Source organism: Breznakibacter xylanolyticus (assembly GCF_003254275.1).
Classification (GTDB): domain Bacteria; phylum Bacteroidota; class Bacteroidia; order Bacteroidales; family Marinilabiliaceae; genus Breznakibacter; species Breznakibacter xylanolyticus.
In genome coordinates this window covers 1-57,671 of sequence record NZ_QKZK01000018.1, presented here as the reverse complement: position 1 = coordinate 57,671, position 57,671 = coordinate 1, and the positions used below count along the sequence as shown (strand labels likewise).

Here is a 57,671-nt window from a genome sequence, read left to right as displayed (position 1 = left end):
AAGGAGAAGAAGGCGATGTTTTTATTGGTTGATCATCTCATTCGACAATATTGTGGTACAGAAACTTTTCTTGATTTCGAAGGCTCCGTTATTCCCGGTGTTGCCCGGTTTTTTTGGGGATTTGGAGCACGTGAGGAAGTTTATTATTCCGTTTTTCGTGGCAATGTATTTTCGTTTCAGGGGTTGTTGTTAAGCATTTATCGATCATGTACCAGGTTAAAAAAGTTTCTATCGCCCAACTGAAAGACCCTCTGGTAGTTAGGTGGTTGTATAGTCTTTCCGTATGGCCTGTCTCTCCGGCAAGGTTAGCGTCGTACCTTACGAATCCAAATGCCGATCCTGGTGATGATGTGATTTATGTTGTGACACAAATGGATGAATGTGTGGCTTTTAGAACCATCATGCCAGACTTGATTCGAGGGCGGAATGGCCAAATAAAAGTTGCCTGGCTGAGCGGAACATGGGTGAAGCCTTCTTGTAGGGGAAAAAAACTGTCGTTGTTAACCCTTCACGAAGTGATGAAAGACTGGGGTGGTCGGTTGATGTTTACCAACTATTCACCCGTTTCGGAAAATGTGAATTTGCAGTCGCATGAATTTGACTTGTTTTTAAGACGGGAAGGCATGCGGTTTTATTTGCGGTCACCATTGTCCGTAAAGTTTCAATGTTCCTTTTATGGTAGTAAGTTTCTTTTAAAGTTTGCGGATTCGCTGGTGAACATGTTATTTTCGATTCACAGAACCCTAAAGTCTCGTTGTAACGTGAATCATAATGAAATGATCTCTCCGATGGATATGGGTGATTTTGTTGATGCAGCGAGTACGCAGTTTTCGCATGCGATCTCTAAAAGAGAAAGTCCTCATTTCAGTTGGATTCTTCAGCATCCGTGGATTGGGGAAGGCAAGCCCGAATTGCGTTATCCGTTTACATGGCTCAATATGGGAAATTGCGTGTTGATGCGATCAGTTGTGAACTCCAGTGGGATTATCATTGCCTTTGCGCTCGTGAATGTGAAACAAATGATGGCAACAATTCCCTATTTTTGGTGCAGTATCGATGAAGCCGGTCATCAGCTAACCCAAGGGCTGGTTGATGAGTTAACCAATAGAGAAGTGCTGTGGCTGACCATTTTTGATCCTTCTGTGACGCGATTTTTCATCAAGCATCGGTTGTTGAAAAAATCGGTAAAGCAAAATTATTATATATCTCATCTTATGAAAGGATTAATGCATGATCCACATTGGTATCATCCGGTAGATGGCGACGGGGATGTGGTTTTTGTGTGACTTTAAATGTTATAGGCCTTTCTCCATTGTGATAAGTAAAAATATCTCAATATTCTGCTCATTTTCGAGGATGAAGGATTGTGTCCGAACAGCGTGATGTCTTGTTTTAGTTGTTTCACGTTTACAAATTCCTCAATATTATCTGTTATGAGTTCTGGTAAAAGAGGTGTCAATGTTTTAATCCATTCTTGCTCTGGTGTTTCAAATCCAATCTTATCTCGACGGTTAAATATTGGGGTTGGAATAGTCGTGTTAAATGCGTCTCTGAGAACTTTTTTGCGTATCCCTGATTTAATTTTATATTCAGCAGGAATGCTTTGAGCTAAATGAATTAGATCCGGATCGTCTGCAAATGGTGTTCGTGACTCAATCGAAAAGCGCATCGACATACGGTCTTCGAGACGAAGCATTGCCTGTAATTTCTCTCCATGTGTATATGCCTTTAGAAACTGATTTAAGTCACTGCCATATGGGAATGATGTTTTTTTGTACAGCGTAATTGAGCTGTTTTTAAAGTCATTCTGGATATATCTGTTTTCCCAGACCGTTATCTCGCTAAGCTGTTGAATTATTTTTGCCGGCAAATGGCGAGCTGCATATTTTAAGTTTTGTCTTATCCATTCTTTTGTGCTAGATGCAGGGTTGGATGCGTGATTTATTTCGTTGAAAAGGGTTGATATTTTATAAGTCTTTAGCAATTGGTTCCAATAAACCCAGTTGCAAACTTCATAACCGGCAAAGAGTTCATCGGCACCTTGTCCGTCAAGCAATACTTTAACCCGATTCTCATTAGCGAGTTTCATCACTCTATATTGTGAATAAGTGCTCGTTGATAGCATTGGAGAATCTGCATAATACAGCATGTCATAGATGTCACAGACCAGATCATTGCCTGTTGGTTGCGTATAATACGGCACGAGGTTTGAATCTTTAACAACCTCCTTAATCCATTTGTGTTCGTCGATTTTACTGCCGGGATAAATCGCGCTGAATACCTTTAACGGGGTCTGTGTCGGTGACTGGTTGAGGATGCTTTCTGCAAGTTTAACGATGATGGTACTATCAATCCCACCACTTAAACAGGAGCCCACTTCCACATCAGCAACCATGCGCAGACTTACTGTTTTTTTTATTTGCTCATAAACTAACCTTACGGCTTCGTCATAGGATTTGATTCCAATTTTTTTTCTTTTTTCATTTTGATAATAATCCATTATTGTTAATTGATGAGACGGCAGGTTAAATATAAATGAAGATCCTGCAGGTAACTCTTCGATGCCTTCAAAAAATGACCCGCACTGGCTATGGCTTAAGACCAAATAGTTAAAGGTGGTTTGTTTGTTTATTTTTGTTTTAACCATTCTACATCCATGTAGCGCCTTTTGTTCAGAAGCAAAAGCGAATGTGTTTCCATTTCTATAGTAATAAAGTGGTTTTACACCAAGGCGGTCTCGTGAGCCGAACCAGATCTGTTGCGCTGGATCATAAATCACAAACGACCACATGCCGTTAAATTTATGAACACATTGTGTTCCCCATTCAAGGTATGCATTAAGGATCACTTCAGTATCGGAGGATGATCGGAATTGATACCCGAGTTTGGTTAATTCGTTACGTAATACAATGTGGTTATATATTTCCCCGTTAAAGACGATGCTTGTTTGGTTATGATGCAATGTCATGGGTTGATGACCAGCCTCAGATATATCCAAAACAGCTAATCTACGGTGAGCGAATGCCCAGGCGGCATTTTTGCCGTAATCATTAACCGATTGCAGAGAGTAGGATGTACGTACATTTGCAGGTGTATCCAATCCGCCCAGAGCCATAATTTCCATCCCATTGCTGATAAGATAGCCTTCATCATCAGGTCCTCTATGGCGCAGTGAGGTATTCATTTTTACGATCTCCTCTACAAGGTGATTATAACTGCCGTTGTTCAGTATTCCACATATTCCACACATTGGGTTTCTTTTCGTTAATCATTACAATTATAAAACGCATTTATCTATGTAATCGTCTAATTTGAAAAAATGATTCTTGGTTAAAATGTGTGTTTTATAAAATTATCAGGCTAATTTAGCTGTTGAATGATGAGTTTGTCTTTTTTTGATGCGACTTGCCCATGAAAGTGAAAACGGTGTGTATGCTGTCTTGTCTTCATTCGCTGTATGATGACAGGATTTATTGGAAAGAGAGCGTTTCGTTGCAAAAATACGGATATAAGGTTGTACATGTGGGAGTGTCAGATCAGGAAATGGATTTAATTACCCCCGAAGGGATTCGTGTTATTGGAATACCTCGTCGGAAACCATCGCGATTCCGGTTGTGGAGAATTTTAAACGAGCAGATATTTAGTACAAAAAAGTCTATTTTAAATAAATTGTTGGCTGTTGCCAGCAGTTTACAATCAGATGTGTATCATTTTCACGATCTTCAAATCATTCGAATTGTCCCTCAATTAAAAAAACTACCACATTCCCCTTACATCATTTATGATGTTCATGAGCCTTATCCGTTTCTTATTGCATCACAAAAAGGGAACCTTTTACAGCGATGTTGCAATTATTTGTACAGCATTTTCATTGATTATTATGAGCAACATCAATCTCAATTTTGTAATGCCATTATTGCGACAGAGCCGATTGTCGCAAATAGGTTTTCCCGAGTTATAAGACCAGCATTGGTGCATATCGTGTTTAATTATTCTGATTTATCTCGCTGTGATGTATCACAAAAATGTTACGATTTTATTTACTGTGGAGGAATTACCATAAACCGAGGAATCTTTGACATGATAGAAGCAATACATGCACTCCATTTATCCGGAGTTCATGCAACACTTCTAATTTTGGGAAAATTTCATGAGTCCGATACCCAATGTATCGTTTTGAAGCGCATATCAGATTTATCTTTAAATCAATTTGTTACCTACATTCCTGCTGTTGACTATCAACAGGTGCCCCAATATTATGCTCAAGCCAGGTTTGGGTTGTGTTTGTTTCGTAGGACAAAGGAGAACGAAACCATTATGCCCATTAAGATTTTTGAGTATATAAAAATGGGCTTACCTGTAATCGGAAGTCATTTTGGACATATTGCCAAAATAACGACAGCACATCAAACCGGATTGTTGGTTGATCCATCCGATGCAGTCGGGGTAGCACAGCAAATGAAACGGCTGTTAAATGATGTTGATATGCAGGATCAATTTTTTAGGAATTGCAGTATCGCTTCAGAAAAATTGAATTGGCTGCAAAGTGAAATGACGCTACTTGATATTTATTCACGTTTAGCGTGATTATTGCCGAACAGTTCACTTTTATAACGCATCGCAAATACTATGTAGATGAACGTGAAGATTACAGCTTCAACAGCTGAGTATGCAATGCTGCTTTGTGGATTGTACCATGAGCCAACAGTATAGTGGATAATGATCTGGGTGATTAGTACTGCAAAAAGTATCCTGTATTTACTGTAGATATGACTAAATACATTGAATTGATTAATGTGAAATAATAAAAAGAGAAGCAGGTACGATAATAAAGTGGCATACGCTGCGGCTTTGTACCCCCACAATTTAACCCATAGTACCGTTAGTATAATATTGAAAACAATAGCTACTACATAAAGTAGGATCACTTTGATGTTTTGATTGTTAAATTTGTATTTGTTTTCATGAAAGGTCACCATCCCAAAAATAAATGAACTCCAACTGATGACCGGAATTACATCCCATGCATTTCGAAATTCCTCTCCTAGCATTATTTGTGCCAATGGTTTGGCGTATATGGTAATGTATACAGAAATTGGCAGCAACAGGGTCGTGAACACGAAATAATTGTGTTGAAAATACTTATTTATCTTTTTTTTATGGTTGGTTAAAATATCTACCATTTGGGGATTTATGCTATTGAAAAATACTCCTGTTAATGCTCCCATCCCCATAATCCCTATACTATATGCTTGATTATATAAGCCTACATCCCCTAACCCATAATAATAATTAATAATGTAACGATCACTTTGGGCTAAGATGAGCATCCCAACATTGGTGATGATAGTGACAGGAATAAATCCCATCATGTTTTTTAGATCAGCCACTCTGATTTGTGTGATACTCACTCGATAATTTCTGATAAAAGGAATAAACAATATGAATGCCAGAGGAATGTCAATCAGTATTAGAGAAACGATTAAGGATTCAATTCGCATCGAGAGTCCGAATACTAGACCAAACAATAGACCAAATGATAAAATATTTCGGGTCAGTGTGATGATGCTGAAATAGATGGAGCGGTTTTCAATTCTGTCTATGACCAAAATGAAGGTAATGATGTAGTTTAAGGCATTTTGAACCAAAAAGAGCATAATTAACCCTTTGAGTTCCGGATTATCAGTCATTCTTATCCATATTAGACATCCTCCAATATATATTGATAAGTTGATCAGGTAGACCGCAATGACAGATGAGAAAAAGTTATTGAGTTCCTTTTGTGATTTATAGTGATGATAATAACGCCATAGGAGGTTTGAGAGCCATGAAAATAAAAACAACGAAAAAAGGGTCATCGATGTCAGTACAATGGTGTAACTACCATACTCCAAGGGTGTGAAAATGCGAGTAAATATAGATGTCTTCAGTAATCCAATTAATAGCGGGATAAACGAACTTAGGGCATACCAGAATAGAGATGAACCTAGTTGAGAAGGATTGTCATTTTTTGCCAGCATCACCAGTATTTATATGATCAATTTTTAAAGTATCAATTTTTTTTTCTATTCGCAAAAGGGTAAGTATGGTCGATAATCCATAGTTAAAAAAATGTTCACTCCTTGTTTTTCTCTTTATCGATTTTTGAATTGCTTTGGTTGATAGTATTGCTGAATTACCAGCTAAAATTTTTTGTATTCTCTTCAGGCATGCTGCTTGGTCTTTACGGAAAAAAGCAAATGCAGGGAACGGGAACGAATAATCAATTGTGAACCACATTTTTTTCTTAATTCTAGTAAATATTTTTTTATTTCGATATAGGAAGAAGATTTGATTGCTCTTCCGCTTGGGATATCCCCTTTTTTCAACAGGAATTTGTTTCATCCATTCTTCCGTGCCAATGAAAATCTTTTCGTAAGCTGTGTTGATATAAGCATTTTGATTCATTAGTATTTCGGGAGGAAGGGTGAGCATAAAATCAATAAATTCATAATCATAAAAGGGGAGGAGTACACATGTTTGTTCATTTTGCAATTCAAATGGAGATAGTAAAAATTTGGGAGGTTTGTTTTTTATAATCCAGTTGAAATATGCAGATATTGTATCTTTACATTTTAAGGTATCGCTCTGAAATATTTGATTAAATATTTTCTCCTCGGCTTCTTGTATTGTTATTCCGTTTTTCAGAACATTATCTGTGCAAGCTTGTCCGCTACTTTGAAGAATGTATCTAACTAATTCTTCTTTAGTGTTAATTTTTAATAACCTTAAGTTAATAAAATTTCCAAAAATGAATCCATCAGAGCCGGTGATTAAATAGTCTGATTCTGCATATTTATCCGTCTGTCGGTTGACACCATATGCTTGTGAGTAATAATTAGTATACCCAATTCGATTGGTCAGCTCATCGATTACTTCTAAAGAAAAATAATCGTAGAATTCATCGCCATATAATACTTGGTGATGTTTAATTTTCAGATGATCTGTGATTGTTCTGGCAATCTTATGATCATCAGCTTTAGGATGTCCATATGTATAAGCAATGATAGATGCTGGCGATACTTGGTTTTGAACTAGTAATGACAGAAGAACTCTGGAGTCTAGTCCACCAGTTAGATTTATCCCTATTTTTTTAGGTGGCTTAAATAAACTTGTTTGGTATCGTTGAATTATCTTATTGAGGAGATATTTAATTCTGTCAGACGCCTCATGAATGTTGATTTCAGAAGGTTGGTAATCAGTATTCCAGTATGTATCGCAATGCATCTGACAACCAGTACTGGGATCCAGTTGAATGTGAGCGATTGTTGAAGGCTGTATGAAGAAAATATTTTTAATAATTGATCGATCCTCCAAGACATAGGTAAACTTAAGGAGTTCCAGAATTGATTGTTCATCTAAGTTGATTATTTGAAGTCTTTTGCAAACTTCCCAGTAGTTATCGCTTAGAATGAGTTCATTTTTACAATAATAATAGTAGATGGGTCTAAAGCCAAAGCGGTCGTTGAGAATCTTGATATTTTTTTTGTCATTTGATAAAAAAATAGCTGAATAGATGCCATTGAATTGATTATAGTTGCAGTTAGGCTCACTCAGTGCGTATTGATGCAAAATCTCAACAGCATCTATGCCGGAATAGATCTTTTCTTGGTATGTGAAGTATCCCTTGAACCAAATTTGGCCATCAGATGTTTTGTAGGTAAACGAATCTGGTGTAAATATATACTCGGTAGGCTTCCAGTGAAAAATCATTTTTTTCTTATATTTTTGTAAATATAGTATGAGTCCTGTAATTACATTCAACGATCGTTTGTTGGATTGAATTTAAAATTCATCAAGACCTTCTCTATGTTAATCCCAATGACATTTCGTCGTATCATTCCGCTTTCTGTTAAAACAGCTCTTAAGAGAATTTATTATTTTGGGAATTCATGTATTTGTAATGTGTGTCATTCTCGATTGCGTTATTTTAGACCTGCCGGTTTGGCTCATGAGGTTATTGATGAGTTAATGATTATCGGCGGAGGTCTCTATGAGCATGATATCTGTCCGGTTTGTTTGTCCAGTTATCGCCAGCGTTCCCTCATGCTTTATTTGCAAAAAAATAAACTAATTCGAAATTATGCTTCTGTTTTACATATTGCACCAGAGGTTGGTTTATATCGCGCACTGAAAAAAAATATATCAGGGCAATATGTTTGCGGAGATTTTGATCCGCAATTGTATGCTGAAATTGATTCAATGGTCAAAATTGATGTCACAAAAATTGCTTTTCCAGATAATTATTTTGAATTTATTCTTTGTAACCATGTTCTAGAGCATATTCCCGCTGATTTGACGGCCATGAAAGATATTTATCGTGTATTGGCCATTGGTGGGACTGCTATTCTTCAGGTCCCGATTTCATTACTTTTGTCTGAAACTCGAGAAGGAAATGGTTTTGAAAATGAAGAGCAACGAATTTCTCTTTTTGGTCAAAAAGATCATGTGCGTGTTTATGCTATGGATTATGTGAATAGATTAAAGTCGGTAGGATTTTTAGTTTCAATGGTTCCTGTGAATTCGTTGATTGATAGTGGTAATGATGGAAAAATGCATCTTGATGAACGTGAAATATTGTTTGTGTGTTCAAAAAACCAATAATTAATCTACACTATGCAAACCCACCTCCTCTCCACCCAGCCATCCCTTCTTTCGCGCTTTATTGCCGAGTTGCGCGACAAAGATGTACAAACTGATCCCATGCGTTTTCGCCGGAACCTGCAGCGCATTGGGGAGATTTTTGCTTACGAAATTAGTAAAACCATGACGTCGGCTGTTATTGAAGTGCCCACACCATTGGGGGTTGCCACAGAGCGGGTACCCGACGAAGAGGTGGTGGTGGCTTCGGTGCTGCGTGCCGGTTTGCCTCTACACGACGGGGTGTTGAGCTTTTTCGACCGGGCGTCTAATGCCTTTGTGTCGGCGTATCGAAAGTACACGCTTACCGATGAGTTCAACATCCATATCGAGTACATTGCCTCGCCAAACCTTGATGGTAAGACTCTGATACTGTGCGACCCGATGTTGGCCACCGGGAGCTCCATTGAGTTGGTATACAATGCCCTTTTGACCAAGGGACACCCTGCGCATGTGCACATTGTGTCGGTGGTGGCCAGCCAGGCCGGTGTTGATTACGTGCAACAAATGCTGAGCGATGCGCCCGTGACGTTGTGGTTGGGGGTGGTTGATGAGGAGTTGAACGCCAAGGCGTACATCGTTCCGGGTTTGGGTGATGCAGGGGATTTGGCTTATGGCAAAAAGGTTGATTAATTAACAAGGGCTGTGTTTGACAGCCCTTGTTGTGTATACTTAGTTGAGTTTTTTCTCAGGTTCAAACAGTCGAATGCCACTTTCGTCGTGGCAGCGTTCGAGCAGTTCCTTCATCGACAGGCCAAATTCGGGGTGTATCATATTTTTCCATTCATCGCACAAGGGGGTCAGCACAAATTTGCGGAAACGGATGTGAGGATGAGGCACCATTAACCGTTCGGAGTGGATGGTTTCCTGATTGAAAAACAAGATGTCGATATCAATGGGGCGACCTTCGTAAAGCCATTCGCTTTTTTTCACGGTTCTGCCCAGTTCTTTCTCGATGGCCTGGGTGATATCGAGCAGTTCTTCCGGTTCCAGTGATGTTTCAATTTCAACCACCTGATTTAAAAACCAACGGTTATCGGTATGTCCCCAAGGCTCTGTTTCGTATACTTTTGATTTTTTGCCAATGAATACGCCTTTTTCGGTCAGTTTGTTTAAGGTGTATTCAAAATGACCCAACACATCGCCGCGGTTGCCCCCCAGCTGAATAATCACTTTGTTCATGATATCTATTTCTTCCCGGTAAGATGATTGTTTTTTCATAACCGTGTTAATGTTCAGGTTTTCAGCCGTAAAATTACTATTTTATATAGTTGTCTTTATTTCTTTGGTCAAAAAAAACAGCCCTTTCATCTATTTTTATGCCTTTGGGGGGGGCAAATACCGGGGAGATTCCAAATCATCATCTTTTTTCATCAAGCCCTCATGTCGATTTCCTATATTTGCCATGATGCGAAGGGATGTAGACTGTTTATAGTTGATGTCAGTTTTTATTGAGGCGTCTTTTCGGATGATTCTTTAAGGTTTCAGGTCATCGGGTTTTATATCATGCGTTGATTCTTAATGTTTTAACTACCCTGTATATGGTAAAGTTTTTTAAATACTTATTGGCGACCTTCTTAGGTGGTCTGGTTGCCGGAGTGGTTCTTTTTTTCATCTTTCTTGGTATCATTGCTGCTTTTGCGGCCATGGGGAGCAAGCAACAAACCGTTGATACAAATTCCATTTTAGTGCTCGAGCTGAATGGACCAATTGTGGAGCGAGCCATCGATAACCCATTGCAGTCAATCATGAATGGGATGTCTAATATGCCCCAGCCACAAGGCTTAAATCAGATTCTCGAGAGCATTGATAAAGCTGCACGCGATCCTCGCATCTTGGGCATTTTGTTGCAATCGGGCATGACTGAAGCAGGGTACGCTACCCTTGACGAGATTCGCGATGCCCTGATGCGTTTTAAAGAGAGTGGCAAATTTGTCTACAGTTTTGCCCCCGTGTACACGCAAAAGGCTTATTATCTGGCTTCAGTGGCCGATAAGGTTTATTTGACGCCCGGTGGGATGATTGAGTTCAAGGGCATTCATTCGCAACGTCTCTTTTTTAAAGGCACACTCGAGAAGTTGGGTGTTGAAATGCAAGTTTTTCGTGTGGGTAAATACAAATCGGCTGTTGAGCCCTTTACCGAGGAGAAGATGAGCGAAGCCTCGCGTGAGCAGACCATGGCTTATACCAATTCAGTGTGGCAACATGTGTTGTCCGGTATTTCGATTAGCCGGAAGGTCGATGCCAGTGAGTTAAACCGTTTTGCCAGCCAAATGCCCATGTTTGCTGACCCGCAGCTGTTTGTCGACATGAAACTGATTGATGGACTTAAGTATAAAGATGAACTAATTGATGAACTGAAATCAATGACGGGAACTGCACCGTCTGACGATATTCCCGCGATTGCCGGCATTGATTATGCCCGTGTGTATGTCGAGAAGGCGCAGCGCGGTTTTGCTCGTGATAAGATCGCCGTGGTTTATGCCGAAGGTGAAATTGACGGTTCCGATAGTGAAGGCATTCAGTCGGAGGAACTTTCCAAAGCCATTCGTCAGGCTCGACGTGACAGTGCGGTGAAGGCCATCGTGTTGCGCATCAACTCGCCGGGTGGCTCGGCTTTGGGCTCTGAGATCATTTGGCGCGAGGTGGCGTTGGCGCGTGAAACTAAACCAGTGGTTGTGTCGATGGGCGACCTGGCTGCCTCGGGGGGGTATTACATCGCATGCGCTGCCGATACCATTGTGGCGCGTCCCGCCACCCTGACCGGCTCCATCGGCATTTTTGGGCTCATTCCTAACACGGGAGGGTTGATGAATAAAATTGGGTTGACCTTTGATGGTGTCAAGACCAATGAATTTGCCGACATGCCGGCCATTAATCGCCCTTTTACCCCTCAGGAAAGAGTTCTTTTGCAGGCTTATGTCGAGCGGGGTTATGATCTTTTTATCAATCGTTGTGCCCAGGGGCGCCATGTGAGCAAAAGCGCCATCGACGCCATTGGTCAGGGGCGTGTATGGACCGGGGAGATGGCCAAATCCATCGACCTTGTGGATGTCAATGGCGGTATTGCTGATGCCATTGAAATTGCTCGCAGTATGGCCAATCTCGACAAGTTTCGTATTGAAGAATTGCCCGAGTTGGAAGATCCCATTCAGATGATTCTCAAAAGTTTTGGCGGTGAAGCTCGCTCATCCATCGAACAGTGGTTTTTGGGCGAAGATGCCAAATACATTCGTCACATTCGTGCCATGAAAGATGCTTACCCAGTGCAAGCGCGCATGCCTTTTGATATTTATATGAATTGATGGGAAAATCAAAAGTCTCATATTATCAGGAAGTATCCCGGCTGTTGCACCTTGTGCGTTGGCTTTTATTCCCTATTTCGTTGATTTACGGAATTGTGGTTCGGTTGCGCAACCTTTTTTTCGATTGGGGATGGATTTCGTCCCGCTCGTTTGATGTGCCGGTGATTTCGTTAGGGAACATCACCGTGGGTGGAACCGGCAAAACGCCACATGCCGAATATTTGGTGCGTTTGTTGCAACCCTGGTATCGTCTCACCCTTATCAGTCGTGGATATCGACGTAAAACTAAGGGAGTGGTGATGGCGACCCAACAATCGACTGCCCATGATATTGGCGACGAACCCAAACAGATGCTCCATAAGTTTCCCGGTTTGGGGGTGGTGGTGGCCGAGAAGCGTGTGGCTGGCATTGAATGGGCCTTGCAACAAATTCCTTCGCCTCAGGTTATTGTGATGGACGATGCGTATCAGCATCGACATGTGAAACCCGGATTTTCGGTGGTTCTCATGGATATTTCCCGTCCGTTGTGGCACGATGCCGTTCTGCCTGCGGGTGATTTGCGTGAGCCGATGTCGGGGCTCAAGCGTGCCAATATCATTATTGTCACCAAATGTTTGCCCAATTTATCAATGGATAGGGCGCAATCTATTGTGAAGCGATTAAAGCCGGCTGAACATCAAAAGGTTTTCTTTTCGGCATTTCAATATGGAAATCCTTATGCCTTGTTTCCAGGTGCGGTGCCTTTTGGCGGAGGTGCAAGTGTGCTTGTGTTAACAGGCATTGCCCGTCCCATGCCGTTGTATCAGCATTTGAATCAATTAGGCTATCGGGTAATTCCGTGTTCGTTTGGTGATCATCACGATTTCTCACATCGTGATTTAGCCTCTGTTGAATCACGTTTCCTTCAATTACCCGACGGAGAGCGCGCCATTGTGACCACCGAAAAGGATGCGATAAGGCTGAAAGAGATTACCGAATTGTCGCCATTATTGCATCGTTCTTTATGGGTCATTCCCATTGAGCCGTATATTCTTTTTGGGGAGCAAGAAATGTTTAACTCACAAATTTTGGAGTATGTTAGAAAAAATCAAAGCCACGTGTGAATACCTTCAGTCGCAAACCACCTTGCGCCCGCGTGTGGGCATCATCCTGGGAACCGGGCTGGGTGGTTTGGTGAATGAAATTGAGATTGTGAAGACAATTCCTTACGGTGAAATTCCCCATTTCCCGCTTTCAACGGTAGAGGGGCACCATGGACAACTCATTTTTGGAACCATCAATGGCGTGGAGGTGTTGGCCATGCAGGGGCGTTTCCATTATTACGAGGGGTACACCATGGAGCAGGTCACCTTTCCCGTGCGGGTGATGAAGTTTTTTGGCATCGACACCTTGTTTGTTTCTAATGCCAGTGGCGGGTTGAACCCCGAATACGTGGTGGGTGACATCATGATCATTGACGACCACATCAATATGTTTGGCACGAATCCGTTGATAGGTAAAAACCACTCGGATCTTGGTCCCCGATTCCCCGATATGAGTGAGCCATACTGTAAGGCTCTTATTGCAAGGGCTCATGACATTGCCCGGAAGCACGGCATTGGTGTGAAGCAGGGTGTGTATGTGGGTACGGCAGGCCCCACGTTCGAAACGCCGGCTGAGTATAAATTCTTCCGAATCATTGGCGGTGATGCCGTGGGCATGTCCACCGTGCCCGAAGTGATTGTGGCGCGTCATATGAGCATGACCGTTTTTGGCATTTCCATCATCACCGACTCAGGGGTGCCGGGGCAAATTGTTGAGATATCTCATGAGGAGGTGCAAAAGGTGGCTGCTGCCGCCGAACCCAAGATGACGATGATTATTAAGGAGTTGATTGGTGGGTGATGGATGATATAATCTTTTGTAGATAGTTGAAAGTTTTATTTTTGAGTCCACGTTGAAAAGTCCTTTATCCACGAATTACACTAATCTTAAATCAATGTCGTTTTGTAAAGCCCCAACGTTTCTGCTTATCGCCCTTTCAGGGCTTAACTAAAACGACATTGAATCTTAAATTGTTGATAGAATAGTGAATTGGTGTAAGATGTTTGTTTTGAGAGAAAAACGCTTTTCGGAGTCGATTCAAGAGGTTTCATTCGTCAAATGGAATTCCCAAGATTGCATCCACGAAATTTTCGAATCTTGTGTCTTGATACTCATATCTTAATGCTTTATTCATGAACATCGAAGAAGCCCGTCAATACTGCATCGCCCGCAAAGGCGTGACCGAATCTTTTCCTTTTGACGACACCGCATTGGTGTTTAAGGTACAGGGCAAGATGTTTGCTCTGCTCAGTCTCGAGGGTGATGCCGACATTAACCTCAAGTGCGACCCCGAGCGTGCCATTGATTTGCGTGAACATTATACCGATATTGTGCCCGGTTATCACATGAACAAAACCCATTGGAATACGCTGCATCTGAATGGCAATCTGGATGATGGCTTGGTGCGTGAATTGATTGATCATTCTTATGATCTGGTGGTGGCTTCGCTCACACGTAAACTGCGGGCTGAATTGGAAATGATGCCATGATAACCTATGTTGTATCCTCTCAGCTCATAGGTTGGCCGACGTTTGAAAAATATCAATAGAAATGATATTTCAAGAGGGTAGTTGCAAAGAAACAAGAAAGCGACTTGTAAGCAATCCACGAACGTGATTACGTTATCATTGAATAAAGATTGATAAAGTGAATATTGATAAAAGGTATCATTCTGAATATGTTGAGTGGCTTACGGGACTAAAGAACCGAATTAAGAGTACTCAAATAAAAGCCGCTTTATCGGCAAATAAGGAAATTATTGAGCTTTATTGGGAAATTGGCCGAGAGCTATTCGAGAAACAAGACAATCAAGGTTGGGGGAATTCAGTGGTTGATAATCTTGAAAAAGACTTAGTATCTGAATTTCCTGATATGAAAGGTTTCTCTCGCAGAAATCTATTTTATATGAAGGGCTTTTATACTTTTTATAAATCAGATTTTGAAAAAGTGCAACAGCTTGTTGCACAAATACCATGGGGGCATAACATCCTAATAGTTAGCAGGTCTAACTCAATGAATGAAGCTCTTTTCTATTTGGCTAAAACAATTGAAAACAACTGGTCAAGAAGTGTTTTGGATATGCAGATCAGGACGGATTTGTATTCAAGACAAGGAAAAGCAATTACAAACTTTAAAAATACGTTGCCTTTACCTGGTTCTGATTTAGCAACCCAGACTTTGAAAGACCCCTATTTATTTGACTTTCTCACCTTAAAGCAAAATGCTGACGAAAAAAGTATAGAAGACCAGTTAACGAAACATATCACACAATTTTTGCTTGAATTAGGAACCGGTTTTGCATTTATTGGGAGGCAATATAAAATTGAAGTTGGAGATAAGGATTTCTTCATTGATCTATTGTTTTATCACACAAAATTAAGATGTTATGTTGTTGTGGAATTAAAAGCGAAGCGTTTTAAACCTGAATATACTGGTAAGTTAAGTTTCTATCTTTCAGCTATCGATGATAAATTAAAAACGGAATCCGACAACCCGACAATAGGGATCATTTTGTGTCAAGAGAAAAACAAGATTGAAGCAGAATATGCACTTCGAGGTATTTCACAGCCAATAGGAGTTGCAGAATACCAATTGAGCCGTGCTATTCCCGAAAACATAAAAAGTGATTTGCCAACGATTGAGGATATAGAAAAAGAGCTGTCTACAACTTTGAATGGCAATGAACGAGGGTGAGGCTCATTCTGCGGGAGCTAAAGGTTGCTTCGCACTAAATTCACCACTAATTCTACTCACACTGATATGTTAAAACGACTGATAAAATATTTTCTACAGGGGCTTTTGTACATTACCCCGATGGCTGTCACCCTTTATGTGATTTATTTCCTCTTTTCGTGGATTGACGGCCTGCTGCGCGACCTGTCGATATTTGAAGAAGGTGCTTTCTCTGAGTATAGTTTCCCCGGCATTGGCATTGTCATCATTCTGGCCGGGGTGACATTGATTGGTTTTCTGGGACACCGCATCTTTACAGCGCCCTTAGTCAGTGCCATCGAGGGTTTGCTGGAGCGAACCCCGCTCATCAAGCAGGTTTACGGTTCGGTAAAGGATTTGATGTCGGCCTTTGTGGGTAAGGATCGCAAGTTTGACCATCCGGTGCTGGTAAAACTCGATGAGAGTCGCACGGTGGAGCGACTTGGCTTTGTGACTGCCATGGATTTAAGTTCGTTGGGGGTGTATGACAAGATTGCCGTTTACCTGCCCAGTTCCTATGGCATGTTGGGTGAGCTGGTGATTGTCCCGGCCATCAACGTCACCCGCCTGGAGGCAAATAGTGCCGAGGTGATGAAGTTCATCGTATCGGGTGGGATTATTAAGGTGGGGGAAGAAAAAAAATGAGGCTTCACCCGTACACTCCGTTGAGGGGGAATGAAATGTAACAGCGATTGAGTGTCTTTGTCAGTTATTTCGATTTGACCCTCATGTCATTGATTTCGCTTATCGGGCGGACGAAGGCATCGTTAAATTGGCCTTTCGATTGAATCAGTTTTCTTTGATGCAGGGCATCGATTTTATGAGTGAAGATGCCAAACGTGTAGCGGTTAAAGCCGTCGGTGCAGCTGTGCTCGGTGATTTGTTGCTTGTCAAGACCGTCAAAAATCGAGTAGTCCTGTAGTGGTTGTTTGCGCAAGGCCAATAGCTGTATGGTGTACCCATGAGCATCGGCTGTCGAAACAGGCATTGGTTTTTGGGGTTGAATGATGGGGCGGCTCTCGGTGATTTCGACTTTTTTTGTGGATGTCGTGGTGGATGTCGTGACTGAGGGCGTCAGAACCGACTCTTTATCAGTTGCTTTTTCCTGTGAGGGTGTTAATTGCCCTTGAGCAGTGAGCAAGGGGGGCTCCATGGGCACATCTTTGACCATCGACAAGGTTTGCTGCCCGGGTTTGTAGGCCATGGTTTCGGGAATACTAATTTCGCCCACCACCTCTTCTTCAATGCGTTGGCGCACTTCCTTAATTTGGTAACGATAGCCTGTTTCGAGAAACAGCGTGTATTCACCCGTCACCGGGTCGGGGCGATAATCGCCCACCAGCTTCATGTCGTCGGTACGGGTCACCAGCAGACGCACCACGCGCGTGGTTTCACCCTGGTTCACTTTGCCTTCAATGACCGATAATTTTCCGGCAAAGTCCTCCTCAAACTCAATGAGGTAAATGTCGAGGCCCCCTCGGTTGTCGGAGAATTTCTTGGTGGCATAGTAAGCTTTTTTGCGGTCGATGGTGGGGACAAAAAAGAGGTCGTCACCCGGGGTGTTAATGGGGAAGCCCATGTTGACGGGTGTGTTCCAGGTGCTGTCGGGGTTCATTTGGCTGTAAAAGATGTCGTATTGCCCCATGCTGTTGTGTCCTTCGGAGGCAAAATAAAGGGTTTTGCCATCGAGGTAAATCATGGGTGTCTCCTCGTTGTAGGGCGTATTGACCACCGGTCCCAGGTTGCGCGGGTTGCCCCAGTTGCCGTTGATGTCTTTTTTGGCGTAGTAAATATCCAAGCCTCCATGTCCCCCTTCAATATCGCTGGTGAAGAATAGCGTGCTTCCGTCGGCCGAGAGCGAGCAATGTGTCTCGTTTTCATAACTATTGATGTTGTAGGCCAGTCGTTTGGGTGTGGCCCACTGACCATTGATCAGACTGCTCACGTACAGGTTTTTACCGTCGGGGTCGTTGCGAAACAAAAAGAGGTTTTTGCCATCGGGCGATAGCGACACGGCCGATTCGTGCTCGTTTTTTTTAAAGAAGGTTTGTAACGTTTTGGCATTTTGCCACGAAGTGTCTTTGGCTGAGGTCAGCCATATTTTTTCGGGATATTGTTCGTCAAATTGCAATGATCGCCCATCGCCCGGCCGTCGTGAAGTGAAAAGGATGGCGTCGCCCTTGAGGGTCATCAGCGGGGAGTGGTCGTCGTAAGGCGAATTGACGGCATCGCCCAGGTTGGTGATTTTAAAGTTGATGGGGTTGGCAATGAGCATGCGGGCATTTTCGCATGTCTGCATCTCGCGGTTAATTTCGTTGAGTAGCTCCGACGCTTCGGGGGTGAGGCGAAGAAGCATTTTGCGGTATATCTCCAGAGCTCGTTCGGGTTTGAGCATCCATTGGAACGATTTGGCCAGCGACAACTGCAGGTTGATGCCTGTTTCGTCCATTAATTCATCATCGTTGAGCAGATCCATGCCCTTTTTCAGGAAAAACACGGCTGAGTCGGGTCGTGAGTACATATTATAATAACCCAAGCCAACGGCCAGATAGACGTCGGGGTTTTTGGGCTGACGCTTCAGAAGTTGTTTACCCTGTTCTACGGCTTTGCGAAACTGCAAGTCGGATATCAGCTGGTTGACCTGTGCCAGTTGTTTGGTGACTTCTTTGGGTTCCTGCTGCGCAGTGGCGTAATGGCAGAGCAATAACAAGAATAAGGCGAGGCCGACTCCTAATCTTGGAGTGATGGATTTTATGTCAATAAAATTGGGCATAAAAGGGGTTGAGTACATGAAGATATTAGCGGTTACAAAAATATGATTTCGTCGGGAGTTTATCTTATGGATAACTTATTGGGATGATGATAATTTACAAATAATGTTTGTTGATGTCAATGGGCAGTAGGTCATTCGTTTAAATGGAGTAAGAGTAAACGCAAAGTTTTTAATGAAAACACAGAGGCACGAAGGCACAGAGATTTTTTATTAAAATGATGTGTTTAATATAGTTGGCAATCTGGGTTTAAATAAGTAAGCAGATAACTCAAAAGAGTTATATCGCAGGCCATTTATTGAAAACTTTGAATGTCTGAGTGGTTGCCGTGCGATGCATCATTTTTTCTATTGCAGATAAAAGCGTAATTTCGGCGGTTCAAAACGAATTAAAAGAAATGGATTCAACACGTCAAAAAAAGATATCGCGATTGTTGCAAAAGGAACTCAGCGAAATATTTCAGCGCGAAGTGCGCGAAGTAGTCATGGGCACCATGGTAACGGTGACCAATGTGCGCATCTCGCCCGACATGGGGCAGGCCAAAGTATATTTGAGCATCTTTCCTGTGGAGCCTAAAGCCGAAGTGTTTCAGTCGGTGAAGGAGCATCAGGTGAAGATTCGTCATTTGCTGGCACAACGCGTGGGTAAGCAGTTGCGCGTCATTCCCGAGTTGGCTTTCTATTTAGATGATTCGCTCGATTATTTGGAGAACATCGATCGTTTGCTCAAACAATAACCCATCCACCCATAGCATCCTCACGTCATGCAGTACGATCCCATCAAGCGTCCCCTTGGAAAAGTTTTTAACTCGACCCCCTGGTTGCGGGTCTTTTTTTATTGGTTGCTCGATTTGTTATTGCTGCGGTCGTGGCACATCCGTCGCGAAATGCGCCGCGAGTTAAAGAACCGCAACGGTTTATCGGTGCTCGATGCCGGTTCGGGATTCGGGCAGTACGACTGGTTTATGTCGTCGTTCAACAAAACCTGGCGCATCAAAGGGGTGGATGTGAAGGATGAACAGATTGCCGATTGCAACACCTTTTTTGCACGCATGAAACGTGGCGACCGTGTGCGCTTTGAGAAGGCCGACCTGACACGTTTTGATGAGCCGGCGTCTTACGATGTGGTGCTCTCGGTGGACGTGATGGAACACATCGAAGAAGATGAACAGGTGTTTCGCAACTTTTATGCTGCCATGAGACCCGGCGGTTTGCTCATGATTTCGACCCCGTCGGATCAGGGGGGGTCAGATGCCCACGATCACGACCACGAGAGTGATGGCATTCACGGATTTATCGACGAGCATGTGCGCGACGGCTACAACATCACCGACATAGAGGAAAAGCTGACCCGTGCCGGATTCACCAACATACAGGCGCGTTATACCTACGGCACCCCCGGCAAGCTGTCGTGGAAACTCTCGATGAAATATCCCATCCTGATGGTGAATTTCAGCAAGCTGCTTTTTGTGGTGCTCCCTTTTTATTTTTTGGTGGTGTATCCCATTTGTTTTGTGCTCAACATGTTTGACGTGCGCATGACGCATGCCACCGGCACCGGTTTGTTGGTGAAGGCACGCCGTTAAAGTATCGGTCATTGTCATTTAAATATCAGTTCGCATCGTGGCATTTCTCTAAATTTGCCTGAATGCAAACTGATATTTTTTTATGAGATACTTGTCCATCCTGTTGCTGTTGGTTTTGGCCACACCCCTGTTGGCCAACCAAAAGCCCAAACCGGTGTTCGCCGGGGGGCATCCCTATGTTCAGTATGTGGGTCGTGTTGACCTCACGCCCGGTCAGGCTCCCCGCTTTTGGATGCCGGGGGTCTATGCACAATTTGATTTTGAGGGATCGTATTGCAGCGTCGTCATCAACGATGAACAGCTGTATGGCGAGAAGTACAACTATGTGACGCTGGTGCTCGACAATCAGGCGCCCCGTCGCGTGCGTTTGACCGAAAAACGCAACCTGATTTCGCTGGGCGATAAGCTTGGCAAGGGGCGTCATCGGGTGGTGGTGTGCAAAAGCACCGAGAGCAACACGGGGTACATCGAGCTGGAGATGATTCATTGCAAAAATCTGTTGCCGCCATCGGTGCTTCCGGAACGAAAAATCGAGTTCATAGGCAACTCCATCACCTGCGGCACCGGCAGCGACACCTCCGGGGTGGCATGCGGCACGGGGCAGTGGCACGATCAGCACAATGCCTACCTGGCCTATGGGCCGGTCACTGCCCGGGCGCTCAATGCACAGTGGATGCTCTCGTCGTACTCGGGCATTGGGCTGGTGCGCAGTTGTTGCGACATGAAGGCGACCATGCCCGACGTGTATCACAAAATGAACATGGCTGGCAACGACACTGCCGCCTGGGATTTTGCCCGCTACACGCCCCACGTGGTGACCATTGCCCTGGGGCAGAACGACGGTGTGCAGGATTCGACCCTTTTTTGTTCGGCTTATGTCAATTTCATCGGCACCGTTCGCCGCCATTACCCACAGGCCACCATCGTGTGTCTTACCAGTCCCATGGGCGATGCATATTTAACGGCAGCCCTCAAAAAGTACCTTACGGCGGTGGTCGATGAGGTGAAGCGACGGGGCGATGCCAACGTGCATACGTTCTTTTTTTCGCGTGCCTACACCGGCGGTTGCGACATGCATCCCACCATTGAGGAACATCAGCGCATCGCCGGGGAGTTGACGACCTTCATCCGGAAGGTGAAGGGGTGGTAGGTTTTTTAGTTTAGTGGCAATGTGTCCTTCGCTTGATGAGGATATTTGTAAAAAAGGGTGACAAGTTTTTTAACTTTATCACCCTTTCTTTTTTTGTCGAATCCTTTAATCCTTTGAACTATGGCATTACGATATGCGCTGGTGCGCAACGCCATGAAACCGGGTAAAGAAGAGTACCTGGCTCGACCGGTGAACAATCCCATTGCCCACTCCGACGACATTATTGACCTGATGGTGAACCGGGGTTCTACGGTCACGCGGGCCGAAGCGTTGTCGGTGATCGAAGAATACCACCGTGCCATTACCGAACTGCTATCGCAGGGGCATAGCATCCGAACCGAATTGTTTGGCATTGACTGTGCGGTGAGGGGCACTTTTGATGCGCACGATGCTCTGTTTACCAAACGCCTCCATCGGGTACGTCCGGTGTTGCGTGCCGGCAAACGTTTGGTGACTGCTCTTGAAGGCATCCCCACCGTGAGGGTAGAGAAAGCGTCGGTGCGTCCGCTGGCGAAGATGCTTTACGATTACACGAGCGGGCTTACTGATGGCACCCTCTCACGGGGAGGATTGGTTTCCATCAGGGGACGACACTTAAAAATCTCGACTCAGGTGGCGGGAGCCGGTCTCTTTTTTAAGATGCGCAACGGCGACCGGTTGCAGCTCCCGGCCTTTGTGAAAAATACCCCGACGGAATGGATGTTTTTGGTGCCTAAGGAATGGCCGGCCTGGGCGTGTGAGATTGAGGTGTGCACGGTGTTGAAAAAGTGTCGACAGCTGTCGTCTACTCAGTTGCTGTTGTCCGTTTCATTGGTATGAAGAATGCCCGGGGAGCATCTTCCCCTTAATCGGAGGAGCATGCGCCCCCCGTTCAGTGGAGCATGCGCCCCTTTGTGCGGGGAACACCCTCCCCTCGCATAGGGGAGCACGCTCCCCTTGTATCGCTCAGTAGGGTGTGTGATTGCTTCTCATGGCTATCCTTGGTGATGCGTCACCTTCAGATGTTTGGGTTTGCACAGGCGGCTTTCCTTTTTGGCCGTGGCACCGCAGCGGGCGCATTGATATTTGTGTTCGGGTTTGGGCGCTTTGGGGGTTTCCCCTTTGCCCAGGCATTTTTTGTCGCTCATGATCGAGGGTTGTATTTATCTGTTTAACCATCGAAATGGGGAAAAAGTTCATGGCTGTGCTTTGCGGGAGGGTATAAACGCAGAGGCTCAGAGGCGCTGAGTTTTTTAAGGTTGTGATGAACCGCAAAGGGCGCAAAGATAAGAACGCAAAGGGCGCAATGTTTCTTCTTCGCGATCTTGGCGACACCTTAGCGTCTTGGCGGTAAAGAATTCTAAAACCCATATCCACTCCGCGCTTCTGCCTCAGCGTTAAATATTCCCTCCGCGTTACCTTTACCTCCGAAGCCCAAAAGAGTGTATCTTTAAGCCCGTCATCTAAAAAATAATCATCAACCATCACCATGAGCCGATCTCTGCCCGTCCGCATAGCCCTGCGTTACCTCTTTGCCCGCAAGTCGCAAAACATCATCAGCATCATTTCCCTCATCACGGTGGTGGGGGTGATGACCGGCACCATCGGGCTGCTGGGGGTTTTGTCGGTGTTCAACGGGCTGCATCAGCTCATCGGTTCCCTGTTTGGCGCCTTCGACCCCGACTTGCGCATCGACCCGCGCCAGGGCAAAGTGTTTCACCTCGACAGCATCCCCTACCAACAACTGGTCACCACGCCGGGTGTTGAGGCCGTGTCGCAGGTACTTATCGATCAGGCGTTGTTTAAGTCGGGCAAGCGGCAGGTGCCCGGCATGCTCATGGGGGTGGACGATCAGTTTAACCGGGTGACCACCATCGACAGCATCATGTATGAAGGGACGTTCCGCCTCGAGAATGCCCACACCGAGTTGGGCATCCCGGGTTACCTGCTGGCCGAGCAACTGTCGGTGAGCACCAATTTTGTGTCGCCCGTGAGCATCTACATGCCGCGACGCAACGCGCAAATCAACATGATGAACCCCGAAAGTGGCTTCAAGACGGGCTACGTGATGGCGGGTGGCGTGTTTGCCGTCAAGCAGGTCGATTACGACTCGCAGTACCTGCTCTCGAGCATCCGTCAGGCACGATGGCTGCTCGATTATGATTCGCTCACCGTGTCGTCGCTCTTTGTGAGGGTGACCCCGGGGCACGATGTTGAGGGCGTGCAACGTGAATTACAGCAGGTGGCAGGCGTCGGGCTCACGGTCAAGACCAAGGAGGAGCAGCACGAAGCGTTTTTCAAAATGATGAAAATTGAGAAACTCATGGCTTATCTCATCCTGTCGTTCATCATGGTCATCGCTGCATTTAATGTCATCGGCTCCCTGTCGATGCTCATTTACGAAAAAAAGGAGAGCATCTTCACCCTGCGCAGCATGGGCGCCAGCCTGGGGCTGGTGACGCGGGTGTTTCTGCTCGAGGGGTGGTTCATTTCCCTGTCGGGGGCTGTGGCCGGACTGGCATTGGGCAGTGCCCTTATTGCGGTGCAGCAGCACTTTGGCATCATCAAGTTTCAAGGCGATAGCTTTGTGACCGATGCCTACCCGGTGGTACTCAAGCTGCGCGATGTGGGGCTGGTGTTTGCCACCGTTTCCACCATCGGCCTGCTGGCCGCATGGTATCCCGTGACGGTGATTGTGAAAAAGTATTATTCGGCATCGAAGGAAGAATAAGGGGTTGGGGTGGCAATGTGTGTGGTTGCACCCAGTATCACTCCCACTCCATGTTGATGATGATTTACCGACAGAAAACCACCATTAGCTATGGCGCACTGTTGTCTAATTTGGTAACTTTGAAATAAAATGCGACCGTAAAAATCATCGATTCCATCAAGATTGATTTATACTCCCGAGAGCATCCGCCACCTCATTTTCATGCCGTTTATGCAGGTTTTGAGGCATTAATCACCATTCAGGATCTCGAAGTTTATCTCGGTCACCTCCCTAAATCTCAATTAAAAAAGGTGATGGATTGGGCAGGGGCAAATCAGACATTACTTTTAGAGAACTTTAAACGCTTAAATCCACGGTTATGAGAAAAAATGTGAAGCTGCCAAGGATTTTAAAAATTGAACAGATGGAGGGTCTCCGGGTTTACGTCATGTTCAATAACGGTGAAACTCGTTTGTTGGATTTTAATCAGATATTGACCCGATGGGGTGTTGATGTCAATGATATTGAATATCAGCTTTTCGATGTATCCGTATTTCAGCAAGTGACGCTCCGTAACCAAACCCTGTCATGGCCAAATCTTTCGACCCGGTTGCTCGATGAATCCGGGGATGAGGTGGATACCCCGTATGAAATCGGGCCGGATGTTTTATATCATCTCAGCGAACCATCCGATTTGGTTGTTGATACATTCGGCGACATGGTACGTCGGGCAAGAATTAAAGCCGGGATGACACAAGATGAGCTGGCTCAAAAGGCCGGAACCTCTCGGTTTTACATTTCACGATTCGAGAACAATAAGTCTGATATCGAATTGTCAACGTTGAGGCGTATTGTGGAATCAGGTCTGGGTAAGAAACTGCAGTTGCAGATCACGTAACATCGTCACTCCCCGTCGAAGGAGGAGTGAAGCCCGGCAAACTCGTGTTTCACCTGATCGAGAATGGTGAGCAGGTCGGGCAGGCTTTCGGTTTGCAGCAGCTTGATTTTGTAGGGACGAAAGTTGGGCAATCCCTTGAAGGTGACGGCCAGGTGACGGCGCATGTGCAGGATGCCGCGCCGTTCGTCGAGCCAGTCCACCGAGTCGCACAACTGCTGTTTCACCATGGCCACCTGTTCTTCGATGGTGGGTGGCGGCAACAGCTCGCCCGTTTGCAGGTAGTGCTTAATTTCCCTGAAAATCCAGGGTCGCCCGATAGAGGGACGGCCAATCATGAGGGCATCGACACCGTAACGCTCCAGGTTCTCCTTGGCGCGCTGGGGCGAAAACACGTCGCCGTTGCCAATGATGGGGATGGTCATGCGGGGATTGTTGCGCACCTCACCAATGAGGGTCCAGTCGGCCTCGCCGGTGTACATCTGGGCACGGGTGCGACCGTGGATGGTAAGGGCGGCAATGCCGGTGTCCTGAAGGCGTTCGGCCACCTCTACGATTTGTTTCGACGACTCGTCCCATCCCAGCCTTGTTTTGGCCGTCACGGGAATGTCCACTGCCTTGACAATGGCCTCGGTCATCTTAATCATTTTGGGGATGTCGCGCAGCATGCCGGCGCCGGCGCCACGGTGGGCAATTTTCTTCACCGGGCAGCCGTAATTGATGTCAATGAGTTCGGGGTTGGCTTCGCGGGCAATTTTGGCCGCCTCCACCATGGGTTCAATCTCGTGACCGTATATCTGGATGCCCACGGGACGCTCGGCTGCGTCGATGGTCATCTTGCGCAACGTTTTGTCGATGTTGCGCACCAGGGCATCGGCTGCCACAAACTCAGTGTACATGAGGTCGGCACCGTATTTCTTGCAATGACGACGAAACGACAGGTCGGTGACGTCTTCCATGGGAGCCAGCAGCAGGGGGTGCCGGCCAAGGTCTAATGTTCCTATTTTCACGGGATGGGATTTTTTGTTGTCCGTTGGCTAAAGTCAACGGTTATTGATGCTTACCAACAGCTCTGCGCCTCTGCATCTCAGCGTTTAAAAAAAGCAATTACGCATTGAACCTCCGGTCGGCCACAATCATCAGTGCTTCGTCGCGAATCACCATGGGCGGGTTAATTTGGCGCAGTTGCAGGCTTTTGAGCCAGTTGGCCACTTCGCGCTCCATGAGGGTGTAGAGCACCTCGCGAAATTCCTCGACTTCAGCCTCGTTGTATTGTTCGGGTTTATAGCCTCTGAAACGATCCAGCTCCTCGTCGTTATAATACTCGATGCTGTCCGATGAGCTCAGCAGGGAGTCGCTTTCGCATACCTCGTGAGCGCCGCAACAGTCGGCCGGGCGGTTGTCGTTTTCAGCAGCGGCGATTATGGGTTCTGTCGCTTCGGTTCCTTGAGGTGTTAGCTTCTTTTTTCCTGCGGCAAGGCCTTGCAGTTTGGTGACCACAAAGGCTATCGCCAGGGCGGCCACAATCAATCCAATGACAATCACAATAATCATGGCGCAAAATTAATAAGAAAAGCGGGTTGCCATCATGATGCCGAAGGTTAAAAAAGATTGCATTCTCTCATCGTGGGCATCTTATCCTTAACTTTCGTGCTTCAAATAACTCACCATTTTGTTTGTTGATATGAGATGACGGAGGTCGATCATATAAAGGAGATCAATTTTTTAGATTTGTTTTCTGAGTCTCTACAGTCTCATCTGTCTGTCTAAAATCTAACGATCTTCTTCTCTTCCCCCGATTCATACCCATTCAATGGCATTGAATTAACACCTGTTTTATGTTTTCCTTATTACAACGACTGAAAGCACGTTTTCCCGGCCCCGGTGGCATACGAGAGATGATGCACCTGGCATTGCCCATGATTGCGGCCACGGCCAGCGATGGCATCATGATATTTACCGACCGCTTATTTCTGGCGCAACTCAGTTCGGCGCAAATGAACGCGGCCTTGGGTGGCGGGGTGATGGTGCAGACGCTCATGTTCTTTTTTATCGGTCTCACGGGATATTCCACGGCTTTGGTAGCGCAATACCTGGGAGCGCAACAAAAGCGCATGTCGCCCGTGGTGACCACGCAGGCCATTCTCATATCGCTGGTCGCCGCACCGCTCATCATGTTGGCACAGCCATTGGGCAAGTGGCTCATTCATTTGAGCGAGATCCCTGCCGAGTAGGCTGTGCATCAAATCAGTTATTTCAACATCCTGATTTATGGAGCCGTCATCAGCCTGGTGCGCAACAGCCTGAGCTGTTATTTTTCGGGTATTGGGCGAACCAAAGTGGTGATGGTGGCCACGCTGGGGGCATTGGTGGTGAATGTGGTGCTCGATTACGTGCTGATATTTGGCAAGTTTGGATTGCCGGCCATGGGCATTGAGGGGGCGGCCATTGCCACTCTGTGTGGCAGTGCTGTGGCTGTGGTCATTTTCCTGATGGCCTACCTGAGCCGCTACAACCGTGCGGTGTTTGCCGTGGGGCGTTCGTGGCGTCTCGATTGGGGCGTGATGCGCAAGCTGGTATGGTTCGGCTTACCGGCCGGGGTTGAGATGTTGCTCAATTTCATGGCTTTCTCGGCCATGATCATGCTTTTTCACAGTCGTGGAATGGTGGTGGGCACTGCCAGCACCATCATGTTCAACTGGGATTTGGTGACCTTTATCCCGTTGCTGGGTATCGAAATTGCCGTCACCAGTCTGGTGGGACGATACATGGGTGCCGGGCAGCCTGCGTTGGCGCAGCGATCGGCCATCTCTGCCATCTTCATTGGCATCGGATTTACCATGGTGGTGTTTGTCTTTTTCGTGTTTTTCCCCAATCTGTTGGTCGAACTGTTTCGCCCCAATACCCCCGACGCCACTTTCGATCAGTCCATTCCCTTAGCTGTGGGCATGATTCGGCTGGCCTCGCTCTATGTGCTTTCCGAAGCCGTGATGGTGGCTCTGGTGGGGGCACTGCGCGGTGCCGGCGACACGCATTTCACCATGATTTTGTCGGTGTCGGCGCACTGGTTGTTTGTGCCGGTGCTTTATGTGATGTTCAATTTGCTCGATATGTCGGCATTGATGGGATGGCTGGCTTTGGTGATCATCTTTTTGCTCTTTTGTGTGGCACTCATTTGGCGATTCAGAAGCGGAAAATGGAAGAAAATTAAGGTGGTGGCGTAGGAAGCCCCGCCCGGACTTCTCAGAGGAAGCCCCACCCGTCCTCCCCAAGGGGGAGGAGTGGGAAAAGAGCAGGGATTATTGGGGGAAAGTGCAAGAGTGCAAGAGTGCGAAAGTGCAGAGGCATCATCTGAAAATAGGACGAAATCAATCCAAGGTTTCCTTTGAGAGGATGTGGGGATTCAAAATAAAAGCCGGATTCGTCGTGAGAGGAATCCGGCTTTGTGTTGATGGCTGAGGTTGTGACTAAACGCTTATGAGTTTCTGTTTTAGATAAATGAATGATGAGAATTCACCCTTCTAAACGTCAGCGCCATGAAAATCTTAGCGCCTTCGCGCCTCTGCGTTTATTTCTAAAAACATTCAGAAGTTTTTTAAAACTTCACGTTCAGACCCCCCAGGTACATGGCTCCGATCTGATCCATGTAACCAAATTCGCGGTCGGTGTTGTTGAGCAGGTTGCGTCCGTTGGCAAACACCGACACATGGTTGTTGAACTTGTAGGTGGCCTTGAGGTTCACCAGTACTTTCGCATCCAATTCAACCGTGCCGTATTGATTGGCAAAGGTCTGCTTGTCGATGTAGTTGGCATCGGCATACAGTTGAACCTTTTCGCACGGGCGATAGTCGATGCCCAGGTTGCCGTAGATGGCCGGGGTGTATTTGTAGGTCACGTTGTTTTGAAGCTCGGTGGGGTAGGCGTCTGATGATCCGGAATTTGACATTGCTGCAGCCATCGTTTGATAACCAATAACGTAATCACGACTTACAGCCAGATAGTTGTCAAGTTTTGTTTCTTGCCAGTTGATGTGGCCTTTAACCATCAATTTAGGAGAGACAATCCAGTTGACGTTCACCGAGGCGCCCAACTGTGTTGCTTCAAGGTCGAAGTTGCGGTAGTTGATGGCCACATAGTAAGGGATGATAATCGGTGAGTCTGTACTTCCCAGGTTTACAATGGAGGTTTGTTGAGGCATCAATGCTCCAAAGTTCTTGCTGATGTTGTAATAACCTTCTACATCAATCATCACCGTTTTGGAGGGTTTCACACGGTAGCCGATTTCAAACATGTCCATCTGCATCAAATTGTAGCTGTCGTTGCCTCCGAACAAAATTTTGTCGGGGAAGGGTCGGTTGGTGATCTCCCAAAGGTAATTCGATTCGGTGTTAATCATAAACGCCGATTGGTTGGCACGTGAGTACACGGCACGCACAGTCTGATTCCCGGTTAATGAGTAGGAACCTACGAACTGCCATGAGCCGGTCCATTTGTCGGGTTTGTCGTATTTTTCGGCACGCAGGGCGGCAATCAGTCGCAAACGGTCGAACATGACGTAATCAAAACGCACGCTTCCGGCCAGGGTATTCATCTCCTTTTTGCCATTGAAGTAACCGGTTCCCAGGGTGGTGAGGTAATCTTCATCGTTGTAGCTTACGTATTGGTAGTTGATGCCGGGACGTACGGTAAGGCTTTTGTATTGCCAGTCATACTCGGCCGTCAGGTTCATTTGTTGCATATCCACCTGGAAGCCTTCATCGCCGGTGGCAAAATCCTGTTTTCCCATGGTTCCGTTGGCTTTCAGCATCAGGTGATGCAGCTGAGCCGTGATGTCGGCATAGCCGGTGGTCGATTTTCGTCCGCCCATCGACGTGGCCGGGTCACCCATGGTGGAGGTGTTGGCATACGAATCCTGAAAACCCGTGGTGAAGTTGATGTTGGTGTTGGCCGTGGGTGCGTATTCAAACTGGCCGTTTACCCCGGCTGTGCGACGGGCAATGTTGATGTCCTCAAACAGGTCGGTGATTTTATCGTTTTTATCTTTTAGGTTGATGCCTGTTTGGCCTATTTGCACTTTGTCATATTCGTCAGTAGTGAAGTATCCACCTTCAAAGATTTGATCCCCGATTGATGTTGGGAACAAATAAATTTTCTCATCATCCCTTGTGCGTTTCTCAAAGTTTCCGTTGATGCCAAAGCTCATCTTGTTGTTGATGGCTTTTTGCAGGCCCAGGCTTCCGTTCATCAGTCGGGTTCCGCCCTGAAAGTTGCCGTTAACCAGGTTGGTGGCGTTTTGGGTTGATTTGGTGATGATGTTGATGGCTCCGCTCACGGCATTGGGGCCATAAAGGGCGCTGGCCGGGCCACGCACCACTTCAATGCGGTCAATCTCGTCGAAGTTCACCGGGAGGGTTTCCCACATGATGCCACCAAAGGCGTAGTTAAACACGGGGCGACCATTGACCATCACCAGTGTTTTGGTGTTTTCGGAGTAGATAAGCATGTTATTGGTGGGTAGGTTGTCGTTGCCACGCAGGTGCACATCGAAGTTACCGTTGGTTTTTTGGCGCACAATGACACCGGGTACCATGCGCAACGCTTCTTCGATGCAGGTGGCGCCCGAGGCAATGAGTTCCTGGTGCGAAATTACTGTGGTTGAGAGAGGTGATTCCAGTTGGCTCTCGGTTTTTTTAGATGCCGATGAGAGGTTCTTGTTCAGCATCGCATACAGTTCGTCGGCTGACGACACGCCTGCAATTTCAATCACCTTCATCAGATCTTCGATGGGCAGCGACGATAGGTCGTCGATGGTCAGATTCATGACATCGTTGCGCGTCATGGTGTTGACATTGAGTGATGTTTTTTCCTGTGCGGTGAGCTGGCTGATTCCCATCACAAGAATCAGGCATGATATAATTAGTTTTTTCATTGTTTGTTGCATTCCGTGAGTGTGGTTATTCTGTGACAATTCCTAAGGACATTAGTTTCTGATTCACGAGCAGGCCTTGAGTCTGATTGTGACGGGGGCAAATCTCGTATTTGATTTTACCGTCTACCACCACGAAGTTGATGCCTGCACCATCGCGGCAGCCATTCTCTTTTTGCGCCACAATCAGGGTCGGTTTGCCCTTGTAGTAGCTCATGACCGCGGCCAAACTACCGCTTTTTGAGGGGGAGACAAACACAATGTGTGCCTTGGGCGCCGCCGACAGGTTGGTGAGCTGCGTGATTTTGATTTCCTGGTTGTTGATTTTTTTGTTGGCCATCAGCTTGGATAACTCATCGCTGATGCCATCATTTCCCAACACAGAAATGACAAATTCGCCTTGCTGGTAGGCAGGCGGCCACTCAATGTTCTTGGTAAAATTGTACAAAAACAGCGCCTTGAACATGTCCTGTTGCGCATGGACTGCCGGCGCCAATAAAAAGGCTAATAGCCACACCATCACACTCTTTCTCATACTTTCATCAATCTATTTAGGTGAGTAATTGTAGCGAAACTGGTGGGTTAAAAAAGGTTGCACCAAATATAAGAAGTTCAGCGTATGCAACAACACTTTTTTTGGCTGATGGGTGATGATTTAATGTGGAGTTGTTATTTGTGCAATTTTGCTCAAGAAAAGCAAATCCCACGGATTTAAAAATTTTACGGGGGATGTTCGTTGCATGGCCATGCCAAGGAATTCGCGGAATATTCTATTGATATCATCCTCCGGTGATGTGGGTGTTTGAAGCATCCCGGGAGTTTTTACACAATGGTTGCCTTATCGCAAAAAAAATCCCCGTTGAATCAATCAACGAGGATTTGCTGAGGTCGATGGCGGATTCGAACCGCCGTACACGGTTTTGCAGACCGTTGCCTAACCACTCGGCCAACCGACCGTGCTTTAGCGGTGCAAATATATCACTTTTTTGTTTCACGCAAAACGAAATGTTGTTTCGTGCAAAAAAATAGTGCCGTGATTATGCGTTTGGGAGGGTGAAATAAAAGGTACTACCCACTCCAGGTGTTGATTCGAGCCAGATGTGTCCACCCAGTAATTCAGTCAGTTTCTTTGCGATAGAGAGCCCAAGGCCGGCTCCTTTGTAGAACTTGGTGTTGGTTGGCTCCAGCTTGTTGAATTCCTTAAAAATGTCATTAAAATTTTTCGGGTCGATGCCAATCCCTGTGTCCGACACATAAAAACGCAGGATGTCGCCCTGGTCGATGTACCCGTAGTGTATTTCGCCCTGATGGGTGAATTTGATGGCATTATTTATCAGGTTCACAATAATTTGGTGTAGGCGGATGGGGTCGGTATTAATCTCGTGATTGGTGGTATGGTGGTTGATGTCACAAATGATTTTCACCTCGTTGGCGGTTTGTAGTGCGTAATAATTCTCCATTTCCCTGAAAATGTCGTGGATGTTACTTTTCCGTTTGTTGATTTCCAGTTGGTTGGCTTCAATTTTTGAGATGTCCAGGATGTCGTTGATAATCACCAGCAAGGTGTCGCAGCTCGATTGAATGATGTCGATAAATCGATTGTTTTCTTCCGGAGTGATTTCCGAGTCGCGCAGCAAAGCCGAGAACCCAAAGATGGCATTCATGGGCGTGCGTATTTCGTGCGACATGTTGGCCAGGAATGCTGATTTGAGACGGTCGGCACTTTCGGCTTTCAGGAGTGCTTTCTCCAGTTCGGCCGTTCTTTTTTCAACCATCTCTTCCAGATGGGTTCGATGGTCGGTCAGCTCCCTGTTTTGCAGGCTTATTTCGGCTTGTTGAATGGTCAGCTCGCGGTTCAGGTCGTTGAGTTGGCGGGTGCGTTCAGTCACTTGTTGCTCGAGTTTTCTTTTTTGGTGCTGTATGGAGTAGAATCTGGCGTAGTAGGCCACAATCATCAGCGCCAAAACTGCGGAAACGGCCAGGATTTTAAATAGAAGTGTGTCCCACCAGGGGGGTAATATTTTAATTTGCAGGCTGCTGTATGTGTCGTTCCAGCTCCCGTCGGTGTTGGTCGATTTTACCTTAAAGGTGTAAAGACCCGGGTTGAGGTTGGTGTAAGTAATGCGGCGATTGCTACTTTCGGTGGTAAGCCAGTCGTTCTGAAAACCTTCAAGCAAGTATTGATATTTGCGACGTTCGGGGAAGAAAAAGTTGAGGCTGGCAAATTCAATGCTGAACAGGTTGAACTGATGTTCCAATTCCACCACCGAAGTGTAGGCAATGGTTTGATCCGAAAAGATGTGTCCATCGATGGCGATGGCCGGCGTGATGCTTTGGTTGAACACCTGAAAGTCGGTGATCTCGGTGTTGGCATGTAGGTTTTGCAGTGCCACCTTGTCGGGGTCAAAAATGTTGAAACCCTGACTGCCCCCGAATATCATTTCCCCTTGACGGGTTTTAAAGGCCGACTTTTCGTTGAATACTTTGCCTTGCAAGCCATCTTTATCGTCGAAGTTGGTAAAGTGAACGTGGTCAATGTTGTTGATGTTTTTCCGTTCGGCCATGGAGATGCCGTGTGTGGTGCTCATCCAAATGCGCCCCTGGTTGTCCTCCAGCAGGGTGAGGATATTGTTGGATGGCAGTCCATCGTCGGTGCGCAGCACTGTGATGTTTCCCGTTGCCCGATCCAGCAGGTTGAGGCCATCGGCTGTGGCAATCCAAATTAATCCGCTATGATCCTCAATACTGGTTCGCACGGTGTTGTGACTTAGTTTGATGCTCGATTGTTGGTCGTAATATTGCCATGCATCTTTGTCGGGATTGTACATTCTCAGACCGTCCACGGTGGCAATCCACAATTCTCCCAGCCGTCCCTTGTTGATGTCGAACACCACATAACTTCTCAATGGGGAATCAAGCCCTTTGATGACCTTTACCACAGCGTTCTTATGGGGGTCGATGATGGTGATGCCGCCTTGCAAAGTGCTGACCCATAGCATGCCGTCACGGTCTTCGCAGATGTCCCACACCCGGTTGTCGGATAATGACAGGGGTTTGTCCGGGTTGTTGAGAAAACGCGTAAATCGTCCCTGGTCGTAGCACACCAGTCCGCCCATGTATGTGCCGGCCCACAATCGCCCCCGTCGATCCATGTGCATCCCTATAACGGTATCGTTGCTAAGGCTGTTGACATTGTTCGGGTCATGTTTGTACTGAGTGAATGTGTCATTTTTACGGTTGTAGTAAACGAGCCCCGAACCGTTGGTACCAATCCACAAGTTGCCTGAGGCATCTTCGGCAAAGTTATCCACGTCGTTTAGGGCATCACAACTGCTATGATCCAGGTTTATTTGGTACAGGTTAAAATTGAACAGGCCGGGGTGGTAGTAGCTGAACCCTTTTTTGAACGATCCAATCCAGATAAACCCTTCCCTGTCGAGATAAATATTTGTGATCGAGTTGCTGCATAGGCTGCGTTTGCGGTGTGGGTGTGACTTTATGTGGCTGATGTTCAATGTGTTTTTATTGATGACCTGAATGCCGCCATGGTCGGTTCCCACCCAAATATTTTCGTCGTTCACATCAATGACTGATGTAACTATGTTGCTTTGCAAGCGGCCTTTCGTGCTTTCATGACTTACCATGCTGAGGCCACCTGTACTGGGGAGATAACGCAACAGGCCATAATTGCTGTTCATGTCGTAAATCCAAATGGTGTTTTGGTGGTCGATAAACAGTTGTGGAAAGTTATTGGGAAGCTGTGGAATTTGCACTTGTTTGACAATAACTCCGTTTGGTGAAAAGCAGAGCACTTGTCCCCGATAATCACACACCCATATATTGCCGTCAGTGTCGGCCTTAATGGCGGTGATGGTATCGGTGGGATGCACGTGACCAGGGGTGGCCGTACTGATTTTCTCAACTATTTTTAGTTGCTGATGATACCTGAATAATCCGATGGAGGTGTTGCCAATCCAAATGTTGCCTGCATCATCGGTGGCAAAGGCTGTGCGGCTGACAAGGGGAATTTGCAATTGCTCGTCGAACAAGGTTTGTGAGTGATCGAAACGGTCGGTACGAGGGTCAAAAATTTCGAAATAATCGCCGGCGGTTATCCAAAACCGACCGTCGGGTGCTTCCGCAATCGCGTTGATGTTGTTGTCGCGTAAGCTGCTACTGTCACTAAGGTTATGTGTGTAATTTTTAAAGGTATAACCATCGTACCGACTCAGACCTTCGGCGGTGCCAATCCATATAAACCCCTTGCTGTCTTTCAAAAAGCAGCGGGTATTGTTACCGGCCAGTCCGTCTTCTTTGTCGAGCGAATTAAATTGAAATCCCGACGATTGGCTCCATGTCAGGGGAATCATCGTGAAAGACAGCAATATGATAAGGCATCGCAACATTGTCGTTCTTTTAGTCCATCAAGAGACTTTCTGCAAAATATTTTGCATCTTCTTTTTTGTCACACCATTGACCTTTTTATCTTATTCAACAAGCTTGTCGGTATTCTCAATTAATGCGGTGGGTGGCTCCTCTAAATTTATGACATTCAGAGTCAATGTGGGAGTTTTTTTGTCATGGCTTCAGGTCTCATTACACGATTGTACTTTTTTTGTCGATGAATTGAGCCGGTGTTTGGGGCAAGTTCAGGTTATTGCTGCGGATAATGTCACAGAGTTGCTGAGGAGACTCTGAGTAGCACAGAGATTTATGTCATCTGTTTGTAATTGTCTGTTTATTCGGTGTTTATTTGTCCACGAATTAGAAATTAAGATACAATGTCGTTTAGTTAAGCCCCGATGGGGCGTCAGCAATAGAGCAGGGCAAAGCCCTGTTAAATGTAGAAAATGAACTCAAGCCCTGAATTGAAAATCGACGAAGTCAAAGGGCGTAAGCCTATGCCCTTTCAGACTCTAAGATTGAATTTGCATTCATCGTTGGGCGATGCCCATTGCTACTGCTTATCGCCCTATCAGGCTTAACTTAAGGGCATTGAGTTAAAAGTTGTAATAGCAATTAGATGATGGTACTCATGCACTCTTGCACTTTTTTTACTCTCCTCCACTCCTCCACTCTTACACTCCTCCACTCTTACACTTCTCAACTCCTCAACTCCTCCACTCTTCAACTGTTATTTTCTCCGTGTAATTTTCGAAAACCTCGTTGATTCCGTGTTTTTTAAAAACCCATTGAAAAAATTTGTCGTTGGATGCCGAAAAAGTATTTTTGCAACGCATCGGATCAAGCGTAGGGTTTCCGGGCTCCATTGACAGAAACCCGATTCGGTTGATATGATGTTAATTTAAAACATTCATGAAGTTCAAGACCAATACGAATACGTTTTTTTGTATTCAAAGTCTTGTGTCTTGAACCTCATATCTTGATACTTTTTTATCGATGAAAAAGGAGATTGTTGTAAGCGGCATTCGCCCCACCGGCGATTTGCACCTGGGAAATTATTTTGGAGCTATGAAGAACTTTATCGCCATGCAGGAAACGCATGAGTGTTATTTCTTTATTGCCGATTATCATTCACTTACCACGCATCCCACGCCAAGTGATTTGCACGGGAATGTGCGGCGGGTGCTGGCCAATTATTTGGCTGCCGGCATCGACCCCGAAAAGGCAACGCTTTATTTGCAAAGCGACATCCCTCAAACGGCTGAGTTGTATCTCTTTTTGAACATGAACGCTTATCTGGGCGAGCTCTCGCGGTGTACGTCATTTAAGGAGAAAGCCCGTCAACAGCCCAATAATGTCAATGCCGGATTGTTGACTTACCCCACGTTGATGGCGGCGGACATCATCATTCATAAAGCCAAAAAAGTTCCTGTGGGCAAGGATCAGGAGCAGCATTTGGAGATGACCCGTCAGTTTGCCAATCGCTTTAATCGCATGTATAATGTCGATTTCTTCCCCGAACCGCAGGCTTTTAATTTTGGTGAGCAGTTGGTTAAAATACCAGGGCTCGACGGCAGCGGTAAAATGGGTAAGTCGGAGGGTGAAGGCAATGCCATCTTTTTTACCGATGAACCTAAAGAGATTCAAAAGAAAGTGATGCGTGCACTGACCGACAGCGGGCCTACCGAACCCAACCAGTTGAAGCCTGTTTACATCGAGAACTTGTTTACCCTCCTCAAGGTGGTGTCGGCATCTGATGTGGTGACTAAGTTTGAAGAAGATTATAACAATTGCGCGATTCGTTACGGCGACATGAAAAAGCAGCTGGCTGCTGACATCATTGCCTTTACCGAGCCCATGCGCGATCGCATCAAATCTATATTGTCCGACGATGCCTACATTCGTAAGGTGGTGAACATGGGACGCGAAAAAGCGGCTGCCAGTGCATCACAAACAGTTCAGGAGGTACGCGACATCATCGGAATCAAGAAGTTTTAAAGGAGCATTTTTTTTTTTTTTTTGCCGTTAATGCACACTTTATGTGTGCGTTAACGGTTTTTTTGTTGTCTTTCTCAGCCATCGTGGTGCATTTAATGCGTGTGGATACGCCCCGATGGCGGGAATTAAAAAAATAAACCGATATTTGGTTTTCATACCACCAAACCGCTTGTAAAGCATGGAAGACCGTAAAAAAGAGCATTTGCAGTTGGCCTTTGCCTCTCGGATAGATGCCCGTGACGCTGACACCGGGTTCGATTATGAGCCTTTGTTGAGTGCCCATCCCATTGGTGAACTTCAACCGTTTGCTTTTGCCGGTAAAAGCATGCGTCTGCCGGTGTGGGTAAGCAGCCTCACGGGTGGGAGTGAGCGTTCGGGTGTTATCAACCGCCGCTTGGCTGCCGTTTGTGGCGAGTTCGGGATGGGGATGGGGCTGGGGTCGTGTCGCATATTGTTGGACGACGAGCGTTTTTTGCCCGATTTTGATGTGCGTACCCTCATGGGTGATGAGGTGCCTCTGTATGCCAACCTCGGGATTTGCCAGCTCGAAAAGATGCTTCAGTCGCAACGGTTTTCTGAGATTGAGCAATTGGTGACACTCTTACGTGCCGATGGTGTGATCATTCACATTAACCCCTTGCAGGAGGCTTTTCAACCCGAGGGCGATCGGTTGGAACTTGCCCCGGTCGATATTTTAGATGAATTCCTCAAACAGACCACTTTGCGCGTCATTGTGAAGGAGGTGGGCCAGGGGATGGGGCCTGCCAGTTTGCGCCGTTTGCTGCAAATGCCCATTCAGGCCATTGAGTTTGGCGCTTTGGGCGGTACGAACTTCTCTCGCCTGGAAATGCTGCGCGACGGTGATGTTTTGCGTGAGATATTTGATTCGTTCGCGCATGTGGGACACTCTCCCGACGAGATGTTGGCCTGTGTCAATGGACTGATTGTGGACAATGCCGCCACTCGTTTTCCTGAGTTGATTATTTCGGGCGGCATCACTTCGCCGCTTCATGGTTATCGATTGGTGCGCACTTCGGTGCTTCCTGCGGTGTATGGCATGGGTGCCCGGTTTTTAAAGTTTGCCGATCAGGGCGAGGCTCCTTTGCGTGATTTTGTGTCTGCCCTGCAAAAAAGCTGGATGTTGGCCGATGCCTTTCTGAAAGTGCGTTGAAGCGGATTGTTTGCCGGGAGGTGTTCTTTATGGTTGCATCTTTAACGATGCCGTCGTAATTTGTGGATGGCAAATGGGGTTGATGTCCTGCTGATAAACAGCGTGGTGGCATTCCCCAATGCCGGATGTTGAACCAACCCCTCGCGCATGAAAGAGTCCTATAGCCATGGAAAGGTGTTGCTTTCGGGTGAATATTTGATGACGCATGGTGCTGTTGCCCTGGCTGTGCCTTTACGGCGAGGGCAATATTTTCAAGTGACCGAAGGTGCCGATGAAGGGCTTGTGTGGCAAAGCTACTGTAACGACCAGCTTTGTATGGAGGCACGTTTTTCGTCAAGCCTGGGGTTACTCTCATCAATGGATGACGAACGGGCATTGCTCCTGGCCGAGATTCTTGATAAAGCCCGCCGAATGTCGCATAAAGGAGATGATTTTTTTAACCGCAAGTTTGTGGTCACGCGCATTGATTTTGATCCCGATTGGGGATTTGGCAACGCCACAACTCTTATTGTCAATGTGTCGCGGTGGATGGGTATCGACCCCTTTCAGCTTTCGGCCATCACCAAGGAAGCCTCTAATTACGACATTGCCTGTGTGCTGAGTCATCATCCCATTTTATATTGCCGCGAAGGACATCAACCGCATGTGCAACAGGTTACTTTTTGTCCCGGGTTTGCCGATGAGCTTTGGTTTCTGTTTCTGGGGCAGGGACAAATGCATTCCTATCGATTGGGGCACGATAATGATTACGTCACTCCCGATGTCCGATTGGTGAGTCGCGTGTCGTTGCTGAGTCATCACATGGTAAGTTGTGGCGATGCTTCTACTTTCAGAGCGTTGATGGATGAGCATGAGCGCATTGTTGGTGAGTATATTGGTGAAACACCGGTAAAACAGCGCTTCTTTTCTGACTTTGTGGGCTCGGTAAAATCGTTGGGACTTTGGGGGAGTGATTTTGCCCTGGTGGCCAGTGATTGGGAGCATGCCCGCATATCGGATTATTTTGCCAATAAGGGGCTTGACGTGTTGTTTCCTTATCGCGAATTGGTTTTAAATGTCGAGTCATGAGTAGTTTAAATGATGCATATAACCTACAGCCGGTTGCCTGGAAAAGTCCCACGAATGTGGCCGTGGTGAAGCAGTGGGGGCAACTGGGGCTTCAATTGCCGGTGAATCCCTCGGTGAGTTTTACGCTCAATCGTTGCGCAGCGACCACGCGTGTCGATTTTCGACTGCGAAAGCGTACGGATGCGGTTCCTTTTTCTTTTTTGTGGAATGGCGAGCCCGAGGCCATGATGGATATTTTGCTCAAGCCCTTTTTTCAATATGTTTTTGAACGTTATCCAATATTGCGTGGGTATGTTTACGATGTGAGTTCATCGGGCGAGTGCTCCCGGCAATCCATTCGATCGATGACGGCTGCCATTGTCAGTTCGTTGGCGCTTTGTCTGGTGCAGTTGCATCACCGCTTGCAGGGCGACGAAAAGTGGCCCCGTCCCGACGAGGCCGGCTCCCTGGCGCGCCTTGGTTATGGCAGTGCCTGCCGTTCCATGCATGGCGGATGGATGATATGGGGTCGGACGCCCTACGTGGGGTTGTCGACCGACGATTCGGCTTATTCGATTAACGATTTGGTACACCCCTCGTTACATGCGTTGGGCGATACGCGTGTGTTATTACACAACGACACTCCATGCCGGGTCATTCCGGTGATTCCCCATGTAAATGATGCATCGGCGCTCACGGCGATGCGTGCGGCGCGAGCCTGTGAGAACACTCAAGAGCTGGTGGATGCCCTCAAGCAAGGTGATTTTTCAGTGTTTGCTCGCCTGTGTGAGCAGGAAGCCACCGAGATGCTGGCTTTGATGGAGCAGACGGCCTTGGCCTCGGCGTCGGTGCTGGAACGGCTTTATGTGCTTTTTGCCAAGGTGCAGCAATACCGCAGCCTCACATCGGTGCCGGTGTGCTACACGCTGGATGTGCATGCCTGCCTGCATTTGCTTTACCCCCTTTCGCACAAAGCGCAAGTGGTAAAGTGGGTGGATGAAGAATTCCTGATCGATGCGGATATTGCATCGGTGTGTCACGATGACATTGGTGCCGGCCCTCAACCCGTGCTTGTGAATTGACGGATTGGGGGCTGTTGCCCGTGGAGGGATGCCTGGTGGGAGGTTGTTGACGATGACCGGATGCATGACATCCCCGAGGGATAAAAAAATGATAAAAAAATTGGGGCGAGTACTTGGAGAAATCAAAAAAACCTCTACTTTTGCAACCGTTATCAAACGCGATAACCTTGGAGAGATGGCAGAGTGGTCGATTGCGGCGGTCTTGAAAACCGTTGAACTGCGAGGTTCCGGGGGTTCGAATCCCTCTCTCTCCGCTGATAAGAAATGCAAAACAATGCAAAATCCAGTAAGTCAACACTTACTGGATTTTTTGTTTGTGCAGATTGGTGCAAAAAAAGGCTATAAACACCCTTTTTTTGGTGGATTTTAGGTGGACTAACTTTTTGTGAATTTTAGTCCACCTGAAGGATTGAAAAACATCGAAATGCATCCAATGACTTAGATTTAAATTGCTGAAATAAAACTCATTGCGATAGTTTTAACATCCTAAAATTATTACCATGAGACAACAAATTGATGCAACAATTTTGTTCTTTATTAAAAGAACTAAGCTCTTAAAAAGTGGAGAAGCACCGATTTTTTTGAGGCTAACCATCAACCAGGAAAGAGCTGAATTCGGATTAAAGCTGAGTACCCTCCCCTACAATTGGTCAGAAAAAGAACAAAAAGTCATTGAAGGAAGACCCAATTCGAATGAAATCAACAAGACAATCATTCAACTTAAAAAACGAATTAATACCATCATTGACTATCTCGACAGTGAAGATGGAGAAATCAACTCAAGAATTGTCATCGAAAAAATTGCTGGCAAGAAAGAAAAGAAACGTACAATCCTTCAAATATTTGACGAACATAACTCAAACGCGAAGCAACTACTCAACATCGATTTTGCACAAGGAACAATTCAACGTTATGAAACAAGCTATATGCACACCCATGACTTCATCAAATGGCAATATCAACGAGAAGATTTACCATTGAATGAACTCAATCAACAATTCGTAAAGCAATATGAATTATATTTAAAAACGATCAGAAATTGTTCGCATAATACTACGGTTAAGTATCTTAAGAATTTTAAGAAGATTGTCCGAATTGCCTTAGCTAATAATTGGTTGAAAAATGATCCATTTGCATCTGTTAAATTCAAACTCAAACAAATAGATGCCATTTATCTTACTCAAGAAGAGCTGGATAAGATGATCAACAAAGACATATCAATCCCAAGAATTGCTCAAGTAAAAGATGTTTTCCTATTTTGTTGCTTTACCGGTTTAGCATTCTCTGATGTAAAAACGCTCAAAAAAGAACATTTAGAAATAGATAAGGAAGGAATAACTTGGATTCATAAAAAGAGAACAAAAACCAATCAGATGAGCACCATTTATGTCATTAAAGCTGCTCAAAAAATATTAAGAAAATATCAACGTTTCCCGGAATTAAAAGAAAATGGATATTTATTGCCAGTGCTAAGCAATCAAAAAATGAATGCATATCTCAAAGAAATTGCTGATATATGCGGTATTGACAAGCCGATAACAACACACACTGCCAGACATACATTTGCAACAACAATAGCGCTTGAGAATAACATCCCCATTGAAGTCGTTTCTAAAACTTTAGGACACTCAAACACAAAAATGACACAACGATACGCCAAAACAACGGAAGTATTAATTAAGAAAAATATGCAGAAAATTAAAAACCTGTATTAAAGCTAAAAAAAACAGGCTACAATACCCCAATGACAATTGTAGCCTGCTTTTTATTAAGCAAAATCAAGCAAACTGAAGCTTTTTCAACCTTTTGCGACCAATTTTGAACTTTCCGCGACCTTTCATCAGATATTATGAACTATTAGTGACCTTTTTCAATGACAACGTAAGCTTTAACTGAACATTTAAGGATAGAATCTATTGTTTCGCTGTCTTTTAACTATTTTTCGTTCACCTTTCTCTACCCCTCAAACACGTTTTTCATGTTTATTTCTCCAAGTTGTATTTGCAGTACCCATATTTTTCATAAAAATCTTAATTAAAAATATTCTAAGCATCAGCTTTCATCTCCACTACTGCATATTATCGTGACCGAATCATTCCATTTTCATAAATTATATCACTGGTGTACATTCCGGTTTATCCAGACTTCATATTTTTGTTAATTTTATTGATTATTTCATTTTAATTTTAGAATGATTGTATCAATCATTGCACTGAAAATACTTAACATGCATTTACGAATGGAGAAGAATACTACAAATAGATATTGTTATGCATCGATGTCTATTCTTCTGTGTCTGTTGCAATTAATAAGTTGCAATAGTTTTGAAAAAAAATCTCTGGCGACTGCATCCGATAATTGCGTTCTTCTTGTAGACAGTATCTCTAATAGTTATAAAATTAAGGAAATTGGGAATGTGCAAAATCTTGAAATATTAAATGGGTTAAAAGGGTTTCAATTTGGTATGAACAGCAAACTTCTGCATGAATGTATTACTCTTGAAAGGATCGATAATCAATTTAGTGTTGGATTTTATCAGAATTCTTTTAGTTTCCAAGATATAAGCTGGCATACTGTTTTATTAGCCTTTGAATACGACAAATTAATAGGGGTAGTAATTAATGGTAAAGTTGGTATTAAAACGTGTGAATTTCTTAGTACCGCAAATGAAGGCAGTCCTTATGTCTTACAAAGAAATTTCATAAAACTATTGGGACTCCCTAATTATAAACCATTAACAATAGTCGATAAAAAATTAAGCAATACATCTTTGTTTATGACTTACAATTTCAAAGATAAAAAACCAACTCGAGAAAGTTTATCTTCATTGCTATCTGATTTATCGCATACACAACAAGAATCGTCAATTAACCCAATACAAGTATACATCAGTGACCTCACTAGAGATTTTACAAACCGCGAAAAACCTCAAGCTTGTAAATTGCAATTAGAATATTATGAAACTTTAAAAATGACATCATCATGGGAAAGTTCAATTTTTTTAAAAATTGACTACGCAAGGAATAGGATGATTGAAACATCTGTTGCTGAAATGCGTAAGTATAATGGTGAAACCGTTGTTGCGTTCTCTGATTACAACTTCAATGATACTTGGGATATTAATATTAGCATGTTTGCCAATAGAGGTTCATTTAATTCGTTTAACAGAGTTAACGAGCAAAATATTCTTAAAAAAGCAGTAGAGAAAGCCAAAAATGAAAACTTTGCAAATACAAAAAAGCTAATCGATGGCTTTTGAGTGAGCTATAATTTATTGATATTTAATTCTTTTGTATTCCGATTATTTCACCATTCAATGCCACACAACTTGAAATGCATCGACAATATCGGTACACGTTATAAACTTTTCGCCGATGGTAAATCATCTCAGCTTCCACCCACAAACTAAGGTTGTAGGTACTCTTTTAAATATCTCTAATCTCGCTCCCTTTACGTGTTTTCTATTTAACCAAAGCAAAACAGCACTGAATAAGCAATATGAATAAATACCTATTAGCCTTAATATTAGCATCCTCAACATTATTTGCTTTGGCACAATACAAATCAAATACGCACACAAAACGATGTAACAGCAGCCACTGCAAAATTACCAGAGTATCAATTGGTAAAGAAAAAACAATGGTTGAGTTTAATGTGAAATCTCCTTATATCAATAGTGACTCAACTCTTATAATTAGTCTATCAGATTCTCTTTATATCCAAGACTGTGCAACCAAACGCAAGTACTATTTGATAAAGTCAAATGCAGCAACAGTCTATCCCAATAAATATCAGTTAAAAGAAAAAGAATCCTTCAATTTCAGTTTGGAATTTAAACCCATACCTCAAAACTGTACTTTAGTTAATATCATTGACAATTCCGAATTGGGAGGCTTTAATTTTTACAAAGTCAAGATCGTGAATTTAAATGAGTTAAACAAAACCGTCACTCCCAATCCTTCGATTTTTGAATTTGGGTTATGAAATTATCATGTGAATTGTGATTTTATCGGTCGATAAATAATTATACAGGGTGTCTTTGGTCGCCCTGTCTTTTTTTTGCAATTAACGATGTTGTTATTGGTTGTAAGTTCATTTTTGCGACACAAACCCAGTTATATCATTGTCTCTGTTGACAATACCAAATTGAATGATCAATTTTGAAATTTTGCTTCTCTCAATGGTTACCTTTTCAAGCTTTCTGCATTAATAGAAAAAAGCATCTATGGAAGATTTAAAAATCATCGAATTTATAAGACAAGGTTCTCACTCCAAAGCCTTGAATTGCTTATACAAAAATTATCCTGCTTTTAAAACGAAGTTCATCAAAACGGGGGGTGCAAAAATAGATGCAGAAGATATTTTCCAACAAGCTCTCCTCATTTTGATTGAGAAACTTTTAGATGAAAAATTCACTTTAAAATGCTCGCTGAATACTTTCTTATTCAGTATTTGCAAAAACCTAACCAACGAACATTTTCGAAACAAGGGTAAAACGATTCCTTTTGTTGCTGACCACGAAAGTGCTGAATTTGATGTGAATATCGACACTTTTATCGAACGAGAGAAAAAACACAATACCCTCAACTCCGTCTTAAATCAAATGGGTGAAAGATGCATGAAGATCCTTTCTATGTATTATGCTCAAGGTCTTTCAATGGCTGAAATGGCAAAATACATCGGACTTAAAAGTGAAACATCGGCAAAAACCCAAAAATATAAGTGTCTGATGAAGGCGCGTGAATTGGTTTCTGAAATAATTGATCATCCAGTAAACATAGAACAATGAGAACTGAACTTGAACGAACTAAAAGAATTGAGGACTATATTTTAGGCAGGTTAACGGGCGTTGATAAATCCGTTTTTGAAGCCCAACTTGCGTCAGATCGTCAACTAAAACGTGATGTCGAGATTCAAAGTACCCTCATCGACATCATAAAAACAAACCATCTGAAAAGCACCATTCAAGATGCCGGCACGCATTTTCATCATCGCTATCGCTTCTCATTTAAAAACCCAAAATTCAACATCGTCATTATCGCCATCGTGGCCGCTGCGTTTCTGACTTACCATCTGTCTCACAAGGTTGTAATGGTAAATGCTGAGAACTCTTCTAACCCTACAGACTCATCTATTATAATCGAACAAACCATCGGTATCGCTGAAAAACCTTATCTGGTCGATACTTTAAAGGCGAATGTTCCTGACGAAAATACGATTCGATTGACCAACGATGAGCCAATTTATCCTTCAACTACAAAAGCTGATGTCAAGGACATATTGGGTAAAGTGATGAATCATCAAAGCTTCACCATCAACAATTCAACAGGCGGTATCATTAAAGGTCAAAACGGCACTCAATTTTTTTTCCCTCCGGATGCTTTCAATGCCCCTTCAACAAAAGCGAATGAATCAATTGAAATACAGGTTATCGAATTCGTTTCAAATAGCGATTTGATGCGTATCGGGTTGTCCACGTCCCTCAATGACGGGACGACTCTTGAAATAGGTAATGCGTTTTATATTGAAGCCTATTCTCAAGGCGAAAAATTGCAATTGCACCAGGACAAAACCATTCAAATTGCCTTACCTAGACAGCGCAACTCTTCTGATGAAGAAGTACGCAATATGATGATTGCATTTGTTGGCACTTCGAAAAAGAACCACATCTATTGGAAACCGGATCCAATCACGGATAAGTTTCTAATAACAAGTATCGCATACCAGAAAAATGGTTTTACCATCAATGATTTTTCAAATATACAACCCATCGCCCCTGCCACCCTCGATTCATTAGCGGCCATGGATCCCTTCGACTCATTTCTTTCTCTGGGTTTTCGAGCAACCAAAGAGGAATGGATTGTCCAAATGCCCCACGGGCAGGTTAATTGCGAGTTTCAATATAATCAAGCGGATAAGGATGTTGTAATGACCAGCGTAAGTAAGAACATGCACCCTGATTTTAAAAACAGGCTCTTGGGGTATGCCGACCATTACAAACGCAAAAGCGCATTTAGTGACTTAGTGAATAGAAAATACCGCTTCTATTTAACCACATTGATAGATCCTCTCTATTATGAAAAATCGAAGTTCAATACCACCACAAGCCATGTGGTTTTAGTGTCAAAATTGGGTTGGATCAGATGCGATAAAATGGCCGGTTATTCGACTGAAACCACCACAATGCTAAAAAAATGAATCCGCTGACTGTAATATCATCAGAATTGTCAAAGTCAATTGTGATGTGAGGGGGTCAGCTAACCGATAAATCAAGATTGCCGCAAAACCATCTCAGACAACTATTGGTGTTAACGAACTATTGTAAAAAAACCAATCACCTAACTAAAAAACACAACTATGAACAAATTGATATTGGTAATCCTTTTCTGTGGTTTGTCATTGAACATCTATTGCAATACAAATCCCCGACAGTGGTTCGATACTCAATATACCGATGCTTTATATCAATGCACTTCCAATAAAGCACTCATAAATAAAGCACTCATGCAATGTGATATTCCGGTTCATGAAGCCATATCTATTGTTTTTCCCGAGATGCTGCGCTACTCTCTATGGCGTGATCTGTTTGAAACAACTGCCTTGCAACTGCTTTATGTGAACAGAGGAAGCAAAGCCGCCGATTTTTCAATTGGTTGGTGCCAGATGAAACCTTCTTTTGCCGAAAAAATTGAGCATTATATTTCCGGTTCCGATAATTTATGTTTGAAATACAGCGATTTAGTAAAGTTTGATGTCCCAAACTCCGACTCTGCACAAATCAGAAAAATAAGAGTCACAAGACTCCAACTCTTTAAGTGGCAATTGCGTTACCTCAGTGCATTCATTGCCATCTGCAATCATCGGTTTTCCCATGAAAATATTGACACTCACGATCGATTGAAGCTTCTTTCGGCTGCTTACAACAAAGGAATCGATTGCGACATCAACGACTTAAAGGATTTTTCTAAGAAAAAAACCTTTCCATACGGCCCGGGACGCGAAAACCCCTTTGCATATTCTCAAGTGGCTGAGTACTTCTTTGTGAACGATGCCCCAAAAATCATTCTAACCCCAAACTAACCTTCCGATGATGTCACTTCATAAAACACCATAAAGGACACTACGTTATGTGCACCAAACGATAATCAGCATAACCAAGTATGATTTCCTAATTAGAGTAATTACTATAATACATGGATGAAAGCATTCTTTTACAACCTCTTAATTAAATACAAACAGATGAAAACAACACATTTATTCAACATGCTTGGCATCTCCATGATGCTTTTATTAGTGAGTTGCAACAGCAACACAACGTTTAAAATTGAACCCCCAATCACCAAGCTGGATCCTCCATTTACCGAACTTGCTTACAACCCTTTGGCCGACTCAACATTTTGCCTGCCCAATGGCACAAAAATCAAAATTATCGCTTCAAGTTTATGCGATAGCGTTGGCAATCTACTATCATCTCCTTGTGTATTAAAATTCAGGCAATTTGACAATGCGGTTTCAATATTCCTGGCCGGAATGCCCATGAGATATCTCAAATCGGAGGATAACATGTCACTCGAAACTGCCGGCATGTTCGAACTTCGTGCTAGCTCTAATGGTAAATCGGTAAACATCATACACGACAAACCAATTACCATTACCATTGGCAGTAACTTTACCGACACGCGTCAGGGATTTTTTAAAATGGATGACAATACAGGCGATTGGCAACTGATCGGCATTCCTTCTTGGCAATATAACCCCACTGTCGATTCATTAAAAAAACACCTCTCATCATTAAAACCTGAATATTCCATCCCCCTACCTCCAAACTTTTATGTATTTGACTTGCAACGCATGGCTGATGTCTTTCTGGGCGATGATTACAATCGCATCAATAAAGCAAACATGCGTGCAATGGTCGAAAACATGAAAAAATATGGCTTGCAACCCCTCGATGTCAGTTTCAATTCAAATCCTACCATTATTCTCGACGGCAATCGTTACGATTATGGCGAAATTCTTTGGAAATCTGATGCACCACTGCAAATCCCCAATTGGGTTAAAACCAACTGGGGGTGGAATTACAATCAACAAACTAAAAAGTATGACGAATTGTCGTCAATCCAAAAAATCAATGCCAATAAATATCGATTTTCAATCAAAGATACCAAAGAGAATCGTCAGTTCTCGTTCATTCTTGAAGTCGTTTCCCATCTGCGCTATCTGCTGCGATACACGCCCGAACAATTGATGGCTAAACAAAAAGAGTGTGAATTGGAAATCGCCGAAACAGAACGAATTATTCGAAATACCCGTTTAATTGAATACACCACCGAACTCTATTCAATGGGTGTTTTCAACTTCGACAGACCTGTGTATTACAGTCAAATGAAACCAACATTGAACTTTACAATCAACAATGTGCCGGTAAAAAATTCAGATATCAAAAAAGTGGCCGTATTCAACAGCAATCTCACCAGCGTCTCCTATGCTGATTCCTACAACCCGGTTGTTTGCCCATTCTTTTTGGGAACCAACAAAATAATATTAATCACTCAATCGGGCGAGATTGGAATCTTTACGGGTGCCGAATTCGATCAGTTAATGTCAACCGACAAATTTAATGCTGACGAAATTACTATTGATTTAAAAGCCGTTAAAGTCGATAGCCCTGATGAATTAAGGTCGATTCTTTAATTGAATCCCTTATGGTAAGCTATTAATTCTGATGTCTGTTAATTTTCAGCGCTATTAATAAACTTACTTTAAATGCCTCTAAATCAAAGCAACTAATCCTTCATGAATATAATTTATGGAATCGTTGTTGCCCAAATAAAGATTTTTACACAGTATATTAATAACAATAAAGGCCTAAAAAATGAAAAACATTGCATTGCTATTATTCCTATTTGTTTTTGTTTCATGCTCTTCTAGTGATTCTGATGAAGATGATGCGGTTAAAAATCTTGGTTATTATAAAGGTATGTCATATTCGGATTATGAGTATACAACAGGTTTAAATGTTGTTGATAAAAAAATGAAGCATCATTATTCTGGCCTGAAGGATCTTTATACATTGCCAAGCTTTAATTATTTTGAAGGAAATGGAGCCACCGTTGTTAATAGAGAAGATTATGTGGAAAGCAAAGGCTTTTATCCAACTTTGAATTTTGTCTTTTATGGTGGTAAATTAGTGACTATTAAAGTGTCATTTAATCATTGGGGTACAATAAGAAGTAACGAATCACCAATGCTTTATGAAAGTGAAGAAGAAATGGTGATGTCTGAAATTGTGAAATACTTTGAGAAAATGAATATCGATGCAACTTTTGAGTTGACCCCATATAATGAGCCAAATTCTTATGTGATTAATCATAGAGAAATAACTGGTATAGTAAATTTGTAAATTTGTCTTTTCAAATGAAGAAACTTAATAATTTGATTGATTAAGATCTTTTACCTGGAGCGAGTTTGCTACGTGTAATCCGATACTTTAGTTAATACCACCTGTATATTCATTTAGATGTCTGCTAACTTTATGCTACCAATATATACATGCTTAGTATAGCTCACAATCTACCCATCTTAATAACACTACAAATTCAATTTACTGGAATGGTTTTGAAGAGTAACTATACATGCTTTAAAACATATTTATGAAAACATTTCATTTGTTATTGCAATGTGGTTTAATGCTACTTTTAATCATTTTTGAAATGCAAACAATTGGAAGGAATATTAACAGGCAAGCGTTAGGTAATCAACAACTTGAGTGACATCCGATTTTCCTGGTTTTAAATATGAACAAGCTAAATTAACTTTTTTGTGTAAGTCGTGTGAACAACATCTAGCTATTTAGTTTTGGATATATCATGTTATCCCACATGTCTAGCATTAATAACGTTTAGTGAGATGATTTGTGGCCAGGCAATAACATTAAAATTATTTGAATGCCCTAAATAGTAATCCCTACTGATTGCTTTGCTTCTTGAATGGGGAGAGCATTGGTATTATTAATTAGTAACCACCAATGCAAAAAAAGCGACAGCACTATATTTTGCGACCAATAATATGGTTAATGACAGAAAATTTTTGAATCAATTTATATAAAATGGCTACATATACTATTGTAATTTACAGTCTAATAATTGGCTGGACACTTTTCTCAATTTACTATATATATCGAGTTTGGACTCAGAAACGGGTTGTAAGTTATGTATATGAATCTATTCCAACAGTTTTTACAACACTTGGAATATTAGGAACATTTGTAGGCATTTATTTCGGACTACAAAATTTTGATGTCGATAAGATTACAGAAAGTATACCATCACTATTGGACGGTATGAAAACAGCATTTTCCACTTCAATTTGGGGTATTGTTTTGTCTTTAATCTTTGGAAAAGTATCTCAAATTATACTGCATGGCGTAGATAAAAAATCGCCACCAAAACCCACCGACGAACTTGCAGCTTTGCAAGAAATTTCATTGTTATTAAAGGAGGGGAATAAGCAATCAAACGAGAATTTTCTTCAACTCAACAAATCCCTTATTGGCGAAACTGATGATAGTATATCAACACAAATTTTTAAGCTAAGAAATCAGTTTGCAGAATTGCATAACAAACAAGATATTCAAAATAAAACAATAGAAAAAGTTCAATTAGCACTTGGTGGTGATGGAGAAACAAGTTTACTAACGCAAATACAGAAATTAAGAGCTGAACAGAACGAATATTCAAAAGAGACCAAGAAAAACATTGATTGGATTATTGAATCAATGAATAAGAATAATGAATTGATTCGCCAGAAATTCGATGAGTTTTCAGAACTCTTAGCTAAGAACAATACAGAAGCTTTAGTGGAAGTGATGAAAAGTGCAACGGAACAATTTAACACTCAAATGTCTGCACTAATTGAAAGGCTTGTGCAAGAAAACTTCCAAGAATTAAATAATAGTGTTCAACGGATGAACAAATGGCAGGAAGAGAATAAAGAGATGATTTCAGAATTGACAAATCAATTCAAAAAGGTATCAGGAGATTTTGAAATTTCAGCAACTTCAATTAAAGAGATAACCGTTAACACAACCAAGTTAACGAATGAAAACAGTCATTTGACGAAGCTAATCAAAGAACTGCAAAAAGTGATGGTTGACGATACCAAGTTTACTGAGATTGTTTCGAATCTTACTAGTACGGTCGAAATCCTTAAAGAAAATACTGAAGCATTTGACGAAACGACTAACAAATTAAACCAATGGATTTTAGATGAGCATAACTTTAAAGAGTCGGTTGAAATTCTCATTGATAGACTAAAAGAGATTGAGGAAATAAAATCTATTGATGGTGAATTTTGGAAAAAAACTAAGACACAATTAAATGAAGGACTCGGAATAATTACAAAAGCCTCAAGCGAAATTAGAAATAATTTAGACGAAGTAAATGCAGAATTTCAAATCCAATTAAAGCTGACACTAACAAGCCTTGATGAGTTGATTCAAAGACTTATTAAAAAGAATATTTAATTGAGTTATGGCAATTTCTAAAGGAAATAATAAGGGAAACGAAAATAATTGGATATCCTTCTCGGATATTATGACAGGCTTGATGGTTATATTTATGTTTATAGCCATTTCTTATATTATTGAAGTTCAGAATAAACAAAAAGAACGAGATGTGATTTTTGAAGAATTTAAGGCAACTAAGGAACAACTTTATTCAGAGCTTGAAAACACATTCAAAGACGATTTTAAAGAGTGGCAAGTTGAATTAGATAAAGACCTTTCTATAAAATTTACAAATCCCGAAGTATTATTCGAATCAGGACAAACCAACATTCGACCTTATTTCTCAACCATTTTGGATGATTTTTTGCCTAGATATTTTGACATTCTTCTTCAAGTAAAATACACAGACAAAATTGCAGAAATTAGAATTGAAGGGCATACTGATACCGTTCCTGCATATCAATATGACAGAGACTCATATATTGGCAATGTTATTTTGTCCCAGTTACGTTCTGCCCAAGTTTTAAAGTACTTCAGAGATATGGAATATTACCAAAACTTGAACAATAAAACAGAACAAAAGCTTCAATTTTGGTTAACAGCTAATGGCTTGTCATACGGCAGAACATTAGATGACAATAAAGAATTAACTGTAGTAAGCGGTAAGCCTGCCAATAATAAATTCTCAAGAAGGGTTGAATTTAGGATAATTACAACTAGCGAAAGTCTTGTTGACAAGGTAATAAAGGAACTTTCAAAATGAATTTACACGATTTTAATATAAGCCATAGTTTTCTTGATTCCATTGGGATTAAACGTCTTGATGAATATGAAGATAATGTTTTCATTGGGACTAAAGACTTTACAGAAGAGGAAAAAAAGAAAAATATAGAATGGAGAATTGATGGTGTTTATTTAAATGTAAATGGTATTTGGCAAAAAGGATATTTTATCAATAAAGACTATAAGGTTCAAGAAAACAGATTGCCAAAATATCATTTAGTTGAATGTTCAACGATTCAGTCTTTCAAAGCTAATGGCAAGTTTGACAAATACTATAATTGGTCAAACACCAAATGTGTCACTATTACTGAACGGTTTTCATACCCCAAAATTTATTATGAGGATGTTGTTCTTGAGCTATGTGCTAATTGCAAAGCTAAACTAAAAGAGAATGGTCAGTCAATATTAAAAAACACAGTAGATTTTTACAATTCGTTAGATTTAGTCCCAAAAAGAAAGATTGAAAAACCTTCTGAAAATACTGATATATTCGGTAGGCCATTTAATTGGCAAAAAATTTCAACTGCTTATAAGAAAACTGTTGATTATACTTGTGAAAATTGTGGTTTTGGAGGTTCAGACCTTGAAAACACTTACGACAAACGATTTATAGATACCGACCATATAATTGGATACCAATTAACAAATACCGACACTTCCAATCTACAATGTCTTGACAAATTATGTCACTATTACAAGCACATTAATGATGGCGGAGAATTTAACAAAAGGAGAATGTTGATTGAGCTAAAAACTTTTGTAAATAAATACAGGCATATTTTAGAAATTAAAAATACGGAACTCTTAAACAGATTTGACAGTGAAAACGGATGACAAATATCGAAAACAGTAGGCCAGACGCTCAGTGTCATGTATAAAACATTTGTGGTTAAGTGGTTGTGTTAGTTGTTCTGCAACGTCAGGCAGAGCCGATGCCCGCAATCCCCGAAGCTGGCGCGCGTTTGTGTCGGCGGATAGGGCCGAAGCCCGCAATCCCCAACGTTGTATACATGTACCGATGATAAAACATATGACTTGCAGTGTAAAACTGCAATCTGAAGACTCGCGTTGTGCGAAGACTCCGCCTATGCATTCTTATGTTTGCGGCCTTCGGCAAGTACTCATCAATACACCGTAGTCCGTACATGGGATGTGTTGAGTGTAAAAAATAATGTTTGGAATCGAATAGAAACAACCCAAAGAAATGATAAACAAAATCGGATTTAAAAACATAAAGGTTTTTAGCCAATATACAGAAGTAGACCTGATGCCGTTTACAATTCTCACAGGCACAAACAACAGTGGTAAAAGTGCTCTTCAAAAAATTCTTACTCTATTAAAACATGGCTATTTAACTGGCAGCAAATTGCGCATAGAAAGGTTAAATATCACACCCGATTTAGCTGCCGAAATTGGTAGTTTCGAAAACTTAATCAATAGAGAATCTGGCAATAAGAAATTCGAACTAACCTTTTTTAATAGAGTAGAATTAAGAGCAAATAAAAAGGGCACTTCTAATAATATTGATTGTAAATCATCGTATTATGCCAGCACCAAAACAACCTTAACCTACCAAGTTACCAACGATGCGAATAGAGCTGATTTAATAGCATGTACACAAACGTTGAGCAATGGTGCAATCCTTCATTTCGAGATAGAACCAACAACTTATGATCCAGGAGCAGTTGACGTTGCTGTTAATGATCTGATATTAGATGACTATAGATGGGTTATAAAAAACATTGACTTGCAAACAATTGCCAGCACCATAAGACCTAGTATGCTAGCAGAGAAAATACAGTTACTTGCAAAAGACGGAACCAAGCCAAATAAATCAGCAATTGATGACTTATTAGTGAACACCCAACTTGCAACAAATGTACTTGGCAGCGAGGGGGTGTTTTATTCAAATACGCAATCACCACAACAAATCGAACTACGCACCATTCTTGCTAATAACAATATCTTTACGGAGGTGGATTTTATATCGGCATACAAATTATTTGAGGAGAAATTACTATTGTACACCTTAAATAACAATTGGTTTTCTATTGGTGTTTTTGAACCGGAAGATGTTATTAGTCAAGCTAGCAGTGGCAGTGGTAGATGGAATAATTTCAAGGGGGCTTGGCTGGAAATTTTAACAAATGAACCCTTTATTGGCGACACAATTGGTAAAATTCTGATTGAAACTGGCGAAGCTAAGACTTTATTTGACCCGGTAATAGATGAAAACACATCTAGCCTTCAAAAATTTTTTAATTATACAGAGTCATATAGCCTCAATCATATCATGCACTTAGGGCAAGGGATTTCTGCTTTGATAAAAGCATTACGCCAACAAATGGGGCGTATTAACTTAAGTGAAGATAAAATTGAAGTTAAACGCTATTACTTAACCAACGACAGTAGCAATTCTTTGTTTTTTAAGTATGCCAATACAAAGCTCTTACCGCACAAAGCCCAAGCTAAAGAATTATTTATTAACCAATGGCTAAAAGCATTCGATATTGCCGATGCGCTGAAGATCGAACCCATACTGTTTAGTGATGCAATACTTGGATATGCCTACTACGTAAAACGAAACGGCAAATTTGAACCAATGGTCGATAATGGTCTAGGCATCAATAAAATCATCCATTTAATAATTCGACTAGCCTTTGCCGACAACCGCAGTATAATTATACTCGAAGAACCAGAAGCCAATTTGCACCCTGCCTTTCACAGCTTATTGGCAGAAATGCTGGTAAACAGTAGCGTTGGTAAAACATTTGTAGTTGAAACACACAGTGAATATTTTATAAGAAAACTACAATACCTTGTTGCCAAACAGGAAGTTAAGCCAGATGATGTTAATATTTTGTATTTTGAAAATCCTCACAAGAATTATGAGGGTGAACAAATTAAACGACTAGAGATGAGACCAGACGGCATTTTGAAACAAGATTTTGGCACTGGTTTTTTCGATGAATCGGTTCGGTTGACCGTTGATTTATTGAAGTTGCAAGCGTCAAATTGAAACCTATGAAGACGTATATTGACGTAATGCTTTTGAAGGATTTTTTTCAAAAACAGCCCCCACAAGCCCCGCTTGGAGAGTTAGAGGAAATAGAATTGTGGAATAGCTTTTGGAAGTTTTTAAAGAAAGAGACAGACCTGTGCATCATTAACCCCCTAGATGAATTAATTACCAACCCTCTCTATGGTCATTTTATCAATGGTCTGACCCAAGGACGTGGAGTTGCCAAGTTTACACACGAACCACTTAAAACTTATAAGCATGAACTGAAAAGCGAATCCCCATTTTCAGTCTATTTCTTGAATGAATCAGATGATGCTGAAAAGATGAAATTTCGGAAAAAGAATGGTTTTGTGATAGGTTTCAATGATGATTATATCGACGGTTGGTCAAAGCTGAAAATGCTCCACTTGCCAACGTCTATTCCAATTCGCAAAACCATAAACGATTGTATCATTAAGACATGGTATGACTTAAAACCTTTTATACTGCCTTTTACGGATGTTGTGATGGTGGATTCTTATATCCTATCAGACCCATCACTCGTACCATCCAATTTAGAGCAGATAATGAAAGTATTGGATGAAAGCACGCCGGTTAAATATAATTTCACGTTGGTAACTTTCGAAGGTGGCAGGAAAGGTCAAATTGATTATTACTACGATATGTTGCTCGGGATTAAAAGGCGTCATGGCTTAAAAGCGACTATTAGTCTATTATTGTGTGATTCGGTTTGGAAAGAACACGATCGGTTTATCATGACGAATTATACAAGGTGGACTTCGGGGGATTCGTTCAACTATTTTGATGCCAAAGGTCAACTAGTGACCAAGGGTACCGAAATGCATGTACTGCCACTAGTGGACCCAGAACTGCATCAATCATCCAGCTCCATCCTTCAATCATTGCGGCTATTGATAGCTCAATATAGCCAGCACAATGCATCTCAAAGGGTAAAAGGTGAAATTGAGAAAAACAAGTTACTTTACGATTGCAGATAATGATCCAATGTCGTTTAGTTAGTGAATTGTAATAACGCCTCAGCTAAGCGTAGTTTTCTTTTTCGCTCGGCGAATGTCTTTGACTTCGCCTAATCCTAACTAGCAGTTTGTAACTGCCCATAGCTATTCGGAGTGTAAGCATTCGGCCAACCCCGTCTTGTTTTGCAAACAACTGAGAGATGGTCATTGAGAGTTTCTCCAAAACATTCAGAGAACTATGATAAGCTTAGGAGACGACCTTAATAATGATTGGCTTTTTGTGTATTGAAGTTTTGGGGGAGCAGTTCGGCTTGGTCTTTGTGCGTAGTCTTTGTCGTAATTGTGAATGTTTACCCAAAAGAACACCATTCATTGGCTCCAGTTTGTAACCCGTGTGCGTTCTTCCTCCTCATTTTTCCTTCTCTGCTTTACTAATTTTTTCCCACCGTAAGACATCTACCAACCTAAATCTTTGCAGCAAAAGAGGCTACGCAGCATACGGCCATCCGATAGCGGTAATCCTCCCTTGTTGGTGCCGCTTTGAACAATGTGCCTTTTTATTGATTTTAGCCATTCTTTTTAATCCGATGCCTATTAGGTTCAGACTTCTTGCACATAACACGTCAAAACTAGCACACTCATTAATATATCCTAAAATTTGCTTTATTAAATCAAGGTTGATATCTTTATTTAAAACCAAAAATCAAGATATGGAAACCCTCACTCCCAATTACATACATGACAAAAATAGCATCGATCAACTCTTTAATAACAGTCTGATTCTACGAACTTCAGAAGACTTTATAAAGTATGTTGAGTTTATAAAACGTTTCGATCATTATTCACGATATAACGTCATGTTGGTGTTTATTCAAAATCCGGCTGT

General features: G+C 43.0%; 48 protein-coding genes and 2 tRNA genes (1 of these 50 running past the window's edge). 38 read left to right on the top strand and 12 right to left on the bottom strand.

What is annotated here, in order from left to right; genetic code table 11:
• Both LX69_RS11385 and LX69_RS17990 read left to right on the top strand, forming a co-directional pair.
• Nucleotides 1-243: the end of a GNAT family N-acetyltransferase gene (locus LX69_RS11385; protein WP_170124352.1), read on the top strand. 675 nt of this gene lie to the left of the window's left edge; the window shows 243 of its 918 coding nt (coding positions 676-918); its start codon lies off the left edge, out of view; its stop codon occupies nucleotides 241-243.
• A gap of 518 nt (nucleotides 244-761) precedes the next feature.
• A complete protein-coding gene (locus tag LX69_RS17990) occupies nucleotides 762-1,286 on the top strand; it encodes a hypothetical protein (protein WP_221621346.1) in 525 nt (174 codons plus the stop codon).
• Nucleotides 1,287-1,288: 2 nt separating this feature from the next.
• Here LX69_RS17990 and asnB read toward each other — a convergent pair whose 3' ends face one another.
• Complete coding sequence (gene asnB / locus LX69_RS11375; protein WP_111446177.1) at nucleotides 1,289-3,250, bottom strand: asparagine synthase (glutamine-hydrolyzing); 1,962 nt, start codon at nucleotides 3,248-3,250, stop codon at nucleotides 1,289-1,291.
• A 161-nt stretch (nucleotides 3,251-3,411) separates the two neighbouring features.
• On the opposite strand from asnB, the gene LX69_RS11370 reads away from it, so the two are divergent.
• Nucleotides 3,412-4,587, top strand: a complete 1,176-nt coding sequence (locus tag LX69_RS11370) for a glycosyltransferase (RefSeq protein WP_111446176.1) — start codon at nucleotides 3,412-3,414, stop codon at nucleotides 4,585-4,587.
• Here LX69_RS11370 and LX69_RS11365 read toward each other — a convergent pair.
• Together LX69_RS11365 and LX69_RS11360 are read right to left on the bottom strand one after the other, a co-directional pair.
• Nucleotides 4,569-6,020 (bottom strand): lipopolysaccharide biosynthesis protein, encoded by a 1,452-nt coding sequence (locus tag LX69_RS11365; RefSeq protein ID WP_111446175.1) that lies wholly within the window; start codon nucleotides 6,018-6,020, stop codon nucleotides 4,569-4,571. The two genes, LX69_RS11370 and LX69_RS11365, sit on opposite strands and share 19 nt — an antisense overlap.
• The gene (locus tag LX69_RS11360) at nucleotides 6,004-7,752 is read right to left on the bottom strand and encodes an asparagine synthase-related protein (RefSeq protein ID WP_111446174.1); all 1,749 of its coding nucleotides are present in this window, start codon (nucleotides 7,750-7,752) and stop codon (nucleotides 6,004-6,006) included. Before LX69_RS11360 ends, LX69_RS11365 begins: the two co-directional genes overlap by 17 nt.
• A gap of 108 nt (nucleotides 7,753-7,860) precedes the next feature.
• Here LX69_RS11360 and LX69_RS11355 point away from each other — a divergent pair, with 108 nt between their 5' ends.
• Together LX69_RS11355 and upp are read left to right on the top strand one after the other, a co-directional pair.
• Nucleotides 7,861-8,643, top strand: a complete 783-nt coding sequence (locus tag LX69_RS11355; protein ID WP_170124350.1) for a class I SAM-dependent methyltransferase — start codon at nucleotides 7,861-7,863, stop codon at nucleotides 8,641-8,643.
• 12 nt (nucleotides 8,644-8,655) lie between these two features.
• A complete protein-coding gene (gene upp / locus LX69_RS11350; protein WP_111446172.1) occupies nucleotides 8,656-9,312 on the top strand; it encodes a uracil phosphoribosyltransferase in 657 nt (218 codons plus the stop codon).
• Between the two features lie 39 nt (nucleotides 9,313-9,351).
• Here the strand turns inward: upp and folK are convergent, their stop codons facing one another.
• Nucleotides 9,352-9,900 carry a 2-amino-4-hydroxy-6-hydroxymethyldihydropteridine diphosphokinase gene (folK, locus tag LX69_RS11345; protein ID WP_111446171.1) on the bottom strand — a complete coding sequence of 183 codons (549 nt, stop codon included), beginning with the start codon at nucleotides 9,898-9,900 and terminating at the stop codon, nucleotides 9,352-9,354.
• A gap of 320 nt (nucleotides 9,901-10,220) precedes the next feature.
• On the opposite strand from folK, the gene sppA reads away from it, so the two are divergent.
• The 6 genes from sppA (at nucleotide 10,221) to LX69_RS11315 (ending at nucleotide 16,424) form a co-directional block, all read left to right on the top strand.
• Nucleotides 10,221-11,984 (top strand): signal peptide peptidase SppA, encoded by a 1,764-nt coding sequence (gene sppA, locus LX69_RS11340; RefSeq protein ID WP_111446170.1) that lies wholly within the window; start codon nucleotides 10,221-10,223, stop codon nucleotides 11,982-11,984.
• Nucleotides 11,984-13,087: a tetraacyldisaccharide 4'-kinase gene (lpxK, locus tag LX69_RS11335; protein WP_111446169.1), complete on the top strand. Its 1,104-nt coding sequence runs from the start codon at nucleotides 11,984-11,986 to the stop codon at nucleotides 13,085-13,087. Before sppA ends, lpxK begins: the two co-directional genes overlap by 1 nt.
• On the top strand, nucleotides 13,059-13,868 hold the full coding sequence (locus tag LX69_RS11330; RefSeq protein WP_111446168.1) for a purine-nucleoside phosphorylase: 810 nt from the start codon (nucleotides 13,059-13,061) through the stop codon (nucleotides 13,866-13,868). Before lpxK ends, LX69_RS11330 begins: the two co-directional genes overlap by 29 nt.
• A gap of 332 nt (nucleotides 13,869-14,200) precedes the next feature.
• Complete coding sequence (locus LX69_RS11325; RefSeq protein WP_111446167.1) at nucleotides 14,201-14,557, top strand: MmcQ/YjbR family DNA-binding protein; 357 nt, start codon at nucleotides 14,201-14,203, stop codon at nucleotides 14,555-14,557.
• 157 nt (nucleotides 14,558-14,714) lie between these two features.
• Nucleotides 14,715-15,761: a PDDEXK nuclease domain-containing protein gene (locus tag LX69_RS11320; RefSeq protein ID WP_111446166.1), complete on the top strand. Its 1,047-nt coding sequence runs from the start codon at nucleotides 14,715-14,717 to the stop codon at nucleotides 15,759-15,761.
• 66 nt (nucleotides 15,762-15,827) lie between these two features.
• Nucleotides 15,828-16,424, top strand: coding sequence for a DUF502 domain-containing protein (locus LX69_RS11315; RefSeq protein WP_111446165.1), 597 nt, complete (start codon nucleotides 15,828-15,830; stop codon nucleotides 16,422-16,424).
• A gap of 64 nt (nucleotides 16,425-16,488) precedes the next feature.
• On the opposite strand, the gene LX69_RS11310 is transcribed toward LX69_RS11315, so the two are convergent.
• On the bottom strand, nucleotides 16,489-18,552 hold the full coding sequence (locus tag LX69_RS11310; protein ID WP_170124349.1) for a TolB-like translocation protein: 2,064 nt from the start codon (nucleotides 18,550-18,552) through the stop codon (nucleotides 16,489-16,491).
• Between the two features lie 395 nt (nucleotides 18,553-18,947).
• On the opposite strand from LX69_RS11310, the gene rbfA reads away from it, so the two are divergent.
• The 4 genes from rbfA to LX69_RS11290 all read left to right on the top strand — a co-directional run bounded on the left by rbfA (nucleotide 18,948) and on the right by LX69_RS11290 (nucleotide 22,104).
• Nucleotides 18,948-19,286 carry a 30S ribosome-binding factor RbfA gene (rbfA, locus tag LX69_RS11305; protein WP_111446194.1) on the top strand — a complete coding sequence of 113 codons (339 nt, stop codon included), beginning with the start codon at nucleotides 18,948-18,950 and terminating at the stop codon, nucleotides 19,284-19,286.
• 27 nt (nucleotides 19,287-19,313) lie between these two features.
• A complete protein-coding gene (locus tag LX69_RS11300; RefSeq protein ID WP_111446163.1) occupies nucleotides 19,314-20,135 on the top strand; it encodes a class I SAM-dependent methyltransferase in 822 nt (273 codons plus the stop codon).
• A gap of 82 nt (nucleotides 20,136-20,217) precedes the next feature.
• Nucleotides 20,218-21,285, top strand: a complete 1,068-nt coding sequence (locus tag LX69_RS11295; protein WP_111446162.1) for an SGNH/GDSL hydrolase family protein — start codon at nucleotides 20,218-20,220, stop codon at nucleotides 21,283-21,285.
• A 120-nt stretch (nucleotides 21,286-21,405) separates the two neighbouring features.
• Complete coding sequence (locus LX69_RS11290; protein ID WP_111446161.1) at nucleotides 21,406-22,104, top strand: DNA-binding domain-containing protein; 699 nt, start codon at nucleotides 21,406-21,408, stop codon at nucleotides 22,102-22,104.
• 155 nt (nucleotides 22,105-22,259) lie between these two features.
• On the opposite strand, the gene LX69_RS17790 is transcribed toward LX69_RS11290, so the two are convergent.
• Nucleotides 22,260-22,412 carry a hypothetical protein gene (locus LX69_RS17790; RefSeq protein WP_170124348.1) on the bottom strand — a complete coding sequence of 51 codons (153 nt, stop codon included), beginning with the start codon at nucleotides 22,410-22,412 and terminating at the stop codon, nucleotides 22,260-22,262.
• Nucleotides 22,413-22,753: 341 nt separating this feature from the next.
• Here LX69_RS17790 and LX69_RS11285 point away from each other — a divergent pair, with 341 nt between their 5' ends.
• The 3 genes from LX69_RS11285 to LX69_RS11275 all read left to right on the top strand — a co-directional run bounded on the left by LX69_RS11285 (nucleotide 22,754) and on the right by LX69_RS11275 (nucleotide 24,872).
• Nucleotides 22,754-23,995 (top strand): ABC transporter permease, encoded by a 1,242-nt coding sequence (locus LX69_RS11285; RefSeq protein WP_111446160.1) that lies wholly within the window; start codon nucleotides 22,754-22,756, stop codon nucleotides 23,993-23,995.
• Nucleotides 23,996-24,138: 143 nt separating this feature from the next.
• Nucleotides 24,139-24,357 (top strand): DUF4160 domain-containing protein, encoded by a 219-nt coding sequence (locus LX69_RS18370; protein ID WP_111446193.1) that lies wholly within the window; start codon nucleotides 24,139-24,141, stop codon nucleotides 24,355-24,357.
• Nucleotides 24,354-24,872, top strand: a complete 519-nt coding sequence (locus LX69_RS11275; RefSeq protein ID WP_111446159.1) for a helix-turn-helix domain-containing protein — start codon at nucleotides 24,354-24,356, stop codon at nucleotides 24,870-24,872. The genes LX69_RS18370 and LX69_RS11275 overlap by 4 nt, the downstream gene beginning before the upstream one ends.
• Before the next feature lie 5 nt (nucleotides 24,873-24,877).
• Here LX69_RS11275 and dusB read toward each other — a convergent pair whose 3' ends face one another.
• Together dusB and LX69_RS11265 are read right to left on the bottom strand one after the other, a co-directional pair.
• Complete coding sequence (dusB, locus tag LX69_RS11270; RefSeq protein WP_111446158.1) at nucleotides 24,878-25,879, bottom strand: tRNA dihydrouridine synthase DusB; 1,002 nt, start codon at nucleotides 25,877-25,879, stop codon at nucleotides 24,878-24,880.
• A gap of 97 nt (nucleotides 25,880-25,976) precedes the next feature.
• Nucleotides 25,977-26,423, bottom strand: coding sequence for a phospholipase (locus tag LX69_RS11265; protein WP_111446157.1), 447 nt, complete (start codon nucleotides 26,421-26,423; stop codon nucleotides 25,977-25,979).
• A 284-nt stretch (nucleotides 26,424-26,707) separates the two neighbouring features.
• Between LX69_RS11265 and LX69_RS11260 the strand changes: the two genes are divergently transcribed.
• Nucleotides 26,708-27,103, top strand: a complete 396-nt coding sequence (locus LX69_RS11260) for an MATE family efflux transporter (RefSeq protein WP_111446156.1) — start codon at nucleotides 26,708-26,710, stop codon at nucleotides 27,101-27,103.
• 3 nt (nucleotides 27,104-27,106) lie between these two features.
• Nucleotides 27,107-28,093 (top strand): MATE family efflux transporter, encoded by a 987-nt coding sequence (locus LX69_RS11255; RefSeq protein ID WP_111446155.1) that lies wholly within the window; start codon nucleotides 27,107-27,109, stop codon nucleotides 28,091-28,093.
• 371 nt (nucleotides 28,094-28,464) lie between these two features.
• Here LX69_RS11255 and LX69_RS11250 read toward each other — a convergent pair whose 3' ends face one another.
• From LX69_RS11250 to LX69_RS11235, 4 genes are all read right to left on the bottom strand, one after another.
• Nucleotides 28,465-30,798, bottom strand: a complete 2,334-nt coding sequence (locus LX69_RS11250; RefSeq protein WP_170124346.1) for a TonB-dependent receptor plug domain-containing protein — start codon at nucleotides 30,796-30,798, stop codon at nucleotides 28,465-28,467.
• A gap of 25 nt (nucleotides 30,799-30,823) precedes the next feature.
• On the bottom strand, nucleotides 30,824-31,330 hold the full coding sequence (locus LX69_RS11245) for a YfiR family protein (RefSeq protein ID WP_111446153.1): 507 nt from the start codon (nucleotides 31,328-31,330) through the stop codon (nucleotides 30,824-30,826).
• Between the two features lie 350 nt (nucleotides 31,331-31,680).
• Nucleotides 31,681-31,751: transfer RNA gene (locus LX69_RS11240), tRNA-Cys, on the bottom strand.
• 81 nt (nucleotides 31,752-31,832) lie between these two features.
• Complete coding sequence (locus LX69_RS11235) at nucleotides 31,833-35,165, bottom strand: two-component regulator propeller domain-containing protein (protein WP_170124345.1); 3,333 nt, start codon at nucleotides 35,163-35,165, stop codon at nucleotides 31,833-31,835.
• A 1,030-nt stretch (nucleotides 35,166-36,195) separates the two neighbouring features.
• Between LX69_RS11235 and trpS the strand changes: the two genes are divergently transcribed.
• From trpS to LX69_RS11145, 18 genes are all read left to right on the top strand, one after another.
• Nucleotides 36,196-37,197, top strand: a complete 1,002-nt coding sequence (trpS, locus tag LX69_RS11230; RefSeq protein WP_111446151.1) for a tryptophan--tRNA ligase — start codon at nucleotides 36,196-36,198, stop codon at nucleotides 37,195-37,197.
• Nucleotides 37,198-37,375: 178 nt separating this feature from the next.
• A complete protein-coding gene (locus LX69_RS11225) occupies nucleotides 37,376-38,368 on the top strand; it encodes a beta/alpha barrel domain-containing protein (protein WP_111446150.1) in 993 nt (330 codons plus the stop codon).
• A 147-nt stretch (nucleotides 38,369-38,515) separates the two neighbouring features.
• A complete protein-coding gene (locus tag LX69_RS11220; protein ID WP_111446149.1) occupies nucleotides 38,516-39,436 on the top strand; it encodes a GYDIA family GHMP kinase in 921 nt (306 codons plus the stop codon).
• A complete protein-coding gene (locus LX69_RS11215; protein WP_111446148.1) occupies nucleotides 39,433-40,497 on the top strand; it encodes a diphosphomevalonate/mevalonate 3,5-bisphosphate decarboxylase family protein in 1,065 nt (354 codons plus the stop codon). The genes LX69_RS11220 and LX69_RS11215 overlap by 4 nt, the downstream gene beginning before the upstream one ends.
• Nucleotides 40,498-40,666: 169 nt before the next feature.
• Nucleotides 40,667-40,751: transfer RNA gene (locus tag LX69_RS11210), tRNA-Ser, on the top strand.
• Between the two features lie 246 nt (nucleotides 40,752-40,997).
• Complete coding sequence (locus tag LX69_RS11205; protein WP_111446147.1) at nucleotides 40,998-42,212, top strand: site-specific integrase; 1,215 nt, start codon at nucleotides 40,998-41,000, stop codon at nucleotides 42,210-42,212.
• Between the two features lie 524 nt (nucleotides 42,213-42,736).
• Nucleotides 42,737-43,756 carry a hypothetical protein gene (locus LX69_RS11200; RefSeq protein WP_146260716.1) on the top strand — a complete coding sequence of 340 codons (1,020 nt, stop codon included), beginning with the start codon at nucleotides 42,737-42,739 and terminating at the stop codon, nucleotides 43,754-43,756.
• Between the two features lie 239 nt (nucleotides 43,757-43,995).
• On the top strand, nucleotides 43,996-44,481 hold the full coding sequence (locus LX69_RS11195) for a hypothetical protein (RefSeq protein WP_146260715.1): 486 nt from the start codon (nucleotides 43,996-43,998) through the stop codon (nucleotides 44,479-44,481).
• 241 nt (nucleotides 44,482-44,722) lie between these two features.
• Nucleotides 44,723-45,286 carry an RNA polymerase sigma factor gene (locus LX69_RS11190; protein WP_111446144.1) on the top strand — a complete coding sequence of 188 codons (564 nt, stop codon included), beginning with the start codon at nucleotides 44,723-44,725 and terminating at the stop codon, nucleotides 45,284-45,286.
• The gene (locus LX69_RS11185; protein WP_111446143.1) at nucleotides 45,283-46,695 is read left to right on the top strand and encodes a hypothetical protein; all 1,413 of its coding nucleotides are present in this window, start codon (nucleotides 45,283-45,285) and stop codon (nucleotides 46,693-46,695) included. Before LX69_RS11190 ends, LX69_RS11185 begins: the two co-directional genes overlap by 4 nt.
• Nucleotides 46,696-46,854: 159 nt before the next feature.
• Nucleotides 46,855-47,577, top strand: a complete 723-nt coding sequence (locus tag LX69_RS11180; RefSeq protein ID WP_111446142.1) for a hypothetical protein — start codon at nucleotides 46,855-46,857, stop codon at nucleotides 47,575-47,577.
• Nucleotides 47,578-47,736: 159 nt separating this feature from the next.
• Complete coding sequence (locus LX69_RS11175; protein WP_146260714.1) at nucleotides 47,737-49,191, top strand: hypothetical protein; 1,455 nt, start codon at nucleotides 47,737-47,739, stop codon at nucleotides 49,189-49,191.
• Nucleotides 49,192-49,372: 181 nt separating this feature from the next.
• Nucleotides 49,373-49,900: a hypothetical protein gene (locus LX69_RS11170; protein WP_111446140.1), complete on the top strand. Its 528-nt coding sequence runs from the start codon at nucleotides 49,373-49,375 to the stop codon at nucleotides 49,898-49,900.
• Nucleotides 49,901-50,605: 705 nt separating this feature from the next.
• Complete coding sequence (locus tag LX69_RS11165) at nucleotides 50,606-52,021, top strand: MotA/TolQ/ExbB proton channel family protein (RefSeq protein WP_111446139.1); 1,416 nt, start codon at nucleotides 50,606-50,608, stop codon at nucleotides 52,019-52,021.
• Nucleotides 52,022-52,028: 7 nt separating this feature from the next.
• Nucleotides 52,029-52,766, top strand: a complete 738-nt coding sequence (locus LX69_RS11160; protein WP_111446138.1) for an OmpA/MotB family protein — start codon at nucleotides 52,029-52,031, stop codon at nucleotides 52,764-52,766.
• On the top strand, nucleotides 52,763-53,620 hold the full coding sequence (locus LX69_RS11155) for an HNH endonuclease signature motif containing protein (RefSeq protein ID WP_111446137.1): 858 nt from the start codon (nucleotides 52,763-52,765) through the stop codon (nucleotides 53,618-53,620). The genes LX69_RS11160 and LX69_RS11155 overlap by 4 nt, the downstream gene beginning before the upstream one ends.
• Before the next feature lie 370 nt (nucleotides 53,621-53,990).
• Nucleotides 53,991-55,805, top strand: a complete 1,815-nt coding sequence (locus LX69_RS11150; protein WP_111446136.1) for a DUF3696 domain-containing protein — start codon at nucleotides 53,991-53,993, stop codon at nucleotides 55,803-55,805.
• A 5-nt stretch (nucleotides 55,806-55,810) separates the two neighbouring features.
• Entirely contained in the window at nucleotides 55,811-56,806 is a 996-nt protein-coding gene (locus tag LX69_RS11145; RefSeq protein WP_111446135.1) for a hypothetical protein, read from the top strand.
• The last annotated feature ends 865 nt before the right edge of the window (nucleotides 56,807-57,671 follow it).

Excerpts from the sequence above, each read along its gene's own strand:
- asnB (WP_111446177.1), bottom strand. The coding sequence starts at position 3,250 with ATGTGTGGAATATGTGGAATACTGAACAACGGCAGTTATAATCACCTT.
- LX69_RS11370 (WP_111446176.1), top strand. The coding sequence starts at position 3,412 with ATGAAAGTGAAAACGGTGTGTATGCTGTCTTGTCTTCATTCGCTGTAT.
- LX69_RS11365 (WP_111446175.1), bottom strand. The coding sequence starts at position 6,020 with ATGCTGGCAAAAAATGACAATCCTTCTCAACTAGGTTCATCTCTATTC.
- LX69_RS11360 (WP_111446174.1), bottom strand. The coding sequence starts at position 7,752 with ATGATTTTTCACTGGAAGCCTACCGAGTATATATTTACACCAGATTCG.
- LX69_RS11355 (WP_170124350.1), top strand. The coding sequence starts at position 7,861 with ATGACATTTCGTCGTATCATTCCGCTTTCTGTTAAAACAGCTCTTAAG.
- upp (WP_111446172.1), top strand. The coding sequence starts at position 8,656 with ATGCAAACCCACCTCCTCTCCACCCAGCCATCCCTTCTTTCGCGCTTT.
- folK (WP_111446171.1), bottom strand. The coding sequence starts at position 9,900 with ATGAAAAAACAATCATCTTACCGGGAAGAAATAGATATCATGAACAAA.
- sppA (WP_111446170.1), top strand. The coding sequence starts at position 10,221 with ATGGTAAAGTTTTTTAAATACTTATTGGCGACCTTCTTAGGTGGTCTG.
- lpxK (WP_111446169.1), top strand. The coding sequence starts at position 11,984 with ATGGGAAAATCAAAAGTCTCATATTATCAGGAAGTATCCCGGCTGTTG.
- LX69_RS11330 (WP_111446168.1), top strand. The coding sequence starts at position 13,059 with ATGTTAGAAAAAATCAAAGCCACGTGTGAATACCTTCAGTCGCAAACC.
- LX69_RS11325 (WP_111446167.1), top strand. The coding sequence starts at position 14,201 with ATGAACATCGAAGAAGCCCGTCAATACTGCATCGCCCGCAAAGGCGTG.
- LX69_RS11315 (WP_111446165.1), top strand. The coding sequence starts at position 15,828 with ATGTTAAAACGACTGATAAAATATTTTCTACAGGGGCTTTTGTACATT.
- LX69_RS11310 (WP_170124349.1), bottom strand. The coding sequence starts at position 18,552 with ATGCCCAATTTTATTGACATAAAATCCATCACTCCAAGATTAGGAGTC.
- rbfA (WP_111446194.1), top strand. The coding sequence starts at position 18,948 with ATGGATTCAACACGTCAAAAAAAGATATCGCGATTGTTGCAAAAGGAA.
- LX69_RS11300 (WP_111446163.1), top strand. The coding sequence starts at position 19,314 with ATGCAGTACGATCCCATCAAGCGTCCCCTTGGAAAAGTTTTTAACTCG.
- LX69_RS11295 (WP_111446162.1), top strand. The coding sequence starts at position 20,218 with ATGAGATACTTGTCCATCCTGTTGCTGTTGGTTTTGGCCACACCCCTG.
- LX69_RS11290 (WP_111446161.1), top strand. The coding sequence starts at position 21,406 with ATGGCATTACGATATGCGCTGGTGCGCAACGCCATGAAACCGGGTAAA.
- LX69_RS17790 (WP_170124348.1), bottom strand. The coding sequence starts at position 22,412 with ATGAGCGACAAAAAATGCCTGGGCAAAGGGGAAACCCCCAAAGCGCCC.
- LX69_RS11285 (WP_111446160.1), top strand. The coding sequence starts at position 22,754 with ATGAGCCGATCTCTGCCCGTCCGCATAGCCCTGCGTTACCTCTTTGCC.
- LX69_RS11275 (WP_111446159.1), top strand. The coding sequence starts at position 24,354 with ATGAGAAAAAATGTGAAGCTGCCAAGGATTTTAAAAATTGAACAGATG.
- LX69_RS11265 (WP_111446157.1), bottom strand. The coding sequence starts at position 26,423 with ATGATTATTGTGATTGTCATTGGATTGATTGTGGCCGCCCTGGCGATA.
- LX69_RS11260 (WP_111446156.1), top strand. The coding sequence starts at position 26,708 with ATGTTTTCCTTATTACAACGACTGAAAGCACGTTTTCCCGGCCCCGGT.
- LX69_RS11250 (WP_170124346.1), bottom strand. The coding sequence starts at position 30,798 with ATGAAAAAACTAATTATATCATGCCTGATTCTTGTGATGGGAATCAGC.
- LX69_RS11245 (WP_111446153.1), bottom strand. The coding sequence starts at position 31,330 with ATGAGAAAGAGTGTGATGGTGTGGCTATTAGCCTTTTTATTGGCGCCG.
- LX69_RS11235 (WP_170124345.1), bottom strand. The coding sequence starts at position 35,165 with ATGATTCCCCTGACATGGAGCCAATCGTCGGGATTTCAATTTAATTCG.
- trpS (WP_111446151.1), top strand. The coding sequence starts at position 36,196 with ATGAAAAAGGAGATTGTTGTAAGCGGCATTCGCCCCACCGGCGATTTG.
- LX69_RS11225 (WP_111446150.1), top strand. The coding sequence starts at position 37,376 with ATGGAAGACCGTAAAAAAGAGCATTTGCAGTTGGCCTTTGCCTCTCGG.
- LX69_RS11220 (WP_111446149.1), top strand. The coding sequence starts at position 38,516 with ATGAAAGAGTCCTATAGCCATGGAAAGGTGTTGCTTTCGGGTGAATAT.
- LX69_RS11215 (WP_111446148.1), top strand. The coding sequence starts at position 39,433 with ATGAGTAGTTTAAATGATGCATATAACCTACAGCCGGTTGCCTGGAAA.
- LX69_RS11205 (WP_111446147.1), top strand. The coding sequence starts at position 40,998 with ATGAGACAACAAATTGATGCAACAATTTTGTTCTTTATTAAAAGAACT.
- LX69_RS11200 (WP_146260716.1), top strand. The coding sequence starts at position 42,737 with ATGGAGAAGAATACTACAAATAGATATTGTTATGCATCGATGTCTATT.
- LX69_RS11195 (WP_146260715.1), top strand. The coding sequence starts at position 43,996 with ATGAATAAATACCTATTAGCCTTAATATTAGCATCCTCAACATTATTT.
- LX69_RS11190 (WP_111446144.1), top strand. The coding sequence starts at position 44,723 with ATGGAAGATTTAAAAATCATCGAATTTATAAGACAAGGTTCTCACTCC.
- LX69_RS11185 (WP_111446143.1), top strand. The coding sequence starts at position 45,283 with ATGAGAACTGAACTTGAACGAACTAAAAGAATTGAGGACTATATTTTA.
- LX69_RS11180 (WP_111446142.1), top strand. The coding sequence starts at position 46,855 with ATGAACAAATTGATATTGGTAATCCTTTTCTGTGGTTTGTCATTGAAC.
- LX69_RS11175 (WP_146260714.1), top strand. The coding sequence starts at position 47,737 with ATGAAAACAACACATTTATTCAACATGCTTGGCATCTCCATGATGCTT.
- LX69_RS11170 (WP_111446140.1), top strand. The coding sequence starts at position 49,373 with ATGAAAAACATTGCATTGCTATTATTCCTATTTGTTTTTGTTTCATGC.
- LX69_RS11165 (WP_111446139.1), top strand. The coding sequence starts at position 50,606 with ATGGCTACATATACTATTGTAATTTACAGTCTAATAATTGGCTGGACA.
- LX69_RS11160 (WP_111446138.1), top strand. The coding sequence starts at position 52,029 with ATGGCAATTTCTAAAGGAAATAATAAGGGAAACGAAAATAATTGGATA.
- LX69_RS11155 (WP_111446137.1), top strand. The coding sequence starts at position 52,763 with ATGAATTTACACGATTTTAATATAAGCCATAGTTTTCTTGATTCCATT.
- LX69_RS11150 (WP_111446136.1), top strand. The coding sequence starts at position 53,991 with ATGATAAACAAAATCGGATTTAAAAACATAAAGGTTTTTAGCCAATAT.
- LX69_RS11145 (WP_111446135.1), top strand. The coding sequence starts at position 55,811 with ATGAAGACGTATATTGACGTAATGCTTTTGAAGGATTTTTTTCAAAAA.